45 protein-coding genes and 4 tRNA genes are annotated in these 44,382 nt (G+C 72.1%); 21 read left to right on the top strand and 28 right to left on the bottom strand.

Features of this window, described 5'->3' with window-relative positions; all coding sequences use genetic code 11:
* Nucleotides 1-307, bottom strand: a 307-nt coding sequence (locus tag A6Q81_RS15580) for a hypothetical protein (protein ID WP_502692828.1), incomplete at its 3' end; no start/stop codon positions are given.
* A gap of 125 nt (nucleotides 308-432) precedes the next feature.
* On the opposite strand from A6Q81_RS15580, the gene A6Q81_RS15575 reads away from it, so the two are divergent.
* The gene (locus tag A6Q81_RS15575; RefSeq protein WP_286691023.1) at nucleotides 433-1,914 is read left to right on the top strand and encodes a DNA recombination protein RmuC; all 1,482 of its coding nucleotides are present in this window, start codon (nucleotides 433-435) and stop codon (nucleotides 1,912-1,914) included.
* A gap of 51 nt (nucleotides 1,915-1,965) precedes the next feature.
* On the opposite strand, the gene A6Q81_RS15570 is transcribed toward A6Q81_RS15575, so the two are convergent.
* The 4 genes from A6Q81_RS15570 to A6Q81_RS15555 all read right to left on the bottom strand — a co-directional run bounded on the left by A6Q81_RS15570 (nucleotide 1,966) and on the right by A6Q81_RS15555 (nucleotide 7,270).
* Nucleotides 1,966-3,135 carry a cystathionine gamma-synthase gene (locus A6Q81_RS15570; protein WP_286691022.1) on the bottom strand — a complete coding sequence of 390 codons (1,170 nt, stop codon included), beginning with the start codon at nucleotides 3,133-3,135 and terminating at the stop codon, nucleotides 1,966-1,968.
* Nucleotides 3,132-4,508: a cystathionine beta-synthase gene (locus tag A6Q81_RS15565; RefSeq protein ID WP_253025340.1), complete on the bottom strand. Its 1,377-nt coding sequence runs from the start codon at nucleotides 4,506-4,508 to the stop codon at nucleotides 3,132-3,134. The genes A6Q81_RS15570 and A6Q81_RS15565 overlap by 4 nt, the downstream gene beginning before the upstream one ends.
* Nucleotides 4,509-4,607: 99 nt before the next feature.
* Nucleotides 4,608-6,899: a protein translocase subunit SecD gene (gene secD / locus A6Q81_RS15560; protein WP_286691021.1), complete on the bottom strand. Its 2,292-nt coding sequence runs from the start codon at nucleotides 6,897-6,899 to the stop codon at nucleotides 4,608-4,610.
* 44 nt (nucleotides 6,900-6,943) lie between these two features.
* Nucleotides 6,944-7,270, bottom strand: coding sequence for a hypothetical protein (locus A6Q81_RS15555; RefSeq protein WP_286691020.1), 327 nt, complete (start codon nucleotides 7,268-7,270; stop codon nucleotides 6,944-6,946).
* A gap of 54 nt (nucleotides 7,271-7,324) precedes the next feature.
* On the opposite strand from A6Q81_RS15555, the gene A6Q81_RS15550 reads away from it, so the two are divergent.
* Nucleotides 7,325-8,302 (top strand): aldo/keto reductase, encoded by a 978-nt coding sequence (locus A6Q81_RS15550; protein ID WP_286691019.1) that lies wholly within the window; start codon nucleotides 7,325-7,327, stop codon nucleotides 8,300-8,302.
* Nucleotides 8,303-8,523: 221 nt separating this feature from the next.
* Here A6Q81_RS15550 and A6Q81_RS15545 read toward each other — a convergent pair whose 3' ends face one another.
* From A6Q81_RS15545 to A6Q81_RS15530, 4 genes are all read right to left on the bottom strand, one after another.
* Nucleotides 8,524-9,114, bottom strand: coding sequence for a hypothetical protein (locus tag A6Q81_RS15545; protein ID WP_067858053.1), 591 nt, complete (start codon nucleotides 9,112-9,114; stop codon nucleotides 8,524-8,526).
* 70 nt (nucleotides 9,115-9,184) lie between these two features.
* On the bottom strand, nucleotides 9,185-10,018 hold the full coding sequence (gene efeU, locus A6Q81_RS15540; RefSeq protein WP_067858050.1) for an iron uptake transporter permease EfeU: 834 nt from the start codon (nucleotides 10,016-10,018) through the stop codon (nucleotides 9,185-9,187).
* 70 nt (nucleotides 10,019-10,088) lie between these two features.
* Nucleotides 10,089-11,315 carry a ribonuclease D gene (locus tag A6Q81_RS15535; RefSeq protein WP_317695659.1) on the bottom strand — a complete coding sequence of 409 codons (1,227 nt, stop codon included), beginning with the start codon at nucleotides 11,313-11,315 and terminating at the stop codon, nucleotides 10,089-10,091.
* Between the two features lie 5 nt (nucleotides 11,316-11,320).
* Nucleotides 11,321-11,899, bottom strand: a complete 579-nt coding sequence (locus A6Q81_RS15530) for a DUF3000 domain-containing protein (RefSeq protein WP_067858047.1) — start codon at nucleotides 11,897-11,899, stop codon at nucleotides 11,321-11,323.
* A gap of 78 nt (nucleotides 11,900-11,977) precedes the next feature.
* On the opposite strand from A6Q81_RS15530, the gene hemE reads away from it, so the two are divergent.
* Genes hemE through hemQ form a run of 3 tightly spaced genes read left to right on the top strand, consistent with a single transcriptional unit; the run spans nucleotide 11,978 to nucleotide 15,076 of the window.
* Nucleotides 11,978-13,027, top strand: a complete 1,050-nt coding sequence (gene hemE, locus A6Q81_RS15525) for a uroporphyrinogen decarboxylase (protein WP_067858044.1) — start codon at nucleotides 11,978-11,980, stop codon at nucleotides 13,025-13,027.
* Nucleotides 13,027-14,349 carry a protoporphyrinogen oxidase gene (hemG, locus tag A6Q81_RS15520; RefSeq protein WP_286691017.1) on the top strand — a complete coding sequence of 441 codons (1,323 nt, stop codon included), beginning with the start codon at nucleotides 13,027-13,029 and terminating at the stop codon, nucleotides 14,347-14,349. Before hemE ends, hemG begins: the two co-directional genes overlap by 1 nt.
* Nucleotides 14,350-14,371: 22 nt before the next feature.
* Complete coding sequence (gene hemQ / locus A6Q81_RS15515; RefSeq protein ID WP_067858038.1) at nucleotides 14,372-15,076, top strand: hydrogen peroxide-dependent heme synthase; 705 nt, start codon at nucleotides 14,372-14,374, stop codon at nucleotides 15,074-15,076.
* Between the two features lie 291 nt (nucleotides 15,077-15,367).
* Here hemQ and msrB read toward each other — a convergent pair whose 3' ends face one another.
* The gene (msrB, locus tag A6Q81_RS15510) at nucleotides 15,368-15,790 is read right to left on the bottom strand and encodes a peptide-methionine (R)-S-oxide reductase MsrB (RefSeq protein ID WP_067858035.1); all 423 of its coding nucleotides are present in this window, start codon (nucleotides 15,788-15,790) and stop codon (nucleotides 15,368-15,370) included.
* Nucleotides 15,791-15,854: 64 nt separating this feature from the next.
* Between msrB and A6Q81_RS15505 the strand changes: the two genes are divergently transcribed.
* A complete protein-coding gene (locus tag A6Q81_RS15505) occupies nucleotides 15,855-16,724 on the top strand; it encodes an SGNH/GDSL hydrolase family protein (RefSeq protein ID WP_286691016.1) in 870 nt (289 codons plus the stop codon).
* On the opposite strand, the gene A6Q81_RS15500 is transcribed toward A6Q81_RS15505, so the two are convergent.
* Nucleotides 16,696-17,355, bottom strand: coding sequence for a dihydrofolate reductase family protein (locus A6Q81_RS15500; protein WP_286691015.1), 660 nt, complete (start codon nucleotides 17,353-17,355; stop codon nucleotides 16,696-16,698). The two genes, A6Q81_RS15505 and A6Q81_RS15500, sit on opposite strands and share 29 nt — an antisense overlap.
* 27 nt (nucleotides 17,356-17,382) lie before the next feature.
* Here A6Q81_RS15500 and A6Q81_RS15495 point away from each other — a divergent pair, with 27 nt between their 5' ends.
* Nucleotides 17,383-18,216, top strand: a complete 834-nt coding sequence (locus A6Q81_RS15495; RefSeq protein WP_067858029.1) for a PPK2 family polyphosphate kinase — start codon at nucleotides 17,383-17,385, stop codon at nucleotides 18,214-18,216.
* A 2-nt stretch (nucleotides 18,217-18,218) separates the two neighbouring features.
* Here the strand turns inward: A6Q81_RS15495 and A6Q81_RS15490 are convergent, their stop codons facing one another.
* The 5 genes from A6Q81_RS15490 to A6Q81_RS15470 all read right to left on the bottom strand — a co-directional run bounded on the left by A6Q81_RS15490 (nucleotide 18,219) and on the right by A6Q81_RS15470 (nucleotide 22,871).
* Nucleotides 18,219-19,256, bottom strand: coding sequence for an AbrB family transcriptional regulator (locus A6Q81_RS15490; RefSeq protein WP_286691014.1), 1,038 nt, complete (start codon nucleotides 19,254-19,256; stop codon nucleotides 18,219-18,221).
* A gap of 90 nt (nucleotides 19,257-19,346) precedes the next feature.
* On the bottom strand, nucleotides 19,347-20,105 hold the full coding sequence (locus tag A6Q81_RS15485) for a sirohydrochlorin chelatase (RefSeq protein WP_067858023.1): 759 nt from the start codon (nucleotides 20,103-20,105) through the stop codon (nucleotides 19,347-19,349).
* Nucleotides 20,102-20,281, bottom strand: a complete 180-nt coding sequence (locus tag A6Q81_RS15480) for a hypothetical protein (RefSeq protein WP_253025321.1) — start codon at nucleotides 20,279-20,281, stop codon at nucleotides 20,102-20,104. The genes A6Q81_RS15485 and A6Q81_RS15480 overlap by 4 nt, the downstream gene beginning before the upstream one ends.
* Complete coding sequence (locus tag A6Q81_RS15475; protein WP_286691013.1) at nucleotides 20,278-21,960, bottom strand: nitrite/sulfite reductase; 1,683 nt, start codon at nucleotides 21,958-21,960, stop codon at nucleotides 20,278-20,280. Before A6Q81_RS15475 ends, A6Q81_RS15480 begins: the two co-directional genes overlap by 4 nt.
* Before the next feature lie 290 nt (nucleotides 21,961-22,250).
* A complete protein-coding gene (locus tag A6Q81_RS15470; protein WP_144433745.1) occupies nucleotides 22,251-22,871 on the bottom strand; it encodes a hypothetical protein in 621 nt (206 codons plus the stop codon).
* Nucleotides 22,872-23,004: 133 nt separating this feature from the next.
* Here A6Q81_RS15470 and A6Q81_RS15465 point away from each other — a divergent pair, with 133 nt between their 5' ends.
* Genes A6Q81_RS15465 through A6Q81_RS15455 form a run of 3 tightly spaced genes read left to right on the top strand, consistent with a single transcriptional unit; the run spans nucleotide 23,005 to nucleotide 24,837 of the window.
* Nucleotides 23,005-23,880 carry a YihY/virulence factor BrkB family protein gene (locus A6Q81_RS15465; protein ID WP_067858014.1) on the top strand — a complete coding sequence of 292 codons (876 nt, stop codon included), beginning with the start codon at nucleotides 23,005-23,007 and terminating at the stop codon, nucleotides 23,878-23,880.
* Nucleotides 23,881-23,891: 11 nt separating this feature from the next.
* Nucleotides 23,892-24,293: a DUF4333 domain-containing protein gene (locus A6Q81_RS15460; RefSeq protein ID WP_067858011.1), complete on the top strand. Its 402-nt coding sequence runs from the start codon at nucleotides 23,892-23,894 to the stop codon at nucleotides 24,291-24,293.
* 1 nt (nucleotide 24,294) lies between these two features.
* Nucleotides 24,295-24,837 carry a DUF4333 domain-containing protein gene (locus tag A6Q81_RS15455; protein WP_067858008.1) on the top strand — a complete coding sequence of 181 codons (543 nt, stop codon included), beginning with the start codon at nucleotides 24,295-24,297 and terminating at the stop codon, nucleotides 24,835-24,837.
* 101 nt (nucleotides 24,838-24,938) lie between these two features.
* Here the strand turns inward: A6Q81_RS15455 and A6Q81_RS15450 are convergent, their stop codons facing one another.
* The gene (locus A6Q81_RS15450; RefSeq protein ID WP_286691012.1) at nucleotides 24,939-25,208 is read right to left on the bottom strand and encodes a hypothetical protein; all 270 of its coding nucleotides are present in this window, start codon (nucleotides 25,206-25,208) and stop codon (nucleotides 24,939-24,941) included.
* Between the two features lie 261 nt (nucleotides 25,209-25,469).
* Between A6Q81_RS15450 and A6Q81_RS15445 the strand changes: the two genes are divergently transcribed.
* A complete protein-coding gene (locus tag A6Q81_RS15445) occupies nucleotides 25,470-25,895 on the top strand; it encodes a hypothetical protein (protein WP_286691011.1) in 426 nt (141 codons plus the stop codon).
* Nucleotides 25,896-26,503: 608 nt separating this feature from the next.
* Here A6Q81_RS15445 and A6Q81_RS15440 read toward each other — a convergent pair.
* The 5 genes from A6Q81_RS15440 to A6Q81_RS15420 all read right to left on the bottom strand — a co-directional run bounded on the left by A6Q81_RS15440 (nucleotide 26,504) and on the right by A6Q81_RS15420 (nucleotide 27,907).
* On the bottom strand, nucleotides 26,504-26,932 hold the full coding sequence (locus A6Q81_RS15440; protein WP_286691010.1) for a GNAT family N-acetyltransferase: 429 nt from the start codon (nucleotides 26,930-26,932) through the stop codon (nucleotides 26,504-26,506).
* A 305-nt stretch (nucleotides 26,933-27,237) separates the two neighbouring features.
* A complete protein-coding gene (locus A6Q81_RS15435; protein ID WP_286691009.1) occupies nucleotides 27,238-27,474 on the bottom strand; it encodes a hypothetical protein in 237 nt (78 codons plus the stop codon).
* Between the two features lie 160 nt (nucleotides 27,475-27,634).
* A tRNA-Val gene (locus tag A6Q81_RS15430) sits at nucleotides 27,635-27,709 on the bottom strand.
* 28 nt (nucleotides 27,710-27,737) lie between these two features.
* A tRNA-Cys gene (locus A6Q81_RS15425) sits at nucleotides 27,738-27,808 on the bottom strand.
* A gap of 27 nt (nucleotides 27,809-27,835) precedes the next feature.
* A tRNA-Gly gene (locus tag A6Q81_RS15420) sits at nucleotides 27,836-27,907 on the bottom strand.
* A 93-nt stretch (nucleotides 27,908-28,000) separates the two neighbouring features.
* Between A6Q81_RS15420 and A6Q81_RS15415 the strand changes: the two genes are divergently transcribed.
* The 3 genes from A6Q81_RS15415 (at nucleotide 28,001) to A6Q81_RS15405 (ending at nucleotide 29,506) form a co-directional block, all read left to right on the top strand.
* The gene (locus A6Q81_RS15415) at nucleotides 28,001-28,837 is read left to right on the top strand and encodes an aminotransferase class IV (RefSeq protein WP_286691008.1); all 837 of its coding nucleotides are present in this window, start codon (nucleotides 28,001-28,003) and stop codon (nucleotides 28,835-28,837) included.
* 41 nt (nucleotides 28,838-28,878) lie between these two features.
* A tRNA-Val gene (locus A6Q81_RS15410) sits at nucleotides 28,879-28,950 on the top strand.
* 70 nt (nucleotides 28,951-29,020) lie between these two features.
* Nucleotides 29,021-29,506 carry a YbaK/EbsC family protein gene (locus A6Q81_RS15405; RefSeq protein ID WP_286691007.1) on the top strand — a complete coding sequence of 162 codons (486 nt, stop codon included), beginning with the start codon at nucleotides 29,021-29,023 and terminating at the stop codon, nucleotides 29,504-29,506.
* A 25-nt stretch (nucleotides 29,507-29,531) separates the two neighbouring features.
* Here the strand turns inward: A6Q81_RS15405 and A6Q81_RS15400 are convergent, their stop codons facing one another.
* The 4 genes from A6Q81_RS15400 to A6Q81_RS15385 are packed head-to-tail and all read right to left on the bottom strand — an operon-like array spanning nucleotide 29,532 to nucleotide 32,358.
* Nucleotides 29,532-29,735, bottom strand: coding sequence for a hypothetical protein (locus A6Q81_RS15400; RefSeq protein WP_067857982.1), 204 nt, complete (start codon nucleotides 29,733-29,735; stop codon nucleotides 29,532-29,534).
* 42 nt (nucleotides 29,736-29,777) lie between these two features.
* Complete coding sequence (locus A6Q81_RS15395; RefSeq protein ID WP_286691006.1) at nucleotides 29,778-30,365, bottom strand: acetoacetate decarboxylase family protein; 588 nt, start codon at nucleotides 30,363-30,365, stop codon at nucleotides 29,778-29,780.
* Entirely contained in the window at nucleotides 30,362-31,783 is a 1,422-nt protein-coding gene (locus tag A6Q81_RS15390) for a flavin-containing monooxygenase (protein WP_286691005.1), read from the bottom strand. Before A6Q81_RS15390 ends, A6Q81_RS15395 begins: the two co-directional genes overlap by 4 nt.
* On the bottom strand, nucleotides 31,780-32,358 hold the full coding sequence (locus tag A6Q81_RS15385) for a TetR/AcrR family transcriptional regulator (RefSeq protein ID WP_286691004.1): 579 nt from the start codon (nucleotides 32,356-32,358) through the stop codon (nucleotides 31,780-31,782). Before A6Q81_RS15385 ends, A6Q81_RS15390 begins: the two co-directional genes overlap by 4 nt.
* Nucleotides 32,359-32,414: 56 nt before the next feature.
* On the opposite strand from A6Q81_RS15385, the gene A6Q81_RS15380 reads away from it, so the two are divergent.
* Entirely contained in the window at nucleotides 32,415-34,109 is a 1,695-nt protein-coding gene (locus A6Q81_RS15380) for an FAD-dependent oxidoreductase (protein WP_286691003.1), read from the top strand.
* Nucleotides 34,110-34,127: 18 nt separating this feature from the next.
* On the opposite strand, the gene A6Q81_RS15375 is transcribed toward A6Q81_RS15380, so the two are convergent.
* Both A6Q81_RS15375 and A6Q81_RS15370 read right to left on the bottom strand, forming a co-directional pair.
* Entirely contained in the window at nucleotides 34,128-34,586 is a 459-nt protein-coding gene (locus A6Q81_RS15375; protein ID WP_067857968.1) for an Lrp/AsnC family transcriptional regulator, read from the bottom strand.
* Between the two features lie 37 nt (nucleotides 34,587-34,623).
* Complete coding sequence (locus A6Q81_RS15370; protein WP_286691002.1) at nucleotides 34,624-36,039, bottom strand: aspartate aminotransferase family protein; 1,416 nt, start codon at nucleotides 36,037-36,039, stop codon at nucleotides 34,624-34,626.
* A 151-nt stretch (nucleotides 36,040-36,190) separates the two neighbouring features.
* Between A6Q81_RS15370 and A6Q81_RS15365 the strand changes: the two genes are divergently transcribed.
* The 6 genes from A6Q81_RS15365 (at nucleotide 36,191) to pgsA (ending at nucleotide 43,874) form a co-directional block, all read left to right on the top strand.
* Nucleotides 36,191-37,732, top strand: a complete 1,542-nt coding sequence (locus A6Q81_RS15365) for an APC family permease (protein WP_286691001.1) — start codon at nucleotides 36,191-36,193, stop codon at nucleotides 37,730-37,732.
* 85 nt (nucleotides 37,733-37,817) lie between these two features.
* A complete protein-coding gene (locus A6Q81_RS15360) occupies nucleotides 37,818-39,065 on the top strand; it encodes a saccharopine dehydrogenase family protein (RefSeq protein ID WP_286691000.1) in 1,248 nt (415 codons plus the stop codon).
* 78 nt (nucleotides 39,066-39,143) lie between these two features.
* A complete protein-coding gene (gene thrS / locus A6Q81_RS15355) occupies nucleotides 39,144-41,129 on the top strand; it encodes a threonine--tRNA ligase (protein ID WP_286690999.1) in 1,986 nt (661 codons plus the stop codon).
* A gap of 268 nt (nucleotides 41,130-41,397) precedes the next feature.
* Nucleotides 41,398-42,636, top strand: a complete 1,239-nt coding sequence (locus A6Q81_RS15350; protein ID WP_286690998.1) for a hypothetical protein — start codon at nucleotides 41,398-41,400, stop codon at nucleotides 42,634-42,636.
* A 60-nt stretch (nucleotides 42,637-42,696) separates the two neighbouring features.
* Nucleotides 42,697-43,236 carry an HIT family protein gene (locus A6Q81_RS15345; RefSeq protein WP_502692827.1) on the top strand — a complete coding sequence of 180 codons (540 nt, stop codon included), beginning with the start codon at nucleotides 42,697-42,699 and terminating at the stop codon, nucleotides 43,234-43,236.
* On the top strand, nucleotides 43,236-43,874 hold the full coding sequence (pgsA, locus tag A6Q81_RS15340) for a phosphatidylinositol phosphate synthase (protein ID WP_286690997.1): 639 nt from the start codon (nucleotides 43,236-43,238) through the stop codon (nucleotides 43,872-43,874). Before A6Q81_RS15345 ends, pgsA begins: the two co-directional genes overlap by 1 nt.
* The last annotated feature ends 508 nt before the right edge of the window (nucleotides 43,875-44,382 follow it).

The raw sequence follows: 44,382 nt of genomic DNA, 5'->3' as shown, positions 1-44,382 counted from the left end.
GCGTGGCACGGCGGACCGCGGCCAGGGCCTCGGCGGTATGACCGGGCTCGGCCTCGGTCTCGACGACCTGGCCGCCGTCGGTCTGCACGATGAGCGTGCGTCCCTTGTCGAGCGTGCTGGCGTAGAGCGAGGACGTGATGGTGACGACCAGGCTGCCCAGCGCGGCCCCGACGATGGTGCCGGCCACGCCGAGCGCGGAGGCGATCCACGCCGACGTCATCGCGGCGAGGGCACCGGCCAGCACCTGGAACCACGACAGGCCGCCCAGGACCGAGGAACGTTCGCGGGTGTCGGTGGAGTCAGGCATGGATTCCAGCGTAGGGGGGCCACGCCAGCCGTTCGAGCCGCGCGGAACGCGTTCCACGTCACGCATCGACAGGGGTCCGGCACGCCTGCACGGTTCTGTCGGTCACTCTTGCCAGACTCGGACCCATGGCTCCCACCCTCACCCTCCTGCTCGGTCTGCTCGTCGGTGTCGCGCTCGGCGTGGTGGTCGGCCTGCTGGTCGCCCGCCTGCGTCAGGTCGACGGGGCGGCGGGCGCCGAGGACCCCGCGGTGGTCCAGGCCCGACACGCCGCGGAGCTGGCCGAGGTGCGGCACACGGCCCGCGCGGAGCTCGCCGACGCGCGGCACGCGGCGGCGGCGGAGCGGGCGCAGGTCGAGCAGGCGCTGGCGGCGGAGCGCAGCCGCGTCGAGAGCGCTCTCGCCGCGGCCAAGGCCGACGTCGAGGCCCGGCTCGCGGCCACGCGGGCCGAGGCGGACGCCCTGCGCGAGCAGGTCGAGGTCGCCCGGCGTCAGACGCGCGAGCTCGTGGCGCAGCACGACCGCGAGGCCAAGGAGCGCCAGGCCAAGGAGCAGAGCGAGAGCCGCGTGCTGCAGAAGCTCGCGCCGGTGGCCACCCAGCTCCAGCAGATGCAGCGCAAGGTCGAGGAGATCGAGGAGAAGCGTGCCCGGCAGCACGGCCACCTCGCCGAGCAGATCCGCGCCACGCAGGAGTCGGCGGCGCGCTCCCAGCAGGCTGCAGAGACGCTCTCCGGCGCCCTGCGCAACAACACGGTCCGCGGGGCCTACGGCGAGACCCAGCTGACGTCGCTCGTGGAGTCGGCCGGGCTGCTCAACCGCATCGACTTCTCCACCCAGGAGTCGATCACCGCCGACTCCGGCGCCCGACGTCCCGACATGGTCATCAAGCTGCCGGGACGCAAGCAGATGGCGGTCGACGCGAAGGTGCCCTACGCGGTCTTCATCGACGCGAACCGCCCCGACCTCGACGACGCCGAGCGCAAGCGGATGTTCGTGCAGCACGCGAAGGCCGTGCGGGCGCACGTCGACGCGCTGGCCCAGAAGGAGTACTGGACCGGTCTGCCCACCAGCCCGGAGTTCACGGTGGCGTTCATCCCGAACGACGCGATCCTCAACGCTGCGCTCGACGCCGACCCGTCGCTCATGGAGCACGCGTTCGCGCGGGGCATCGTGCTGGCGACGCCGGTCAACCTGTGGGCGGTGCTCAAGACCGTGGCGTTCACCTGGCGCCAGGAGGACCTCGCCGAGAACGCGCAGGAGCTCGTCGACCTCGGACGTGAGCTGTACAAGCGGCTCGGCACCCTGTCCTCGCACGTGTCCAAGCTCGGCCGCTCGCTCGAACGGTCGGTCAAGGACTACAACACCTTCGTCGGCTCGCTCGAGCGCGGCGTGCTCGTCACGGCACGCAAGCTCGACCGCGTCGACGACACGGCCCTGCTGGGCGACGTGCAAGAGCTCGACGTCGACCCGCGGAGCCTCACCGCGAGCGAGCTGACGCAGCCGTCCCCGTCGCAGGAGTTCGCGCTGTTCGAGGACCTCGAGCGACCCGAGATCGACCCGCTCCTCGTCGACGGCGAGACCGTCGACGACGCGCAGGAGCAGGCGGGCTGAGCGGCCCACCTGTCCGTGGCGTCCCTGGCGGGGCGAGCCACGGGCGGCGGGTCAGCCGAGCGCCTGCTCCAGGTCGGCCAGCAGGTCGGCCGTGTCCTCGATGCCCACGCTGAGCCGCACCAGGTCGTCCGGCACCTCGAGCACCGAGCCCGCGGTCGACGCGTGCGTCATGGCCCCCGGGTGCTCGATGAGCGACTCGATGCCGCCGAGGCTCTCCGCGAGCGTGAAGATGCGGGTCCGCGCGCAGAGGTCGAGCGCCGCCTGGCGCCCTCCCGCCAGCCGCAGCGAGACCATGCCGCCGAAGCGACGCATCTGCCGGGCGGCGACCTCGTGCCCGGGGTGGTCGGGCAGGCCGGGGTAGAGCACCGACGCGACGGCCGGGTGGCCGACGAGGAGGTCGACGACCGCCTCCGCGTTCGTGCAGTGCTGCTCCATCCGGACCGCGAGCGTCTTCGCCCCGCGGAACGTCAGGTAGGCGTCGAACGGACCCGGCACGCCGCCGGCGCCGTTCTGCAGGAACGCGAACCCGGTGTCGAGCTCGGCGTCGTCGGTGACGAGCGCGCCGCCCACCACGTCGGAGTGGCCGCCGAGGTACTTCGTCGTGGAGTGCAGGACCACGTCGGCGCCGAGGGCGAGCGGCTGCTGCAGGTAGGGCGAGGCGAAGGTGTTGTCGACGACGAACCGCGCGCCCGCGGCGTGCGCGACCTCGGCCACCTGCTCGACGTCGGCGACGTTGAGCAGCGGGTTCGTCGGGGTCTCGACCCACACGACCTTCGTCTCGGGCCGGATCGCGGCGCGGACGGCGTCGACGTCGTTGACGGCGACCGGCGTGTAGGAGATGCCCCAGTGGGTGAACACCTTGTCGATCAGCCGGAAGGTGCCGCCGTAGGCGTCGTCGGGGATGACGAGGTGGTCACCGGGCCGCAGCAGGGTGCGCAGGGCGGCGTCGGTGGCCGCCATGCCCGAGGAGAACGCGCGACCGTGCTCCCCGTTCTCCAGCGCCGCCAGGTTCGCCTCGAGCGCCGCGCGGGTCGGGTTGCCGGTGCGGGCGTACTCGTAGCCGCCGCGCATGCCACCCACGCCGTCCTGGGCGAAGGTCGAGGACGCGTAGATCGGCACGTTCACCGCGCCGGTCTGCGGGTCGGGCTCGAAGCCGGCGTGGATCGCGCGGGTCGCGAAGCCCAGCGCCTCGTCCTTGCGGTCGTCGCTCTGATCGCTCATACGTGCACCCCCAGGAGGTCGTGCCGGGTCAGGACGCCCAGCGGCTTGCCGTCCTCGATCACCATGACGGCGTCGCTGTCCTTGAGCGTCGCCAGGGCGGTGTCGAGGTCCTCGTGCGCGCCCAGCAGCGGCAGCGGCGGCTCCATGTGCTTGGAGACCGGGTCGGTGAGGGACGCCCGGCCCTCGAAGACGGCGCTGATGAGCGTGCGCTCGCTGACGCTGCCGGCGACCTCGCCGATGACGACGGGCGGCTCGGCCCCGACGACCGGCATCTGGGAGACGTTGTACTCGCGGAGGATCTCGATCGCGTCGCGGATGGTCTCCGACGGGTGGGTGTGCACGAGCGCGGGCAGGTCGCCGGACTTGCGGCGCAGCACCGCGCCGACGCTCGGCCGGTCGGTGTGGCCGTCCAGCGGCTCGCGGAGGAAGCCGTAGGACGACATCCAGTCGTCGTTGAAGATCTTCGAGAGGTAGCCACGTCCGCCGTCGGGCAGCAGCACCACGACGACGGCGTCGGGGCCCTCGCGCTCGGCCACCTCGAGCGCCGCGACGACGGCCATGCCGCAGGAGCCTCCGACCAGCAGCCCCTCCTCGCGGGCGAGGCGGCGGGTCATCTCGAACGCGTCGGCGTCGGAGACGGCGATGATCTCGTCGGCGATCTCGGGGTCGTAGGCGCTCGGCCAGAAGTCCTCGCCGACACCCTCCACCAGGTACGGGCGGCCCGTGCCGCCGGAGTAGACCGAGCCCTCGGGGTCGGCGCCGATGATCTTGACCCGACCGCCGGAGACCTCCTTGAGGTAGCGGCCGGTGCCGGTGATGGTGCCACCGGTGCCGACGCCGGCCACGAAGTGCGTGACGGTGCCGTCGGTGTCGGCCCAGATCTCCGGACCCGTGGTCTCGTAGTGCGAGGCCGGCCCGGCGGGGTTGGAGTACTGGTCGGGCTTCCAGGCGTTCGGGGTCTCGCGGACGAGGCGGTCGGAGACGTTGTAGTAGCTGTCGGGGTGCTCCGGCGGCACGGCGGTCGGGCAGACCACGACCTCGGCGCCATAGGCACGCAGGGTGTTCCGCTTGTCCTCGCTGACCTTGTCGGGGCAGACGAAGATGCAGGAGTAGCCGCGCTGCTGGGCCACCAGCGCGAGCCCGACCCCGGTGTTGCCGGAGGTGGGCTCGACGATGACGCCGCCGGGCTTGAGCGCGCCGGACGCCTCGGCCTCGTCGACCATCTTGACGGCGATCCGGTCCTTGGAGCTGCCGCCGGGGTTGAGGTACTCGATCTTGGCCGCCACCAGGGCAGATCCTGCCGGGACGACGCTGGACAACTTCACGAGCGGGGTGCCGCCCACGAGGTCGACCACGTGGTTCGCGATACGCATGACGTTCATCCTGCCACCCGGGTCGAGCGTGGAACCGCCGAGGCGTCGCCGGCCCTCCCGTGCGGGGGAGGGGCCGACGACGCCCTCGGGGGCGAACCGTCAGACGACGGCGCCGTCGGTGTTCCGTCCGTCGTCGATCTGGGCGTACTTGTCGACGACCTTGGGCTTCTTGTCCGGGTCGTGCGGCCAGCGCTCCTCGAGCTTCACGGCGAGGGCGGACGCCGTGAAGATCGTCGACAGGATGCCGATCGAGAGCCCGAGCAGGAGGGCGATCGCGAAGTCGGTCAGCGAGTCGCCGCCGAGGAACGCGAGCGCCGCGAGGATGAACATGGCACCGAGGCCGGTGTTCACCGTGCGCGGGATCGTCTGCAGGATCGCCTCGTTCACCACGTCGCGCAGCCGTCGGCCGCGGTTCTCGCCCGTGTGCTCGCGGATGCGGTCGAACACGACGATCGTGTCGTTGACGGCGAGGCCGATGATCGACAGCACCGCGGCCAGGAACACGCCGTCGATCGGCTTGCCCCACCACGCGAAGATGCCGACCACGGTGAGCACGACCGACGACATCGACAGCTGGGCCGACACCGCGTAGGTCCAGCGGAACCTCCAGGCGAGGTAGACCATCTGCGCGGCGATGGCGATCGCGAACGCGATGAGCGCCTTGTCGCGCAGCTCCTTGCCGAGGCTCGGACCGATCAGCTCGTCGCGCTCCTTCGTGGCCTGGCCCGCGACCGACTCGACGGCCTCCTCGACCTCGACGGCCTCGTCGTTGGTGATGTCGTCGAGGCGGACGCTGACGTTCTCGCTCTGACCGTCGCCGGACGACTCCTGCACGACGGCGCGCGGGAAGCCGGCGTCGGACACCGCCTCGCGCACCTCCTGCACGTCGACGGCCTGGGCGGTGGAGAACTCGAGGATGCGCCCGCCCGTGAACTCGACGCCGAGGTTCAGGCCGCGCAGCAGGATGCCGCTGATCGACACGCCAGCGACGACCAGGGTGAGGCCGATCCAGAGCCCGCTGCGGCGCATTAGGTTCGGGCCGCGCTCGTTGAGCCACTTGCGGACCGGGCCCGTCGAGGCCACGCCGGTGAGACCGGGCCGCTTCTTCAGGAACGACCGCTTCACCGCGAACTCGGTGAGCACGCGTGCGACGACCAGCGCCGAGAACATCGACGCGATGGTGCCGATCGTCAGGGTGACGCCGAAGCCCTTGACCGGACCGGACGCCAGGAAGAACAGCAGCGCGGCGGCCAGCACCGTGGTGACGTTGGAGTCGAGGATGGCCGACCACGCCTTGTTGAAGCCGGTCGTGAGCGAGGTGTGCAGGTTGCCGTTCTTCTCGTACTCCTCGCGGGCTCGCTCGAACACCAGCACGTTGGCGTCGATGGCCAGGCCGATGGCGAGCACGAAGCCCGCCAGGCCGGGCAGCGTGAGGGTCGCGCCGAGCCAGACGAGCAGGCCGTAGGAGATCGCGGCGTAGGTGGCCAGCGCGAACGTCGCCATGAGCCCGACCACGCGGTACACGAGCACGATGAACAGGCCGGTCAGGATGATGCCGATGATGCCGGCCTCGATGGACGCGTCGATCGCCGCGTCGCCCAGCGTCGCGCCGACCGTGCGCTGCTCGATGACCTCGACGGGCACCGGGAGCGCGCCGCCCTTGATGAGGACGGCGAGGTCGTCGGCCTGGGCCTGGGTGAAGTTGCCGGTGATGCTGGTGCTGTTGCCGCCGCCGGAGCGGCACAAGTCGGGCTGGACGGCGGGGGAGGAGATGATGTCCTCGTCGAGCAGGATGGCGACCCGGTTGCCGCCCTCGGTGTTGGCGCAGGCGGCCGCGACGAGGTCGCGCCAGCCGGTGCGGCCCTCGCCGGCGAAGTTGACGTTCACGACCCACTGGCCCACGCCCTGCTGCGGCGTGGCGGCCTCGGCGTCGGAGACCCCCTCGCCGTCGACGAGCGTCGGGCCGAGGAGCAGCGGCTGGCCCTGCTCGTCGTTCGCGACGACCTGGCCGTCCTCGGGCTCCTGGCCCTCCTGCGCGGGGCGCAGGACCTCGTGGAAGGAGAGCTGGGCGGTCTGGCCGATGACCTCGGCCGCCTCCCGCGGGTCGGTCACGCCGGGGAGCTCGACGATGATCCGGCGGTCGCCGGACTGGGCGAGGGTCGGCTCGGCGACGCCCAGGGCGTCGACACGGCCGCGGATGACCTCCAGGGCCCGGGAGGTCGACTCGGCGTCGGCCTTGACGCGGTCGGTGTCCTGGGTCTCGAGGACGATCTGCGTGCCACCCTCGAGGTCGAGGCCGAGGTTGGCGGGCTTGAAGTAGGCGAAGGCGAGGGAAGCGGCGAGCACGGCGAACGCCGCGATCGCACGCCACAGAGGGGCGCGCTGGTGCATGGATGACTTTCGGGATGGACGACGGGACGGCTGACGAAGGTGCGTCAGGCCGTCGGCGGTCCGCGTCCCGCGGCGGCGGGTGCCTCGGACTCCACCACGGCGACCCCTGCGTCGACGACCGTGTCGCGGGCGAGGACCGGGGCGACGGGCGCGCTCTCGGGCGGCAGCGCCCAGAGGTCGAGGTGGTGCTGGTCGACGTGCTGGCCCGATGCCTTCACGTGCGCCGCCTGGTGGCTCGACGCAGCCGAGGTGTGCGTCGTCGTGGCCCGCTGGTGCGCCCCCGCGTGGGTGACGCCGATCCCGGCCACGAGGAACAGCCCGACGACGGCCGCGCTCAGGGCGGCAGCCAGCGTGCGGCGGGGTCCGGGCATGGGGTGCAGTCTAGGCGACGCGCGCGACGGGACCGTCGGCCTAGGCTCGGGGGCATGAGCCACGACCTCCTCCACCGTCCCCTCGGCCACTCCGGCATCCAGGTGCCCGTCGTCGGCATCGGCTGCAACGCCTTCGGCACGCGCATCGACGCCCCGCAGGTGCAGGCCGTGGTCGACGCCGCCCTCGAGCGGGGCGTCACCTTCTTCGACACCGCCGACGTCTACGGCTTCGGCGCGAGCGAGGAGCTGCTCGGCGCGGCGCTCGGGTCGCGGCGCGACGAGGTGGTCGTCGCCACGAAGTTCGGCATGGACATGCAGGGCCGCAACGGCGACGACGGTGGTCGACGCGGGAGCGCCGCCTACGTCCGGACCGCGGTCGAGGCCAGCCTGCGACGTCTGGGCACCGACCACGTCGACCTCTACCAGCTGCACACGCCCGACCCCGCCACCCCGCTCGACGAGACGCTCGAGGCGCTCGACACCCTCGTGCAGGCCGGCACGGTGCGCGCCGTCGGCTGCTCGAACTTCCAGTCCTGGCAGCTGGTCGACGCCGACTGGCGCGCTCGGACCGCCGGACTCACCCGGTTCGCCACGGCGCAGAACGAGTACTCGCTGTACAACCGGACCGCGGAGGTCGAGCTGACGCCGGCCTGCGAGCACCTCGACGTCGGGATCCTGCCGTACTTCCCGCTCGCCTACGGTCTGCTGACCGGCAAGTACCGGCGCGGGGAGGACGCGCCCGAGGGGACCCGGCTCGCGACGCAGTCCGAGCGGCTGGCGACGGCCGACTGGGAGCGCATCGACGCGCTCCAGTCCTTCGCCGACGCGCGGGGCATCTCGCTGCTGGAGCTGGCCATGGGTGGTCTGGCCGCGCAGCCGGCCGTCAGCAGCGTCATCGCGGGCGTCTCGCGCCCGGAGCAGGTGGCGGCGAACGCCGACGCCGCCTCCTGGCAGCCGACCGAGGACGACCTGGCGGAGCTCGCGTCGATCGGCCGGCCGACGCAGTCCTACACGACCTTCGCCCCGGCCTGAGCCCGCGGCGGCCGTGCGGGAGATGGGGCGCCGGGCCGGGAAGCGCCTCACGGCGCGTGGCCGCTCGTAGCGGCTATTTTTGGGACCCGGGGCTTACCGCGGCCCGGCGCGACCACCAGCCTAACGGGCCCCTGGGCGCGCACAAGCGCTGTGGGCGTGAGACCTGCGACGCCGGCTCGAGCGGGCCGCGAGCGACGACCGGACGAGGCGCCGCGGGCGCCTCAGTGCAGCGAGCCGGACCGCTCGAGCGCCGCCGCCCGACGCAGGTGCAGCGCCATGTCGAGCAGGCGCGCGCCGCTGTGCGCGTCGGCGTCGTCGAGCTGTCCGCGGCCGACGCCGACGATGTGCGCGAACGCCGCCGCGCGGTCGAGGACGACGTCGAGGTCGGTGACGACGATGCCGCGCACGACCGTGTCGACGAGGTCGACCACCTCGTCGGCGCCAGGCGGCTCGACGACGCCGGCGAGCATCTCGTGCACGGGCGCGAAGCCGCGCCCGGCGGCGAACTCGGCGGCGGCCTGGCGGGGCTGGCGGTGGACCCACTCGCGCAGCAGGTAGAGCCGCCACAGCGCGCCCGACAGCGTGTCGGGCGGGGCGTGCGACCACAGCTCGGCGATCACGCCGAGGCCCTCGGCGTCGGACAGGTGCAGCACGCGGTCGACGAGGTCGCGGTCGTCGCGGTCGATCGGTCCCCGCACGAGCAGGTGCGCGATCCGGTGGCCGGCGGCGGCCACCTCGGCCGGGTCGGTGTCGTGCGCGAGCGCCTCGAAGAGTCCCTGCCCGGGCAGGGACGGGCGATGGAAGTCGCTCATCCTGCGGACCGTCCGGGCATGGGCCCCACCGTATCCGGGGCCCGGTCGTCCGGCACCCAGATCGCGTGCGTCAGACGTGCGCGTCGGGTCGCGGGGCGGTGGGCGCCGCGCTCGCCTGGGGGCGCAGGTAGAGCCACAGCACCGGCACCACGTAGGCCACCCAGGCGATCGTCTGCAGCCAGGTCGGGTCGGGCTGGAAGTTCACGGTGCCCTTGAGGAGCGTGCCGTACCAGCTGTCGGGTGCGATGACACCGGAGACGTCGAACGCGAGGTTCGTGATGCCGGGCAGGATGCCGGCCTCCTGCAGGTCGTGGACGCCGTAGGCGAGCACGCCGGCGGCGACCACGATGAGCAGGGCACCCGTCACCTGGAAGAAGGTCGAGAGGTTGATGCGCAGGGCCCCGCGGTAGATGAGGTAGCCCAGGAGCACCGCGACGAGGATGCCTGTGGTCGCGCCGACGAACGGCGAGGCGGTGTAGCTGCCGGAGATCGTGGCCCAGATGATCGCGGCGGTCTCCAGGCCCTCGCGCCCGACGGTCAGGAACGCGACCGTGGCGATGGCGACGGGTCCGAGCTCGACCGCCGTCGCGAGCTCGCCTTCGAGCTCGCGCTTGAGCCCGCGGGCGGTACGGCGCATCCAGAAGATCATCCACGTGACCAGGGCGGCGGCGAGGATCGAGAGCGTCCCGCCGACGGCCTCCTGCCACACGAAGGGGAGCTGCTCGAAGGCGAGCGTCACGGCCGTGAACACGAGCACGACGAGGGCCAGCGCTCCGCCCACGCCGATCCAGATGTAGCGGACGTCGCGGCGGCGGTCCGTGCGCACGAGGTAGGCCAGCAGGATGCTGACGACGAGGCTGGCCTCCAGCCCCTCGCGCAGACCGATCAGGAAGTTGGCGAGCACACCGACATGCTACTCAGGTTCGCCTTGCCTCAGTGGGTGATCCCGCGCACGACTGAGGGTGCGTGACCGATCAGGGCGTCAGGGCGTCGACGAGGTCGGCGGCGACGAGCTCGACCTGCCACGGACGGGCCCCGCCCTCGGCGAGCGCGTCGCCGACGTGGACGACGTCGACGACGGTCGGCGGGTCCCAGGCCAGACCGCGGACGAGGCCGGGGGAGATGAGGTTCTCCGGCGGCAGGTCGTGCTGCTCGGCGATGCGCGTGACCGCCTCGCGGGCCGATGTCAGCCGCGCCGCGGCCTCGGGGTGCTTGTCGGCCCACGCGCGCGGCGGGGGCGGCCCCTCGCGGTGCTGCGTGGAGAGCGGCAGGGCGTCGTCGGGGAGGGCGAGGCCCTCCTCGACCGCGTCGAGCCACTGCTGCAGGAAGCGGCGCGGTCCGCGCGAGCGCATGACGGGCAGGTTGCGCAGCGTCGAGGCGTCGCGGGGAGCCTCGCGGGCGATCTCGAGGATGGAGGCGTCGGGCAGGATCCGCCCGGGCGTCGTGTCGCGTTGCTCGGCGATCCGGTCGCGCGCCTCCCAGAGGGCGCGCACCAGCCCGAGGGTACGTCGGCCACGGGCCCGGTGGATCCCCGACGTGCGCCGCCAGCGCTCCTCCTTCGGCGGCGCCCCCGTGAACGACAGCAGGGCCTCGAAGTCCTGCGCGGCCCACTCGCGCTTGCCGGCGCGCTCGAGGTCGGCCTCGATGAGGTTGCGCAGCTCGATGAGCACCTCGACGTCGAGCGCGGCGTACTCGAGCCAGGGCTCCGGCAGCGGTCGCGTCGACCAGTCGGCGGCCGAGTGCTCCTTGGCCAGGCTCAGCCCGAGGTAGTGCTCCACGAGGGAGGCCAGGCCCACGCGCGGGAGGTTGAGCAGCCGGCCGGCGAGCTCGGTGTCGAACAGGGCGGTCGGGTGCAGCCCGACCTCGGCGAGGCACGGCAGGTCCTGCGTGGCCGCGTGCAGGATCCACTCCGCGTCGCCGATCGCCTCGTCGAGGTCGACGAGGTCGTCGAAGGCGATGGGGTCGACCAGGCCGGTGCCGCTGCCGTCGCGGCGCACCTGCACGAGGTAGGCCCGCTGGGAGTAGCGGTAGCCCGACGCCCGCTCGGCGTCGAGGGCCACCGGACCGTGGCCGAGCGCGAGACGCGCGCAGTAGGCCACGTAGTCGTCGACCGTGTCGATGACGGGGGGCAGGGGGTCACGCAGCTGCAGACGTGGAAGAGGAGGAGCCTGCTCCTCCGGGCTCCCCGTCTCCTCGGGCACGGAGGTCAACGGCGACCTCGGCGACGCTGCAGCGGGACGACGCCCGGTGCGAGCGGAGGCAGACCGGCGAGCGTGCAGAGCAGCTCGGTCCAGGCGGCGACGTGCGCTCCGGCCTCGGAGGTGGGTGTCCAGGACGCGCGGATCTCGACCTGGGCCGAGCCGGTGTCGCCGGCCATCTCGCCGAAGGTCTCGGTGCTCACGACCGTGACGCTGCCGCTGGCGGCGGTGTGCGTGCCGCCCTGCGCCTCGAGCGCGTCGACCAGCCAGCTCCACCCGACGGTCGCCAGGGCGGGGTCCTCGGCCATCTCGCGCTCGACCTCGGCCCGCGCGAACGTGACGCAGCGGAACGTGCCGTCCCACGCGTCGTTGCCGGCGGGGTCGTGCAGCAGGATGAAGCGACCGGTGGCCACGTCGTCGCCGCCGACCTCGAGGTCGCCGCTCAGGGCGTGCGCGAACGGCGCGATCCGCTGGGGCGCGGGGATCTCGTCGACGACCACCTCGGGACGCACCGGTGCGGCCAGCAGCTGCTCCAGGGCAGCGGCGAACGCTGGAGGGGTGTGATCGAACTCGCTGCGGGCGCCCACAGGCCGATGGTAGGCACTCCGGGCGCCGACCGGGTCCCGACACGCAGACGGTGATCCCACCCCTGAGAGAATCCCTCGGTGACCACCTCCCCCTCCGCCCGGCTCGCCGAGAGCGACTTCCTGCGCGCGTGCCGTGGCGAGCCCACGAGCCGCACCCCTGTCTGGTTCATGCGTCAGGCGGGTCGCCACCTGCCGGAGTACCTGAAGGTGCGCGAGGGCGTCGCGATGCTCGACTCGTGCTTCACGACCGACCTCGTCGTCGAGATCACGATGCAGCCGGTGCGTCGCTACGGCGTCGACGCCGCCATCTTCTTCTCCGACATCGTCGTCCCGCTCAAGGCGATCGGGGTGGACCTCGACATCGTGCCCGGCACGGGACCGGTGATCGCCGACCCGATCCGTCGGCGCGGACAGCTCGACCAGCTGCGCCGGCTCGAGCCCGACGACGTGGAGAGCATCGCCGCGGCGGCGCGGGCGCTCGTGGGAGAGCTGGGCGGCACGCCGCTCATCGGCTTCGCCGGCGCGCCGTTCACGCTCGCGTCGTACCTCGTGGAGGGCGGGCCCTCGCGCGACCACCGGATCACGAAGCAGCTGATGTACTCCCAGACCGGCCTGTGGAACGACCTGCTCGAGCGGCTCTCGCACCTGGCGGCCGACTTCCTGCGCGTGCAGGTCGAGGCCGGCGCCTCCGCGGTGCAGCTGTTCGACTCGTGGGCCGGCGCGCTGTCGCCGTCGGACTACGAGACCTACGTGGCGCCCCACTCCCGACGCGTGCTCGAGTCGGTCGCCGACCTCGGCGTGCCGCGCATCCACTTCGGCGTCGGCACCGGCGAGCTGCTCGACCAGATGGGCGACGTCGGCGCCGACGTGGTCGGCGTCGACTGGCGCGTGCCGCTGGATCGCGCCATCGAGAAGGTCGGACCGCACCGCTCCGTGCAGGGCAACCTCGACCCGACGCTGCTGTTCGCGCCGGCCGACGTGCTGCACACGAAGGCGGCCGCCGCGATCGAGCGCGGTCGCGGTGCCCGGGGGCACGTCTTCAACCTCGGCCACGGCGTGCTGCCGCAGACCGACCCCGACGCGGTGAAGGGTCTCGTCGACTTCGTGCACGGCTACGAGCGCGTCTGATGCGCGTCGCCGTCGTCGGGGCCGGCATCGGCGGGCTGGTCGCCGCCCTCGACCTGCGTGAGGCCGGGTGCGACGTCGTCGTGCTCGAGGGTGCCGACCAGGTGGGCGGCAAGCTGCGCGTCGACGACGTCGGCGACCTGCGCGTCGACGTCGGCGCGGAGTCGATGCTGGCGCGTCGACCCGAGGCCGTCGACCTCGCCGCCCGGGTCGGGGCCGAGCTGACCCACCCGGCGACGACGTCGGCCGCGATCTGGACGCGGGGTGCGCTGCGTCCGCTGCCGCCGACGGTCATGGGCGTGCCTGCCGACCTCGACGCCCTCGAGGCGTCGGGGATCCTCGCCGAGCGTCCGGTGCCGCACGCCGAGCCGGTGCCCGACGACGACGTGTCGGTGGCGGCGTTCCTCGCGCCGCGGGTCGGTCGCGAGGTGGTCGACCGGCTCGTCGAGCCGCTGCTCGGCGGCGTGTACGCCGGTCACGCGGACCGCCTGTCGCTGCGCGCCGCCGCGCCGCAGGTGCTGGCGCTCGGCGCCGATCCTCTCGCGGGGGCCGCTGCCACCCGGGCCACGACGCGCACCCTCGCCACGCCGGTGTTCGCGGGCGTCGTCGGCGGGGTGGGCACGCTCCCGCAGCGTGTCGTCGAGCACGGTGACCTCGACGTGCGGCTCCGGTCGACCGTGCGGGCCGTGCGGGTCGACGGCGGTGTCTGGACGGTCTCCGCGGGCCCGGTGTCGGCGATCGAGACGTACGAGGTCGACGCGGTCGTCGTCGCGACACCGGCGCCGGCCACCGCGCGCCTGCTCGCCGAGGTCGCGCCGCCGGCGGCCTTCGCGCTGGCCGCCGTCGACTACGCCTCGATGGCGCTGGTGACGTTCGTGCTCGACGGGCCGATCGACGTGGAGGGCTCGGGATTCCTCGTGCCGCCGGTCGACGGCACGGTGGTGAAGGGCTCGACGATCTCCTCGCAGAAGTGGGCCTGGCTGGGGGAGCGGGCGGGTGACCGCACGGTCGTGCGCGCCTCGATCGGCAGGGCCGGCGACACCGCCGTGCTCCACCGCGACGACGCCGACGTGGCCGCGCTGGCGCTCGCCGACCTGACGTCCGCGTACGGCGGGCTGCCGCCGGTGCTGGCGTCGCACGTGCAGCGCTGGGGCGGCGGCCTGCCCCAGTACGACGTAGGCCACCTCGGCCGCGTGGCGACCGTCGAGGCGGCGGTCGCACTCGTCGACGGTCTCGAGGTGTGCGGTGCCGCCTACCACGGGGTGGGCATCCCGGCGGTCGTCGCGTCGGCCCGCGCCGCCGCGGCCCGCCTCCTCGCACGCTGAGCCGCGGGGGGAGAATGGACCCATGAGCGTGCCGAACCAGGGAAAGCTGGCCAAGGAGATCAACGAGACCATCCGCTACACGATGTGGTCGGTCTTCAAGCTCGAGCGGGTGCTCGGTGACGCCGACCGTGCCGCGGAGGCCGCCGAGGTCGACGACCTGGTGAAGCGTCTGGCCGACGAGGACGTCGTGGTCCGCGGCTTCTACGACGTCAGCGGCATGCGCGCCGACGCCGACCTCATGGTCTGGTGGCACGCGTCGTCGGCCGACGCGCTGCAGGCCGCCTACAACGCGTTCCGGCGGACCGCGCTGGGCTCGCGGATGGCGCCCGTGTGGTCGCAGACCGCCCTGCACCGTCCTGCGGAGTTCAACAAGTCGCACGTGCCCGCGTTCATGGCCGACGAGACCGTGCGCGACTGGGTCTGCGTGTACCCGTTCGTCCGCTCCTACGAGTGGTACCTGCTGCCCGACGAGGAGCGTCGCGCGATGCTCAAGGAGCACGGCATGCAGGCCCGCCCCTACCCCGACGTCCGCGCCAACACGGTCGCGTCGTTCGCGCTCGGCGACTACGAGTGGATCCTGGCGTTCGAGGCCGACGAGCTGCACCGCATCGTCGACCTCATGCGCGACCTGCGCGCCAGCACCGCCCGCCGCCACGTGCGCGAGGAGATCCCGTTCTACACCGGCCGCCGCCACGACCCGGCCGACCTCACCGCGCTCTGGCCCTGATCGGGGATTCCCAGGTCGACCTGGGAATCTTCAGCGAGGCACGGAAATCTCAGCCACGCACGGAGAGCAAGCCGTGCGTGGCTGAGATTTCCGGGTCGACCTGGGATGTCTCCCCGCAGGGCACGGGAAGCTCAGCAAGGCACGGGAAGTGCACCGCGCGTAGCAGCGATTCCGAGGTCGACCTCGGAAGCTCCAGCGAGGCACGGAAATCTCAGCCACGCACGGGAAGCAAGCCGTGCGCGCTGCAGATTCCCAGGTCCACCTGGGAATCTTCCGTCGACTGCCGAGGGATCAGACCGGGACCTGGGTCAGGCTGATGCCGTTGATGCAGAACCGCTGGTCGGTGGGGGTGGGGAAGCCCTCGCCCTCGAACACGTGGCCGAGGTGGGAGCCGCAGGTGGCGCAGCGGACCTCGACGCGACGCATGCCCATCGAGCGGTCCTCGATGTACTCGACGCGGTCCTCCGCGAGCGGGGCGTAGAAGGCAGGCCAGCCGCAGTGCGCGTCGAACTTGGTGTCGCTGCGGAACAGCTCGGAGCCGCACGCGCGGCAGGCGTACACGGCCTCCGTCGGGTCCGTCTCGAAGGGGGAGCTGAACGGCCGCTCGGTGCCGGCCTCGCGGAGCACGTGGTACTCGGCGGCGCTCAGCTCGGCGCGCCACTCCTCGTTGGACTTCTCGACGTCGTAGCTGGTCTTGCCCGCCTGGTCGCTCATGTCTCCAGCCTACGTTCAGGTGCAAGAGACCACCTGTTCACACGGGTGTGGGAGGAACGTCCTCGTGGGAGTGACGAGGACGGTGGCGACGGGTCTGCTGGTGACCGCGACGGCGGGGGCGGCCGCGGCGTGGGGGGCGCGGGCGGTGCTGCAGCACCAGGCCGCGCTCGCGCGCGCGGCGATCGGCAAGCCGCTCGGCGAGGACGCACCCCTTGCCGACCGCGTCTACAAGGAGCGGCACGGCGGCACCATCGACCTGCTCATGCTGGGCGACTCGATCGCCGCGGGGCTGGGTGCCGACGGACCGCGGGGCACGCTCGGTGCGCGGCTCGCCCGGCAGGTGTCCAAGCGCACCGAGCGCGCCGTGCGCCTGCGCACCGCCGCCGTGGTGGGGTCCGAGAGCAGCCGGCTGGCCGAGCAGCTCGCGTCGCTCCCGCCCGACTACACGCCCGACGTCGCGGTCGTCGTCGTGGGCGGCAACGACGTGACGCACCGGGTGCCGGTGGTCGAGTCGGTGCGCCACCTCGAGGCCTGCGTCTCGGCGCTGCGAGGTCGTGGCACCGCGGTGGTCGTCGGCACGTGCCCCGACCTCGGAGCGCTCACCCCCGTGCCGCAGCCCCTGCGCGCCCTCGGGTCGCGGGCCTCGCGCCAGCTCGCGGCCGCCCAGCAGGAGGCGGCCCTGCGCCACGGTGCCTACGTCGTCTCGCTCGCCGACGTCGTCGGGCCGTTCTTCATCACGAACCCCGACGAGATGTTCAGCCTCGACCGCTTCCACCCCAGCTCGCTCGGCTACAAGCGGACGGCGCAGGCGATGCTGCCGTCGGTGCTCGCGGCGCTGGGGGAGCACGACGAAGTGCCGTTCGGCCACCTCGCCCCCGACCTCACGGTCGTGCCAGGCGAGCGGGTCAGCGTCCCTGCCGCACCCAGCGCGTGAGCAGCGTGCCGTCGACGTCGACGGCGTGCGCCAGCCGCAGCGGCACCTCCGCCGGCTCCCCGCCGGTCGAGATGCGCTGACCGTCGCCGGCCACGAGGACGGGGGAGACGGTCAGGCACAGCTCGTCGACCAGGTCGAGCGCCGTGAGTCCGGCGAACAACGACGGGCCGCCCTCGCACAGCACCCGCTGCAGGCCGCGACGGCCGAGCTCGGCAAGGGCCTGCGGCCAGTCGACCTCGTCCTCACCGGTGAGCAGCACCTCCACGCCCGCGCCCTCGAGCGCCACCACCTGCTCCCCGTCGGCGGCTCCTGGCGCGATGACGAGCACGCCCGGGACCTTCAACCGGTCGGGCACGTCGAGGCTGCGGCTGACGAGCGCGAGCACGCCGTCGTCGATCGGTCCGTAGTCCTCCGACCGGGCGGTGCCGGCCGACACGAGCACGACGTCGCACAGCTCGCGCAGGAGCCCGAACACGGCCTGGTCGGCGTCGGTGCCGAGCGACCCCGACCGCCCGTCGGCCCCCTCCGCCGAGCCGTCGACGCTGCTGACGAAGTTGACCCGCACCCAGGCGCGGCCCTCCTCGAGGTCGGGGTACTCGTACAGTGCACGGTCGATCGTCGGCGTGGCCATGACGCCCACCCTAGGTACGGTGGCGCCATGTCGCAGAGCCTGAGCAGCACGCTGTCCGCCGTCAGCAGCCTCGCCGAGGTCGACTCCCGCTCGACCCCCGGCTTCGACGGCGACAAGGCGGCCGGCAAGGCCGCGCTCGCCGAGCTCGGCACCGAGCTGGCCGACCTGCAGGAGCGTCTGCACGCGCACGGCACGACGGGCGACCCGCGCTCCGTCCTGGTCGTGCTGCAGGGCATGGACACCTCGGGCAAGGGCGGCACGATCGAGAAGGTCGTCGGTCTGGTCAGCCCGCTCGGGGTCCGCATCGCCTCCTTCAAGAAGCCGACGCCCGAGGAGCTCGCCCACGACTTCCTGTGGCGGGTCGAGCGACGGTTGCCGTCGGCCGGCGAGCTCGGCGTATTCGACCGCTCCCACTACGAGGACGTGCTCATCGGGCGCGTGCGCCGGCTGGCCGACGTCGACGAGGTCGAGCGACGCTACGACGCGATCAACGCCTTCGAGCGCCGGTACGTCGAGTCCGGCGGCACGGTCCTCAAGTGCCTGCTGCACATCAGTCCCGACGACCAGGCCGCTCGACTCCTCGCCCGGCTCGACGACCCGACGAAGCACTGGAAGTTCAACCCGGGCGACATCGACGAGCGCGAGCTGTGGGACGACTACCAGGACGCGTACGACCTGGTGCTCCAGCGGACGTCGACCGACGTCGCCCCGTGGCACGTCGTGCCCAGCGGACGCAAGTGGTACCGCAACTGGGCGGTCGGCCGGCTGCTCCTGGAGCACCTGCGCGCGCTGGACCTGACCTGGCCCGAGGCCGACTACGACGTCGACGAGCAGCGCGCCCGGCTCGCTGCGTCGAGCTGACGTCAGCCCCGGCGCAGCAGCCGGGCGAGGGCCGGAGCCAGCAGCAGCACCAGCAGCAGCCGGAGCAGCTGGACGGCCGTCACGAAGGTGACGTTGCCGCCGGTGGAGGTCGACGTCGCGAGCACGGCGTAGAGGCCGCCGGGCGTCGTCGCCAGGTACGCGTCGAGCCGGCTCGTCCCGGTCGCCGCCGCGAGGGCGAGGCCCAGTCCCGCGCAGGTGACCATGGTGAGCGCGATGGAGACGGCAGCGGTCGGGAGCATCCGCGCGATCGACCGCAGGCTCTCCAGCGTGAACCGCAGCCCGACCTGGACGCCGATCGCGAGGTACCCGAGGCCCTCCACCCACGTCGGCACGACCGCGTCGGTGAACCCCGGCACGGCGTGCAGCGCCGCCGCGGTGACCACCGGGCCGAGGATGGCCGGCGACGGGAGGTGCGCGACGCGCCCCAGCAGCAGCCCCGAGCCGACGGCGAGGGCGCAGTAGAGCAGGTCGCGGCCGCTGCCGAGGACGAACCCGCCGGAGGCTGCACCACCGCGCTCGTGGAAGACGAGCCCGACCACGAGCGGCAGGCTGAACAGCACCACGAGGACGCGCAGGTACTGCAGCACGGTGACGACCCGGTCGTCGGCGCCGAGGTCGCGGGAGAGGGCCGTCATGCCCGACGCGCCGCCTGCGATCGAGGCGAAGGCAGCCGTCACGGGGGTCACACCGCGGTGCAGACGCAGCAGCTGCCCCGCCAGGACGCTCACGACGATCGTCGAGGCCGAGACCGCCACGACCACGGGCCACGACCAGCCGAGCGACGTGAACGTCCCCCAGTCGACCGAGGCACCGACGATCGTGCCGACGACGCCCTGGCCCGTGAGAGAGACCCAGCGGGGTGCGTCCAGCGGTCGGGGCGCGAGCCGGCCCGGGGCGAGCAGTGCGTACACGAGGGCGCCGAGCAGTCCGCCGAAGAGGAGTGCCGACGGCACCTGGGCGAGCTCGAGCGCCGTCGACGCGACGACGACGAGGATCCCGAGACGCAACCAGGCCCGCACCCGGGGAACGCTAGTCCCCGGGGTGCGGGCCCGGTGCGCCGGAGGGTCCGGCGGTGGGTCGTGCGGTGTCGTACCAGTGCCGGGGGGTGCTCAGGCGAAGAGCGCGTCCAGCGAGACCAGCTCGACGGCCCCGACCGCGTAGCGGGCCAGGATGACCTCGGCCACCTCGTCCGAGACGCCCAGTGGCTCGGCGACGGCGACGGCGCCGGCCTCGTACGCCAGCTCCTTCACCCGGTCGGGCAGGAAGCCCGGTGCGAGCATCAGCTGACCGACCGCGATGTTGCGGCGACCGTCGGCGCGGTGCGCCCGCACGGCCTCGCCCGCGGCGGGCGGCGCGCTCGACGCGAACGCAGCGATCGTCGGCAGCTTGTGGTGCGCGCCCCAGGCGCGGGCGGCCCGGGCGATGGTGGCGTTCGCGACCGCGTCGGACGAGCCGGCACCCGCGAGCACCAGGGCGTCGAGCTCGCGCACCCGGTTCTCGCGCAGCACCTCGCGCAGCCGACGGTCGAGCACGTGGAAGAACGCGTTCTCGATGCCGAGGACGTCGGTCACCTCGATCTGCAGCCCCTCGTGACGGGAGCGGGCCGCCTTCGCGGCCTCCGGCACGTCGACCTTGGCGTGGTAGGCCTCGGTGAGCAGCAGGGGGACGAGGACGATCTCGCTGTGACCCTCGGCGACCAGACGGTCGACGACGGCGTCGAGGTCGGGCTCAGAGTGGTCGAGGAACGCGGTGGCCACCCGGAGGTCGGGACGCATGCACGCCACGCGCTCCGTCAGGGCAGTGATGGTCTCGGCGGACCGCGGGTCGCGGCTGCCGTGCGCCAGGGCGATCAACGCTGGTGCAGTCATGCTGTCCTCCTTCCAGAGGGGTCGGTGGTGCTGGTGTGGGTGGGGGAGAGGAGTCCGATGAAGCCGAGCCGGAAGGCGCGCAGACAGCTGCGGCACTCCCACTCGCCGTGGGTCTCGCCGTGCGGACGCAGGTCCTCGTCGGCGCAGTACGGACAGTGGAACGGCGTCGCCCTCATCGCAGGACCTCCTCGTCGGCGCGGGCGACCCAGTGCGCGAACGACTCGTCGGCGTCGCGCTGCTCCAGGAACGTGCGCGACAGCTTCTCGACGTAGTCGGGCAGCTGCTCGCCGGTCACCTTGTGGGCGCGGAGCTTGCGGCCGAAGCCGGCCTCCAGCCCGAGGGCACCGCCGAGGTGCACCTGGAAGCCCTCCACCTGGTCGCCGTTCTCGTCGAGCACGAGCTGGCCCTTGAGGCCGATGTCGGCCGTCTGGATGCGGGCGCAGGAGTTCGGGCAGCCGTTCACGTTGACCGTGATCGGGGCGTCGAGCTCGGGAACGCGCTTCTCCAGCTCACCGATGAGGTCGGCCGCGCGGGCCTTCGTCTCGACGATGGCGAGCTTGCAGTACTCGATGCCGGTGCAGGCCATCGTGTTGCGACGCCACTGCGACGGCCGCGCGTGCAGGCCCAGCTCGGCCAGCGCCTCGACGAGCGACTCGACGCGGTCCTCCTCGACGTCGAGCACGACGAGCTTCTGCATGGGCGTGGTGGCGACGCGGTCGGAGCCGTGCGCCTCGACGACGTCGGCCACCCGGTTCAGCAGCGTGCCGGAGATGCGACCGACCGTCGCGGCGACGCCCACGTAGTAGCGGCCGTCCTTCTGGCGGTGCACGCCCACGTGGTCGACGGGCGTGGCCGGCACCTCGGGGGCGTCGAGTTCGACGAGGGTGCGCTCGAGGTACTCGGTCTCCAGCACCTCGCGGAACTTCTCGATGCCCCAGTCGGCCACGAGGAACTTGAGGCGGGCGCGGGAGCGGAGCCGGCGGTAGCCGTAGTCGCGGAAGATGCTGACGACGCCCTCCCACACCTCCGGCACCTCGTCGATCGGCACCCAGACGCCGACCCGCTGGGCGAGCATCGGGTTGGTGGACAGCCCGCCGCCGACCCACAGGTCGAAGCCGGGTCCGTGCTCGGGGTGCTCGGCGCCGATGAAGGCGATGTCGTTGATCTGCGGGACGACGTCGTGCCCAGGGTGTCCGCTGATCGCCGACTTGAACTTGCGCGGCAGGTTCGAGAAGGCGCGGTCGCCGATGTAGCGGCTCTCGACGGCCTCGATGGCCGGGCGGGCGTCGATGATCTCGTCGGCGCTGATGCCCGCGACGGGCGAGCCGAGGATGACGCGCGGGCAGTCGCCGCAGGCCTCCTGCGTCGACAGGCCGACACCCTCGAGCCGCTCCCAGATCGTGGGCATGTCGCGCACGTCGATCCAGTGGTACTGGACGTTCTGGCGGTCGGTGAGGTCGGCGCTGTCGCGCGCGAACTCCACGGAGATGTCGGCGATGGTGCGCAGCTGCGCGAGGTTCAGCTGTCCGCCGTCGATCCGCACGCGGAGCATGAAGTAGCGGTCGTCGAGCTCCTCCGGCTCGAGCGTCGCGGTCTTGCCGCCGTCGATCCCGGCCTTGCGCTGCGTGTACAGCCCCCACCAGCGGAAGCGTCCACGCAGGTCGCCGGGGTCGATGCTGTCGAAGCCGCGGTGCGCGTAGATGTTCTCGATGCGGGCGCGGACGTTCAGCGGGTTGTCGTCCTTCTTGGACTGCTCGTTCGCGTTGAGCGGCTCGCGGTAGCCCAACGCCCACTGGCCCTCGCCGCGACGGCGGCGGGCCGGACGGGAGGGGGGCGTGGTGGTGCTCGACGTCATGGGAGTCCTCGGGGAGGACGCGCGACGGCCGGTCGGGGACGGACGGGCGTCGCGCGTCGCGGCAGGTGGGTGCGGGCGCGGTGGGTCAGCGACACGCCATGGTGCGCGCACGACCGAGGTCGACGTGGAGACGTCCCACGAGCCAGAGCGGGTGCGCGATCAGCATGCGGACAGTGTTGCCAGCCCGTGGACGCCCCACAACTGCGGATCTCACTATGTGGTCCATGCGTCCACATCGTGGGATAGACGCGTCGAAACCGGTGCGACCGCAGACGGTGGCGTGACCGGGGTCACTCGGCGTGCGGCGACACCCACGAGACGACGAAGGTGCCCAGCAGGCCGCCCAGTAGGGCTCCGACGGCCACGACCAGCGCCAGCGGCCACGCCACGACGCCGGCGGTCGCCAGTCCCAGGACGGCGGCGGGCTGGGCCGCGGCGGCCAGGCCGACGCCGAGCAGGCCCCCGGCGGAGACGGGACCGACCACCTGCCAGGCGGGGCTTGCGGGGTCGCCGGCGAGCGTCGCCCACCCCGTGAGCAGGCCGACGACGGCCGCGAGGACGCCCCCGGCCAGCAGCGTCGGATCGTCCCAGACCAACCTCCCGCCGGGCAGGTCGAGGGCGGTGACGGCCGCCCCGGCCGCGACCGCACCCACGACCTGGGCGGCGACCACGGGCAGGGCGCCCGCAGCGGACGCGCGTCCGACCAGGGCGAGTGCCGTCAGCTGCACGGGACCGGCGAGGGCGACTCCCGAGCCGGTCGGCCCGTCGTGGAAGCGCGCGAGCCATGCCGTCGCCACCGCGACGGCAGCCACGGCGGCCACGGCCGTCGTCGCGTCGGTGGCCCGCAACGCCCATGCCGCGACCGCCGTCGTCAGGGCCGAGGCCACCGCGGCCAGCGCGAGCGGCTTCACCGGGCCGTCCCCGTCACGCGACGCACCGAGGTCGCGAGGCACCTCGTGCCTGCCCCCGCGTCGAGGGCGACGAGCGGGATCGCCCGGGTCGAGGGTGCGCGGCGGAAGGGATGCATGTCGATACCGTAGGGGCATGGCGGCTGAACGGGTAGGACGCCCGGCGGCCGTGGACCGGCTGGCGCGAGTCACGGCACGCACCGTCTCCCGCTGCATCCAGCACCGGGTCACCGGCCTCGCGGCCGAGGCGGCGTTCTTCGCGATCCTGTCGCTGCCGCCCCTGGTGTTCGGTCTCGCCGGCACGATCGGCTTCGTCGCCGAGCGCTACGACGTCGCCCAGGTCGACGTACTGAAGGACCGGGTGCTCGAGCTCTCGTCCCAGGCGCTCACGCAGGGCACCGTCGACCAGGTCATCGCGCCCACGCTCGACGAGGTGCTGAGGTCCGGGCGCATCGACGTCGTCTCCATCGGGTTCGTGCTCGCGCTGTGGTCGGGCTCGCGGGCGCTCAACGTCTTCCTCGACACCATCTCCATCCTCTACGGCCTCGGCGGCGTGCGCGGCATCGTCAAGACGAGGGCGCTGTCGTTCTCGCTGTACGTCGTCGCCCTCGCGATCGCGATCGTCGTCGTGCCGCTGGTGCTCGCCGGCCCGGAGGTGGCGGCGTCGGTCGTGCCCTCGCAGCTGGCCGTCCTGCAGCCGCTGTACTGGCCGGCGGTGCTGCTCGTCTCAGTCGGCTTCCTCGCGTCGCTCTACCACCTGGCCGTCCCGGTCAAGGTGTCGTGGAGGTCCGGGCTGCCGGGTGCGTTCTTCACGATGGGGCTGTGGATCGGCGGCAGCCTGCTCGTGCGGTGGGCGCTCGGCTTTTCCACCGGTGGCACCTCCATCTACGGTCCGCTCGCCGCGCCCATCGCCGTCCTGCTGTGGCTGTACGTCATCTCCATCGCCGTGCTCATCGGCGCTGCGATCAACGCCTCCTTCGACGAGGACCGCCACCCCCGTCCCGACCGCTAGAATCGTCGCCCGTGAAGAAGATGCGGAAGGTCGCGGCCCTCGTCGTGGTGCTGCTCGGGGTCGCAGCGCTGCTCTTCGCGCTGCGTTCGTGCAGCCCCGACGACGACGGCGGATCCGGCTCCAGCGCCGACCCGACACCGTCGGCGTCGGCCAGCCCGTCGCTCGCGCCGACCAAGATGACCACCACGCGGATCGAGCAGTCGATCAAGACCCGTCTGGACCAGAACGCCGGTCAGCCGACCCGCGTCGAGTGCCCCGACCGGGTGCTGCAGAAGATCGGCACGGCCTTCGACTGCCAGGTGTTCTTCGCCAACCAGCCGAACACGGCGGCCGTCGCGGTCGCGGCGGTCAAGATCGACGGCCCCGACGGCCACTTCACCTGGAACTCCAAGCCCGTGTCGCAGGGGGAGTGACGTGGGCGCGTCGAAGAAGGTCCTGGCCGCGCTCGTGCTGACCGTCCTCGTGCTCGCCGGCGGCGTGTTCGGGCTGCGGTCGTGGCTCGGGACCGACGGCACCGAGGGGGACGACCAGCGAGCCGCGGGGGAGCGGGTCGTGCCGACGCGTTCGCCGGCGGCCGAGCCGGCCGCCTCCGCGTCGCCGTCGCCCTCGGCGACCCCCTCCCCGTCGGCGAGCCCGTCGCCGTCGGCCTCGCCGACCCCCTCCGCGTCGCCCACCCCGACCCGGTCGACGGCTCCGCGCCCCGCCCGACCCGCGCCCGCTGCTTCGCGGACGGTCCGGTCGACGGCTGCGGTGTCGGCGCAGGTGAAGGCATCGCTCGACGCCCAGGGTCGTCCCACAGTCGTCTCGTGCCCCCGATCGGTCCCGGCAGCGGTCGGCACGCGGTTCAGCTGCGCCGTCGCCTACGCGGCGCAGCCGTCGGTGGTCGTGGCCGACGCGATCGTGCGGATCACGTCGGCCGACGGCACCTTCACCTGGCGCTCCGTCTCGCGCACCTGACGTCGCTCCGGGTTGCGGTACTGGCAGACGCACCTAGATTGGAGCTACGCCGGGTCCGGCCGTCGGCTTGCGCAGCTCGACGGCCGCCCGGCGGTATCGCGTCAGGACGGGCCCGGGCCTCGAGCGGGACGCAGCAACGACGCAGACACCCAGTTCGCCACCAGCGCGCCCGTCGGCAGCAGCATGACCACGTACGCCCACCAGCCGTCGTCGCGGCGCTGCCAGGTGACGAGCAGGCCGGGGTAGGGCCGCAGGTCGACCTGGCGCGCGGACGGCGCCACCCACACGTGACGCGCGCGCTCGACCGACGACGTCTCCGGCGACGGCCTGGCTGCCGTGGAGCGCGGCGTGTCATGGGGGTGGGCGCTCACCCGGACGATGGTAGTCGAACACGTGGTCGAATGCGCAGCGGAACGGCTCGTCCTCGAGATGCGGATGCAGCAGACCTGCGTACCGTCGAGCGCACCGGTTCGGTGAGTTTCCCGGACCGGGCCAGCCTCACACCAGCCCCGCATCTCGCATGTCGGTGTGACGACGAGCGGCCCCGCCAGTGGCGGGGCCGCTGTCGTGCGCAGCGCGATGCCAGCGTCTCGGGCGTTCTGTCGCGACCGGGCTCGACGTACGCTCCCCGCATGAGGCGTCGTCTGGTCGCGGTCGCGGTGGTCCCCCTGCTGCTCCTGACGGCCTGCGGCGGGTCCGGCGGTGGGTCCGCGCCGATCGCCACGGAGCCGGGGCCGGCGGAGTCGGCGTCGGGTGCGCAGGGTGAGGTGCTCGAGCAGGCCGTCGTCCGCTACGTCGACGCCTTCCACGGCGGTCGCGCCGACGACGCGTACGCGTTTCTGTCCGCGCGGTGCCGTGAGGAGCTGCCGTTCGCCGAGTTCCGGCGGATGACGAGCCAGGCCACCGAGCTCGACGGTGACGACCCCCTGCGCGACGTCGACGTCACAGCCGACGGCGCACGCGGCACGGTGTCGTACGAGCTCGACGTCGAGTCGCTGTCGGAACGAGACCAGCCCTGGGTCCGGGAGGACGGCGGCTGGCGCAACGACGACTGCTGAGGCCGGTCGCACACGGACGACCGGGACGGCTCGGGGCGCGACGGCTCCCCGCGTCACGCCCCGAGTCGGTCAGCGTCGCCCCTGGCCGACGCGCTCCCGTGTCGACGGGTGGTGCGCCACGGGCGCACCGACCGACGTCGACGGCCTCCACTCAAGCAGAGGTCCCGGAGGGCCGCACTCCCATTCCTGGGACCCTGCCGGTCGGCATCGGTCCCCTCGTCGTCGCGACACGCCGGATGAACATTGTGCGGTTTCGTCCCGCAACGACCCGGGGACCTCTAGATTGAGCGCCGGCCCGGTCCGCAGCGCATGGCGGCCGGACCTGGCGGTGGGTCCGATTCCCGAGGTCGAGCCCGTCGTCTGATGAGGCCCGCGAGGCGTCCGGTGGTCCTCGTCGCCGCGCGGGCCCATCTCCTCTCGCTCTGACCGCTTGTCGACACGTGGTGGAGATCACATCGCAGACGGACTCGCACGCCGCGTGGGACCAGGTCATGGGGGAAGGCAGTACACAGCACCGTCGGGTTCAACCCAGGAGCCCCGAGTGCGAGCGGCTGGGGCGGCTTCGGCCGAAGCGCCCTGGCTGCGCTCGGGGGCCGCGTGCGCGACGATCAGCCCGGCCGCAGGTCGTGCACGAGGACCATGCCAAGGGACCTCGGCGCCGTCTCGACGAACCCCATCGAGGCGTACAGCCGGCGCCCGGGGGCGTCGGCCATGAGCGTCACGTACGGGTCGGGCGGAGCGACTTCGGCGATCTGCTCGAGCAGGTCGGTCAGGACCAGACGCCCCAGCCCGCGACCCTGGTGCTCCGGCAGGGTCGCCATGTCGGCGACGTGGAAGTACCAGCCGCCGTCGCCGATGACGCGACCCATGGCCACGGCCCGTCCCTCGTGCTCGACGACGCTCCACGCCCAGCTGCCCGCCAGCGCGCCCTCACCCTGGGTCGCGGACCTCGGGGTCAGGCCCGACGTGCTCCGCAGGCGGAGATAGTCCTCGAGCGTCGGGGGCGTCCTGAGGACCCGGTCACCGGTCGTCGTCATCGCACCGACGGTAGACGAGCGCGCGACGCCGTCCCGCGGGAGCCCGGGGACCGGCCACCAACGACGAGACGCCGCCCACGCTCTCGGGGAGATGAGAGTCGTCGACAGCGTCTCGCGGGCCCAGCTCCTCGTGAAGCAGGCGCAATGTCGTGGATCGTTCCTTGGGAGAGTGGATCAGCGACGGCACGAGGCTAGCGGCCTGGCGGGCGGCTCGACCACGTCTTCGGCCATGCCGAATCTCACCCCTGGTCCGACCCATCCACGCTGTGGCGGGCGACGAACATCTTGGCCGAGGAGAGTCGACGCTACGAGCGGGGGTCGATGTCGGCGCGGTATCGACGCACTCCCCAGGCGATGAGAGCGAAGCCCACGGCGATGCCGGTCCATGTGGGCCATCCCGGTTGCCGGCCCACCGTGGAGCCCGCCCAGATCTGCATGATCCAGTAGAGGATCGAGCAGACGCCCAGGGCGATCTCCGACCGGGCCCGTGATCTCAACCCCCTGCGTCGGCAGCGGGGCGACTCGTCGGGGCTGCGTCTCATGCTGGAACGGTCTCAGATCGGGCGGTCGGCTGCACGGCGCAGCCGAGTGGCGAGTGCCTCCGACCCGCGTGCGCAGACTCCCGCCGCACGGACACCGCGCGAGCACGGGTGGCTACTACGAGAAGAGCCCCGGAATCCTTGGGATTCCGGGGCTTTCTGCTGGTGGGCGATACTGGGTTTGAACCAGTGACCTCTTCCGTGTCAGGGAAGCGCGCTACCGCTGCGCCAATCGCCCGTGGGTGGTGCTGTTCTGTTGGGGATCGAGGTGGGTACGGGATTTGAACCCGTGTACACGGATTTGCAGTCCGTTGCCTCGCCTCTCGGCCAACCCACCGCTGGATGGGTATGGGGACCCTCTCCGAGCGGACAACGAGATTCGAACTCGCGACCCTCACCTTGGCAAGGTGATGCTCTACCACTGAGCTATGTCCGCATTCGCACCGTTCCCGGCGCGAGATGAAACATTAGTACATGCCCGTGCGGCGGCCAAACAGGGGGGTCCGGACGGGCGCGTTAGGGTGGGGCCATGCGTGCCTGGCTGAACGGAAAACTGCTGGAATCACCGGACGAACCGGCCCTCAGCGTGCTCGACCACGGGCTCGTCGTGGGCGACGGCGTGTTCGAGACCGTCGCCGTCGACGACGGGCAGCCGTTCGCCCTCACGCGTCACCTCGACCGGCTCGCACGCTCCGCCGAGGGGCTCGGCATCGGTCGGCCCGACCTCGGCCTCCTGCGCGAGGGGATCGACGCGACCCTGGACGGCCAGGACCTCCCGTTCGGGCGGGTGCGGATCACCGTCACGTCGGGTCGGGGTCCGCTCGGCTCGCCCCGCGGCGACCACGGGCTCACCCACGTCGTCGTCACCGAGCCGGCCCAGAAGCCGCCGTCGGTCGCCACGATCATCACGGTGCCGTGGCCGCGCAACGAACGAGGCGCGCTGTCCGGTCTCAAGACCACGTCGTACGCCGAGAACGCCAGGATGATCGAGGCGGCACGCGCCGCGGGCGCGTCGGAGGCGGTCATGCCGAACACCCAGGGCCACCTGTGCGAGGGCACGGGCTCGAACATCATGTACGTCCTCGACGGCACCCTCGTCACCCCCACGCTCGCGTCGGGCTGCCTGGCCGGCATCACCAGGGCGCTGGCGCTCGAGTGGCTCGCCGACGAGCTCGACGTCGTCGAGCGCGACGCGCCGATCGAGGTGCTCGCCGACGCCGAGGAGGTCGTCCTCGTCGGCACGACGCGCGACATCCAGGCCATCTCGCACGTCGACGGACGACCCGTCGCCGCGGCTCCCGGGCCCGTCACGCAGCGTGCGCAGGCCATCTGGACGCGGGAGGCCGCGAAGACGTCGGACCCGTAGCTCGACCTCGAGACGGGGTGGAGTAAGGTTCTGACGTCCCCGGGCGATTGGCGCAGTGGTAGCGCGCTTCGTTCACACCGAAGAGGTCACTGGTTCGAACCCAGTATCGCCCACCGACACGCAGGCCCCCGGCTCTCGAGCCGGGGGCCTCGTCGTTCGCCCCGCGCTCCTACGATGGCCGGCATGTCGATCGAGAGCGCCCGCGCCCACCTCGCCCGCTTCGGACGCGACGGCGACGTCGTCGAGACGTCCGGGTCGAGCGCGACGGTCGAGCTGGCGGCCGCGGAGCTCGGCGTCGAGCCGACGCGCATCGCGAAGACGCTCGGCTTCTACGGACGGGAGCCGGGCACCAGCATCCTCGTCGTCGCCGCGGGCGACGCGCGGGTCGACAACGCGGCCTTCAAGGCGACGTTCGGCCTGAAGGCGCGCATGCTCAAGCCCGACGACGTCGAGGCGCTCACGGGCCACCCTGCGGGCGGTGTGTGCCCGTTCGCCAACCCCGAGGGGGCCGCCGTGCACCTCGACGAGTCGCTGCGACGGTTCCCGACGGTCTACCCGGCCGTCGGCAACGCGGCGTCGGCCATCGAGCTCGCGCCCGACGAGCTCGAGGTCGTCGCGGAGCCCGTCGGCTGGGTGAGCGTGACCAAGCAGCCCCCTCCCGCGGGATGAGGCCGCGAGCCGGGGGAGGGGGGCGTCAGGTGGTCTCGGCCGTGCCGAGCGGGTCGAGGCGCACCCACCCGCGGTCGGTGTGACGCTCGAGGCGCAGCCCGCGGCCCTCGCCGGGGGTGGGGGCCTCGAACGGTCGGCTCGAGCGCCAGGCGACGGCCGCCTGGTCGTGCTCGAGCGTCTCCTCGGCGACGACGTCGCCGTCCTCCGTGGTCAGTCGGTACTCAGCCATGGGACCACCGTGCCGTGGAACGCGACGACGTGCGAGCCGAGGTCAGCCGCGACCGAAGAGCAGCCGGAACCTCGACGCCCGTACCGACACGACCGGACGCCGTCCCGCGAGCAGCGACAACGGGCCCGAGAACGTCCACGACGTGCGCAGCAGCTGTGCGCGGAGGCGTCCGCGCACGGACGTGACGACGGAGCGCCCGCCCCGTCGCTGCACCACGCGGAACGAGAGCGGCCAACGACCCGGAAGGCCCACCGTGCGCGCGACCTCGACGCTCGCGAGGCCGTCGCCGCGGTGCCGACGACCCGGCTCGACATCGAAGCGGGCGAGGTCCTTCGGGATGGCCCACAGCGCGCGCCCACCGTCGCGCGACGCCTCGCTGTCGACCCAGATCCATGGGATCCACACGCGCGGTCGCACGCCGCGGCGCACGAGCACGGTCGCCATGACCTCGTCGTAGACGAGTGGGCTCGGCTCCTCGTACCGGAAGAAGGCGGCGGTCACGACCGCCCGCCCCGCCACGGAGACGACACGGGTGCCGGGCGGCGGCGCCGGCAGCGACCGGACGGGCACGAGGAACACCGACGCGACCGCCTGGCCGTGCAGGTCCCACGGCTCGGGGGGATAGCTCACGCCCACGCGAAGTCCTCGACGTCGAGCGAGCGCACCCGGCGGTGGTACGGGTACGTCGACCCGGGCCAGTTCGACGTGATGCGACCCGACGGGTGGCGGTACCAGCTGTCGCAGCTGCCCCAGACCGACTTCTCCAGCCGCTCCTGCACCTGCCGGTCGTAGGCGGCCTCGACCTCGGGGCGCACGTCGACCGTGGCGTGGGCGCCCTCGCGCATCCGGTCGAGCACCTGACGCATGTGCCGGGCCTGCGCCTCGAGCATGTAGATGATCGACCCGCCGCCGAGGTTCGTGTTCGGGCCGTAGGAGACGAACAGGTTCGGGAAGCCGGGCACGTACATGCCGAGGTGGGCGTGCGCGCCGTCGACCCAGCGCTTGGCGAGGGCCTCGCCGTCCACGCCGCGCACGTCGATCGTGTCCAGGAAGTCCTGGGCGGCGAAGCCGGTCCCGTAGACGATGACGTCGGCCGGGTGCACGGTGCCGTCGGCGGTCTCGAGCCCCTCGGGGACGACCCGCACGATGCGCTCGGCGACGACGTCGACGTGGTCGCGCTCCAGCGTCGGGTAGAACGTGTTGGAGAACAGGATCCGCTTGCAGCCGATGGGGTAGTCGGGCGTGAGGACCTCGCGCAGGCGCGGGTCGCGCACCTGACGGTGCAGGTGCGCGAGGGCCACGCGCTTCTCGATGGCGCCGACGACCGTGCCCTCGTCGAGACCGCGCGAGAACTGCTCGCCGAACGTCCACCACAGCGGACGCTCGAGCCGGATCCCCGGTCGCCACCAGCGGGGGAGCGGCCCGTCGGGCTTGGGCAGGATGTAGTTCGGCGAGCGCTGGAACAGCGTCAGCTCGCCGGCCACGTCGGCCAGGTGCGGCACGTACTGGATGGCGCTCGCGCCGACGCCGACCGCGGCGACCCGCTTCCCGCGCAGGTCGAGGTCGTGGTCCCAGCGCGCCGAGTGGAACGCGTCGCCCTCGAAGTCGTCGATGCCGGGGATGGAGGGCAGCCGTGGCTCCGACAGCTGCCCCACGGCGCTCACGAGCACCTGCACCCGCTCGAGCGAGCCGTCGGCGAACCCGACCTCCCACTGCTGGTCGGTCTCGTGCCAGTGCGCCGAGACGACCTCGCGGCGCAGCTGCACGAGCGGCGTGATGCCGAGGTCGTCGGCCGTGCGCCGCAGGTAGGCGTGGATCTCGGGCTGCAGCGCGTACCGGCGCGACCACTCGGTGTTCACGGCGAAGGAGAACGAGTACAGCGGGGAGGGGACGTCGCAGCCGGCACCGGGGTAGGTGTTGTCGCGCCACACCCCGCCGACGTCGTGGCCGCGCTCCCACAGCCGTACGTCGGCGTGGCCGTGCTGCAGGAGCTCGGCCGCCACGGCGATGCCGCCGAAGCCCGAGCCGATGATGCCGACGGACGTCATGAGCCCTCCAGGACGTGGACGAGGTGGGTGGTGAGCAGGTCGAGGACGTCGTCGCGCGTCAGCGTGCCCCGCTGGAGCCACTCGCGGCACAGCGCCTTCACGTACGCGGCCGAGGCCCGCAGCCGGGCCCGCAGCACGGGGGAGTCGGGGAGCCCGACGGCGTCGAGCACGAGACGGGCGGCGCGGTCGTCGGCCTCGTCGACCACGACCTGCAGGTCGGACTCCCCGTGCAGCTCGGCGGCGCCGGACGCCGCGACCCAGGCCTGCCCGTACGTCTGCGCGGCGTCGAGGATCCAGTCCATCGTCACGCGCACGCGCTCGGAGAGCGGCAGGTGCAGCAGGTCCGGCAGCTCCGTCTCGGGCATGAGCGTGGAGTCGCGCATGACGGCGAGGAAGATCTCGCGCTTCGACCCGAAGTAGTGGTGCAGGAGCCCGCGGGTGACGCCGGCGGCACGCGCCAGCTCGGCGAGGGAGACGTCGTCGTAGGCGCGCTCGGCGTAGAGCGTGCGCGCGGCCTCGACGATCTGGCGGCGCCGGGCGTCGGGCTCGAGACGGGTGCGGGAGACGGCGGTCACAGGACGAGTGAACAACGCTATTGGCAAAGTGTCAACAAGCGGGTACGGTGCCAGGCATGAAGCACTACGACGTCCTGGTGGTCGGCTCCGGGTTCGGCGGCAGCGTGACCGCGCTCAGGCTCACCGAGAAGGGGTACTCCGTCGGGGTCATGGAGGCCGGTCGACGCTTCGCCGACGACGAGCTGCCCGAGACGTCGTGGCGTCTGCGTCGCTACCTGTGGGCCCCGTGGGCGCGCTGCTTCGGCATCATGCGCATCACGCCGCTCAAGGACGTCCTCATCGCGAGCGGCACCGGCGTCGGCGGCGGCTCCCTGGTGTACGCGAACACGCTCTACCAGCCGCTCGACGGCTTCTACGACGACCCGCAGTGGGCGCACGTCACCGACTGGCGCGACGAGCTCGCCGCGCACTACGACCAGGCTCGCCGCATGCTCGGCGTCGCGACCTACCCGCGCACGACCCTGCCCGACCGGCTGATGGCGGAGGTCGCCGAGGGGCTCGGCGTCGGTGACACGGTCCACGCCGCCGACGTCGGCGTGCTGTTCGGCGACCGTCCCGGCGAGGAGGTCGACGACCCGTACTTCGGCGGCGCCGGGCCCACGCGCCGCACGTGCACCGACTGCGGCGCGTGCATGACCGGCTGCCGGCACAACGCCAAGAACACGCTCGTGAAGAACTACCTGCACCTGGCCGAGCGGGGCGGCGCCCAGGTCCACCCGCTCACCACGGTGACCGACGTGCGTCCGCGGCGCGGCGGTGGCTACGTCGTGCACACGCGACGCACCGGCAACCGGCTGCGGCGTCGTCGCTTCAGTGCCGACCAGGTGGTCTTCGCGGGCAACGCGCTCAACACGCAGGACCTGCTGCACCGGCTCCGCCGTCGCTCGCTGCCGGAGATCTCCGAGCGGCTGGGGGAGCTGAGCCGCACGAACTCCGAGGCGGTGCTCTCGGCCCGCGCGAGTGCGAAGGACGCCGACGTCACGCCCGGCGTCGCGATCACGTCGTCGTTCCACCCAGACCCGCAGACGCACGTCGAGCCCGTCCGCTACGGCCGGGGGTCGGGCGCGCTGAGCCTGATGAACATGGCGCTGGCCGACCACCGTGGTGGCGGCTCGCAGCTGCGCAAGGTGCTGCGCGGCTACCGCGGCCTCGGGCTGCGCGGAACCCTGCGCCTGCACGACCCGCGCCGCTGGGCCGAGCAGTCGGTCGTGGTGCTCGTCATGCAGTCGCTCGACAACTCCGTCACGACGTTCCTCAAGCGTGGTCCGTTCGGCCTGAGGATGAGCAGCAGGCAGGGCACGGGCGCGCCGAACCCGTCGCACATCCCCGTGGCCGACCACGTCGCCCGCGAGATCGCCGACAAGCTCGACGGCGTGCCAGGCGGCTCCGTCGGCGAGCTCGTCGGCATCCCGCTCACGGCCCACTTCATCGGGGGCTGCCCGATCGGCACCACCCCGCAGGAGGGCGTCATCGACCCCTACCAGCGGCTGTTCGGGCACGACGGCCTGCACGTCGCGGACGGCTCGGCGATCAGCGCGAACCTCGGGGTCAACCCGTCGCTCACGATCACGGCCCAGGCGGAGCGGGCGATGTCGTTCTGGCCCAACCATGGCGAGCCCGACCCGCGTCCGCCGCTGGGCTCGGCGTACCGCCGGGTCGACGCCGTCGCCCCCCACCGGCCGGTGGTGCCCGAGGGAGCGCCGGGCGCGCTGCTCCTGCCCACGCCGCGCCTGCGCGTCGGGGCCTCGTGACGCCTCGCCGACGTCAGGTCAGTCGGGGACGCCCCACGTGTACGTCTGCTTGACCAGCTTCAGGTAGGTGAACGTCTCGGTGCTGACGACGTCGTCCCGGGCGCGGATGTTCTCCGAGAGCACCTGCAGCAGGTGCTCGTCGGTCTCGCACACGAGCTCGAGGATGATGTCGAACGAGCCCGCCGTGATGACCACGTAGTCGACCTCGGGGATCTCGGCGAGGCTCTCGGCGAGCGGCTCCAGCGGACCTTTGCCGCGGATGCCGATGAGGGCCTCCCGCGCGAAGCCGAGCTGCATCGGGTCGGTGACCGCGACGATGTTGATGACACCGGAGTCCGTCAGCTTCTGCACGCGCTGGCGCACCGCGGCCTCGGACAGCCCCACCTCCTTGCCGATGGCCGCGTACGACATGCGGCCGTCGACCTGCAGCAGCGCGATGATGCGCTTGGCGACCTCGTCGAGCACCGGGGCGCTCACGGTGTCGCCTCGGGGACGGCGGGGGACTGGCGAACGTTCATGCGGAGATCTTGACCCACGCCTCCGTCAGCACGCCACGCAGCACCTGCTCGATCTCGTCGAACTGGGCCTGCTCGGCCACCAGGGGCGGCGCCAGCTGGACGACCGGGTCGCCCCGGTCGTCGGCGCGGCAGTAGAGGCCGGCGTCGAGCAGCGCGTGCGACATGAACCCGCGCAGGAGCCGGTCGCACTCCTCGGACGTGAAGGTCTCCTTCGTGTCCTTGTCCTTCACCAGCTCGATGCCGTAGAAGAAGCCGTCGCCGCGCACGTCGCCGACGATCGGCAGGTCGCCCAGCCGCTCCAGGGTGCTGCGGAACGCGCCCTCCGTCGACCGCACGTGCTGGAGCAGGCCCTCGCGCTCGAAGAGGTCGAGGTTGGCCAGGGCCACGGCGCAGGAGACCGGGTGCCCGCCGAACGTGTACCCGTGCGCGAACATCTCGCCGGTGCGCTGGAAGGGCTCGGCGACGCGGTCGCTGACGATCGTCGCGCCGAGGGGGGAGTAGCCCGACGTCAGGCCCTTCGCGCAGGTGATCATGTCGGGCACGTAGCCGTAGCGCTCGGCCCCGAACGTGGTGCCGAGACGTCCGAAGGCGCAGATCACCTCGTCGGAGACCAGCAGCACGTCGTGGCGGTCGCAGATCTCGCGGACGCGCTGGAAGTAGCCGGCCGGCGGCGGGAAGCACCCGCCGGCGTTCTGCACCGGCTCCAGGAACACGGCGGCGACCGTCTCGGGACCCTCGGCCTCGATGGCCACCTCGATCTGGTCGGCCGCCCAGCGCCCGAACGCCTCGAGGTCGTCGGCGTGCTGCGGGGCGCGGTAGTGGTTGGTGTTGGGCACCCGGAACGTCGACGGCACGAGCGGCTCGAACTGCTGCTTCAGCGTCGGGAGGCCGGTGATCGAGAGCGCTCCGTGCGTGGTGCCGTGGTAGGCCACCGAGCGGCTGATCACCTTGTGCTTCATCGGCTTGCCGACGAGCTTGAAGTAGTTCTTCGCCAGCTTCCACGCCGTCTCCACGGCCTCGCCGCCGCCGCTGGAGAAGAACACGCGGTTCAGGTTGCCGGGCGCCAGCGACGCGATCCGCTCCGCGAGGTCGATCGCCGTGGGGTGCGCGTACGACCAGAGCGGGAAGAACGCGAGGTCCTGCGCCTGGCGGGCCGCCGCCTCGGCGAGCTCACGCCGACCATGGCCGGCCTGCACGACGAAGAGACCGGCGAGTCCGTCGAGGTAGCGCCGCCCCCGGTCGTCCCAGACGTAGCAGCCCTCGCCCCGCACGATCACGGGCACGTCCGCGGCGTCGGCGTCCTTCAGGGGCGCGAAGTGCATCCAGAGGTGGTCGCGCGCGGCTTTCTGACGTCGCGCGAGCTGCTCGTCGATGCTGGGGGCGCGATGGGGGTCGAGCGTGGGGTGGGTCATGGTTCCTCCGATCACTGCGAGTATTCGCGACGGAATGCGTCGAATGCAAGGGTCGAGGCGACTGAAGACGTAACGATCGTGTGACGACTCTTGTGGATTCCGTCGAGCGGGTGCAGAGTTCCTGCAACGAGTCGACGGGAGAGGAGCACCCATGGCGCAGGACGTGGGACCGGGAGCCGCCGACGTGGCCCCCACGGGCAGCAAGGGTCTGAAGGCCAACGCGATCGGCTTCTGGGAAGGTCTGTCGATCGGGCTCGACGCGACCGCACCGGCCTACTCGATCGCCGCGGTGCTCGGCTCGATGGTGGTGGTGGCGGGCATCCACGCCCCGGCGGTGCTGTGGTTGTCGTTCGTGCCGATGTTCCTCATCGCCGGTGCGTTCCTCTACATGAACCGGGCCGACACCGACTGCGGCACGACGTTCTCGTGGGTCACCCGGGCGATGGGCCCGTGGATCGGCTGGATGGGCGGCTGGGCCGTCTTCACCACCGGCGTGCTCGTCATCGGCTCCCTCGCCGACGTCGCCGCGCGCTACCTCTTCGTCATGGTCGGCGCCGACTCGCTCGCCGCCAACCGCCCGGTCGTCGTGACGATCGCCGTGGCCATCGTCGTCGTCATGACGTGGCTGTGCGTCCGTGGCACCGAGGCGTCGGCGAGGTTCCAGGTCTGGCTGGTCTTCGCGCAGGTCGGCGCGCTGCTCCTCTTCGTCGGCGTCGCCGCCGTGCGGCTCGCGACCGGGTCGCTCCCTGCCGGCGCGACGACCCCGAGCTGGAGCTGGCTCAGCCCCGCAGGCCTCGACTCCCACGAGCTCGTCAGCGGCCTGCTCATCGGCGTCTTCATCTACTGGGGCTGGGAGAGCGCGGTGAACCTGTCCGAGGAGTCGACCGACGGTGACACCACGCCCGGCCGCGCCGGCATCTGGAGCACCGTCATCCTCGTCGCGACCTACCTGGGCGTCGGGATCGTGACCATCGCCGCCGGAGGCGTCGACTTCGTCACCGGCTACGAGGACGACGACGCGCTGTTCGGTGCCGTCGGCGACCTCGTCATGGGTCCGTTCGCCTTCGTGCTGCTGCTCTCGATCATCACCTCGGGCATCGCCTCGACGCAGACGACCATCCTCCCCGCGTCGCGCGTGTCGCTCTCGATGGCGAGCGCCGGGGCGTTCCCGAAGGTGTTCGCCCGCATCCACGAGCGGTACGGGACGCCGTCGTTCAGCACATGGTTCATCGGCGCCGTGGCCATCGCCTGGTACGTCGGCGCGAGCGCGATCAGCGACAACTTCCTGTTCGACTCGATCTCGGCGCTGTCGCTGATGATCGCCTTCTACTACGGCCTCACCGGCCTGGCGTGCGCCATCTACTGGCGTCGACGGCTCTTCACGTCGGTCAAGGCGTTCCTGTTCATCGGCGTGGGTCCGCTCGTCGGCGCAGGCACCCTCTTCTACCTCCTGTACGAGTCCGTGCTCGACCTTTCCGACCCCGGCGCCTCCTACAGCGGCTCGTCGGTGCTCGGCGTCGGGCTGCCGCTCGCGATCGCCGTCGTCTTCCTCGTGCTCGGGCTGGTGCTCATGCTCGTCTGGCGGTTCACCGTCGGCACCACGTTCTTCACGCGCAAGGGCTTCGAGACCGTCTCCGACGAGGTGGCGCTGGCGGCGCTCGGCCCGACGCGTCCCGGAGCGGCCCTCGACTGAGCCGTCGTCGCGCCCCGTCACCTGCTCACCACCCCGCCCCACCACTGCACTCCGTCCCGACCCCGGGACATCTCCGAGGAGAGACATGAAGATCCTGCTGGTCGGCTCCGGCGGCGTCGGCGCCGCCTTCACGGCCATCGCCGCACGTCGCGACTTCTTCGAGCTCGTGGTCGTCGCCGACTACGACGAGGCGCGCGCCCGTGCCGCCGTCGACGCCCTCGACGACGACCGCTTCGTGGCAGCACGCGTCGACGCATCGTCGGCCGACGACGTCGCGGCCCTGTGCCGCGAGCACGACGTCACCCACGTCATGAACGCCGTCGACCCGCGGTTCGTCATGTCGATCTTCGACGGTGCGTTCGCCGCCGGCGCCGACTACCTCGACATGGCGATGTCGCTGTCGGTGCGCCACCCCGAGGAGCCCTACGCGAAGGTCGGCAAGAAGCTCGGCGACGACCAGTTCGCCGTCGCCGACCAGTGGGAGTCGGCCGGCCGTCTCGCCCTCGTCGGCATGGGCGTGGAGCCCGGCCTCTCCGACGTCTTCGCCCGGTACGCGGCCGACCACCTGTTCAGCGAGATCCGGGACCTGGGCACCCGCGACGGTGCCAACCTGGCGGTGCACGACGAGCACGGCAACGAGGTGTTCGCGCCGTCGTTCTCGATCTGGACGACGATCGAGGAGTGCCTCAACCCGCCCGTCGTCTGGGAGAGGGCGCGCGCCGACGAGCCCGACGGTGGCTGGTTCGTGACGCCCCCGTTCTCCGAGCCCGAGGTGTTTGACTTCCCCGAGGGCATCGGGCCCGTCGAGTGCGTCAACGTCGAGCACGAGGAGGTGCTCCTCATGCCGCGCTGGGTCGACGCCGAGCGGGTCACGTTCAAGTACGGGCTGGGGGAGGACTTCATCAACGTGCTCAAGGCCCTGCACGACGTCGGCCTCGACAGCACGACCGCCGTCCGCGTGCCGTCGGCGGACGGACCCGTCGAGGTCTCGCCCCGTGACGTCGTCGCCGCCTGCCTGCCCGACCCCGCGACCATCGGCCCGCGCATGACCGGCAAGACCTGCGCCGGGCTCTGGATCACCGGCACCGGCAAGGACGGGCAGCAGCGCGAGACGTACCTGTACCACGTCGTCGACAACGAGTGGGCCATGCAGGAGTACGGGCACCAGTGCGTCGTGTGGCAGACCGCCGTGAACCCGGTGGTCGCGCTCGAGCTGCTCGCGGACGGCACCTGGAGCGGCGCGGGGGTGCTCGGCCCCGAGGCCTTCGACGCCGTGCCGTTCCTGGAGCTGCTCACCGCCTACGGCTCCCCGTGGGGCCAGCGGGACTCCTGATCCTGCGCAGGCCCTAGGGTGAGGGCAAGCAGAACGGCCCAGCCGTAGGGGTCGTCGGGACCAGAATGGAGCACCGCCATGTCCGTCACCGTGCACGTCGCCGCCCAGGCGGGGGCCGAGGCAGCACCCCAGACCGTCGACGAGGGGACGAAGGCGTGGCAGCTCTTCGCCGAGCAGCCCGACGTCGTCGCCGCGCGCATCGACGGCGACCTGCGTGACCTGTCGACGCTGCTCGCCGAGGGCCAGACCGTGGTCCCGGTGACGCTCGACAGCCCCGACGGCCTCGACATCCTGCGCCACTCCACCGCGCACGTCATGGCCCAGGCCGTGCAGGAGCTGTTCCCGGAGGCCAAGCTCGGCATCGGTCCGCCGATCACCGACGGCTTCTACTACGACTTCGACGTCGCCGAGCCGTTCAAGCCCGAGGACCTGCAGGCCATCGAGTCGCGCATGAAGAAGATCGTCAAGGAGGGCCAGCGCTTCGACCGTCGCGAGATCAGCGACGACGCCGCGCGCGAGGAGCTCGCCGACGAGCCGTACAAGCTCGAGCTCATCGGCCTGAAGTCGAGCGCCGGCTCCACCGAGGGCGCGAGCGTCGAGGTCGGCGAGGGCGGCCTCAGCATCTACGACAACGTCAAGCGCGACGGATCGCTGGCCTGGAAGGACCTCTGCCGCGGCCCGCACCTGCCCACGACCAAGCGCATCCCCGCCTTCCGGCTCATGCGCTCGGCCGCCGCGTACTGGCGCGGCGACGAGAAGAACATGCAGCTGCAGCGCATCTACGGCACCGCCTGGCCCACCAAGGAGGCGCAGGAGGAGTACCTGCACCGCCTCGAGGAGGCGCAGCGTCGCGACCACCGACGCCTCGGCACCGAGCTCGACCTGTTCTCCTTCCCCGACGAGATCGGCTCCGGCCTGCCCGTCTTCCACCCGCGCGGTGGCGTGATCAAGCGCGAGATGGAGGACTACGTCCGTCGTCGGCACATCGAGGAGGGCTTCGAGTACGTCGGCACCCCGCACATCGCCAAGGAGGGCCTGTTCCACACGTCGGGCCACCTGCCGTACTACGGCGAGGGGATGTTCCCGGCGCTCGACGTCGACGGCCAGGACTACCGCCTCAAGGCGATGAACTGCCCGATGCACAACATCATCTACCGCTCCCGGCAGCGCTCCTACCGCGAGCTGCCGCTGCGGTTCTTCGAGTTCGGCCACGTGTACCGCAACGAGAAGTCCGGCGTCATCCACGGCCTCACGCGCGTGCGCGGGTTCGCCCAGGACGACTCGCACTCCTACGTCACCCCCGAGCAGGCGCCCGACGAGGTGCGTCACCTGCTGAACTTCATGCTCAGCCTGCTGCGCGACTTCGGCCTCGACGACTTCTACCTCGAGCTGTCGACCCGCGACGCGTCGAAGGACAAGTTCATCGGGTCCGACGAGGACTGGGAGCTCGCCACCCAGGTGCTCGCCGACGTGGCCGCGGAGACCGGGATCGAGCTCGTGCCCGACCCGGGTGGAGCGGCCTACTACGGCCCGAAGATCTCGGTGCAGGCGCGCGACGCGATCGGTCGCACCTGGCAGATGGGCACCGTGCAGTACGACTTCAACCAGCCGTCGCCGGAGCGGTTCAACCTGGAGTACGTGGCCGCCGACGGGACGCGCAAGCAGCCGGTGATGATCCACTCCGCGAAGTTCGGCTCGATCGAGCGGTTCCTCGGCGTGCTCGTGGAGCACTACGCCGGCGCCTTCCCTCCGTGGCTCGCGCCCGTCCAGGCGGTCGGCATCCCCGTCGCCGAACGGCACTCGGACTACCTGCACACGCTCGGCCAGCGGCTCCGTGGTGCGGGCATCCGCTTCGAGGTCGACGACTCCGACGAGCGCATGCAGAAGAAGATCCGCACCGCCCAGACGCAGAAGGTGCCCTTCATGCTGCTCGTCGGCGACCGCGACATCGAGGCCGACGCCGTCTCGTTCCGCTACCGCAACGGCGAGCAGGAGAACGGGGTGCCCGTCGACGACGCGGTGCGCCGCATCCTCGAGGCGGTGGCGTCGCGCGAGCAGGTCTGAGCGACACCAGCGCGTCCGTACGGCGCTCGCCCCCGTTCCCGGTGATCCGGGGACGGGAGCGACGTCGTGGCCCTAGGGTCGCGCCGTGAGCAGACGCATCCCCGCAGGAGTCAACGGTCGCCCGCTCGTTCTGTGCCTCGCCCTCCTGCTTGCCGTCGGCCTTCTCGGGCCTGCGGCTGCACCTGCCGCCGCTGGGGATGCCTACATCGGCCCAATCGGGCCACGGACCCGATGCGTGGAGTGGGCCGACCCGTTGCAGCTTCCCGTCGTGCGCTCCGTCGGGGCTGACGGGCCGCGCATCGGCCAGCTGATTCGGTGGGAGTACCGCACCAGCTCGAACGGTCCGTACGTCTCCACGGACGCCGTGGCCGTGCGGGAGGACGGCCTGGCCGTCCCGCCACCCGTGGAGGCATCGCTGGGTGAGACGGGGCATGGCCACGTCCGGTTCCTCGTCCTGGTCGGCGACACGTGGCACTACCTGAACGCGTCCGTCTTCTACCACCCGTCCCGCTCCGCCCTTCTGCGTGAAGCCTCGGTGCAGATCAGCGCACCAACGACCAAGAAGTGGTCTCAGGGCGTCGACGTGCTGGGGCTCTCGCCGCTCTACGAGGTGGCCGACGAGTCCGGAGCCTGCACCGAGGCGCCAGCGCGCGACGTGCAGCTGGAGGTCTGGGCAACTCACGGGATCACAGGTCAGCGCACGCTACTCGGCCGGGTCGACGTGGAACGTCGTGTCTGGAGCTTGATGACCTATCCGCCGACCACCGGCCCCTACTCCCTCACCGTCGAGCAGGTCCGAGCGGGGCAACGGCGCCAGGTCGCCGACACCGCGACCGTCACCCTCGTTCCCGACGACACGAAGCTCGGCGTCTCGGTGCCGGAAGCACGGGCTTACTCGCAGGGTCGTCGCCGTCAGGACGTGTGGTGGATGCCTCGCGGGACGCGCTTCAAGCTCGTGGTGACGCAGCAGCAGGAGTACTGGCGCCCGGTCGAGCTCGACGGTCCCTCGAGGATCGTCACCGCGCGCTTCACGGGGTGGGGTGCGCGCGCGGCCACGACCCTGTCCGACGTCGTGCTCACTCGTGGCACCCACATCCGCATCGGGCGACAGGAGCACGTCATGCGTGCCGGCGGCCGCTTCGAGCTCGCTTCCGCCGCTACCGCGACCGAGCCAGCGGGTCGGGTCAGGGCGGAAGTCCGACCGCTGCCGCGCCCTTCGTTCCCCTCGCGCACCACGCGAGCGCGGGCCTATCACCCCGTCGCCCGCACCGTGACGGTGAAGGACGGAGCGGGACTGAAGGCGTGGCTCGAGCTGAGGACCCGGGACGGCTGGTCGTCCGCCGGGCCGGAGCGCACGATCGGCAAGGACGGTCGGGTCCGCCTCCGCCTGGATAACGACACTCGACACACGCGTCAGTACCGACTCACCATCTGGGCTCCGTCCTACGAAGGCTCGATGCATCAGATCGTGGTGGCGCGCGGCCGCTGGACGATCCAGAACCGCTGACTTCGCACCACCGCGTCGGTCCCGGCAGCCGCGGTGAACCCCTCGTCTAGGGTGGGTCGGGTGAGCCTCGACGACCGCCTGGAGCGTCTCTGGGTGCCGTACCGCATGTCCTACGTGCGCGGCGAGGAGCCCGAGCCCGACGACACCTGCCCCTTCTGCCGCATCGCGGCCGGGGGAGCGCAGTCCGAGCTCGTCGTGCACCGCGGTGCCACCTGCTTCGTCGTGCTCAACCTCTACCCGTACAACCCCGGGCACCTCATGGTCGTGCCGAACCGGCACGTCGCCGACTACACCGAGCTCACGGCCGACGAGACCGCCGAGGTCGCGGCCCTGACGCAGACGGCGCTGCGCTCCATCCGCGCCGTGTCGGCACCGCAGGGGTTCAACGTCGGCCTGAACCTGGGCGGCGTGGCCGGCGGGTCGCTGTCGCAGCACCTGCACCAGCACGTCGTGCCGCGCTGGTCCGGCGACGCCAACTTCATGACCGTGCTCGGCCGCACCAAGACGCTGCCGCAGCTGCTCGAGGACACCCGCGACCTGCTGGCCGAGGCCTGGCCCGCAGCCCCCACCACCACTTCGACCACCCTTGGGGACGTCTGATGCTCGAACGCTTCCGCCAGTTCTGGACCAACGTGTGGTCCCCACTGGCCGACCTCCTGCTGCGCCTCGGCGTGAAGCCCGACCACGTGACCATCGTCGGCACGCTCGGCGTCAGCGCCGGCGCCCTGTGGTTCTTCCCGCGCGGGCAGTTCTTCATCGGCGTCATGGTGGTCACGGCGTTCGTGTTCAGCGACCTCATGGACGGCTACATGGCCCGCAAGTCGGGGCAGTCGTCGAAGTGGGGCGCGTTCCTGGACTCCACGCTTGACCGGGTCGGCGACGCGGCCGTCTTCGGCGGCCTGCTGCTCTACTACACGCGCCCCGACGCGGAGTCGACGCTCGGCCCGGCCGAGCTGTACCTCGGCCTCAGCCTCGCCTGCCTCGTGCTCGGCAGCCTCACGTCGTACGCACGCGCCCGCGCCGAGAGCCTCGGCATGCAGGCCAAGGGCGGCATCGCCGAGCGCGCCGACCGCCTCGTCGCCATCCTCGTCATGACCGGCTTCTCCGGCCTCCTCGACCTCCCCGTGCTGCGCGAGGTGACCCTGTGGGCCCTCGCCCTCGCCAGCCTCGTCACCGTCTTCCAGCGCATGGCGATCGTCCACCGCCAGGCCGTGCAGCAGCCGGGCCTGGACGTCTGACGTCGTCGGCGCGGCTTGCTTGACCTGCGGCTGCATCGTTGCGGGTCGGACTCGACCTGCGGCTGTGTTGGCGCGACTTCGACTCGGGGTGGGGCTGCGTCTGCGCGGCTTCGACTCGGGGTGGGGCTGCGTCTGCGCGGCTTCGACTCGTCCTGCGCTCCGAAAGGGCCTCGACCGGGCGGCTGGGTGGCGCGGCGGCTCCGGTTCTCGGGCTATGGCTTGCGGTGGGCGCAAGGATTCTGCGTTTGCGCGTCCCATCGGTGGATCTGCCACCTTCTGAGCGCTCTAGAGGTGGCAGATCCACCGCTAGCGGGTCAGACGTGGGCAGCGCTTCTCCCTTCCCGTGGCACGGTCCACGAGAAGGGAGAAGTGCTGCCCACCCCACCCCCAAGGGCACCCACGATTCTTCCTTCGTGCGCCCGCGGTCGAACGCTTCTGCGTTGGTGACGGGATCCCGTAGCAAACGGAGAAGCCTTGGAGTCCCAGCGCACGAACGCAGATCCTTGCG

Origin of the sequence: Aeromicrobium sp. REDSEA-S38_B2, from assembly GCF_001628525.1 — a bacterium.
GTDB lineage: Bacteria > Actinomycetota > Actinomycetes > Propionibacteriales > Nocardioidaceae > Aeromicrobium > Aeromicrobium erythreum.
The sequence above is the reverse complement of the archived record's forward strand: the minus strand, read 5'-3'. Positions and strand labels throughout refer to the sequence as shown.

What these genes read in the sequence shown, in the direction of transcription:
- A6Q81_RS15575 (WP_286691023.1), top strand. Translation starts at nt 433, where the DNA reads ATGGCTCCCACCCTCACCCTCCTGCTCGGTCTGCTCGTCGGTGTCGCG.
- A6Q81_RS15570 (WP_286691022.1), bottom strand. Translation starts at nt 3,135, where the DNA reads ATGAGCGATCAGAGCGACGACCGCAAGGACGAGGCGCTGGGCTTCGCG.
- A6Q81_RS15565 (WP_253025340.1), bottom strand. Translation starts at nt 4,508, where the DNA reads ATGCGTATCGCGAACCACGTGGTCGACCTCGTGGGCGGCACCCCGCTC.
- secD (WP_286691021.1), bottom strand. Translation starts at nt 6,899, where the DNA reads ATGCACCAGCGCGCCCCTCTGTGGCGTGCGATCGCGGCGTTCGCCGTG.
- A6Q81_RS15555 (WP_286691020.1), bottom strand. Translation starts at nt 7,270, where the DNA reads ATGCCCGGACCCCGCCGCACGCTGGCTGCCGCCCTGAGCGCGGCCGTC.
- A6Q81_RS15550 (WP_286691019.1), top strand. Translation starts at nt 7,325, where the DNA reads ATGAGCCACGACCTCCTCCACCGTCCCCTCGGCCACTCCGGCATCCAG.
- A6Q81_RS15545 (WP_067858053.1), bottom strand. Translation starts at nt 9,114, where the DNA reads ATGAGCGACTTCCATCGCCCGTCCCTGCCCGGGCAGGGACTCTTCGAG.
- hemG (WP_286691017.1), top strand. Translation starts at nt 13,027, where the DNA reads ATGCGCGTCGCCGTCGTCGGGGCCGGCATCGGCGGGCTGGTCGCCGCC.
- hemQ (WP_067858038.1), top strand. Translation starts at nt 14,372, where the DNA reads ATGAGCGTGCCGAACCAGGGAAAGCTGGCCAAGGAGATCAACGAGACC.
- msrB (WP_067858035.1), bottom strand. Translation starts at nt 15,790, where the DNA reads ATGAGCGACCAGGCGGGCAAGACCAGCTACGACGTCGAGAAGTCCAAC.
- A6Q81_RS15500 (WP_286691015.1), bottom strand. Translation starts at nt 17,355, where the DNA reads ATGGCCACGCCGACGATCGACCGTGCACTGTACGAGTACCCCGACCTC.
- A6Q81_RS15495 (WP_067858029.1), top strand. Translation starts at nt 17,383, where the DNA reads ATGTCGCAGAGCCTGAGCAGCACGCTGTCCGCCGTCAGCAGCCTCGCC.
- A6Q81_RS15485 (WP_067858023.1), bottom strand. Translation starts at nt 20,105, where the DNA reads ATGACTGCACCAGCGTTGATCGCCCTGGCGCACGGCAGCCGCGACCCG.
- A6Q81_RS15480 (WP_253025321.1), bottom strand. Translation starts at nt 20,281, where the DNA reads ATGAGGGCGACGCCGTTCCACTGTCCGTACTGCGCCGACGAGGACCTG.
- A6Q81_RS15475 (WP_286691013.1), bottom strand. Translation starts at nt 21,960, where the DNA reads ATGACGTCGAGCACCACCACGCCCCCCTCCCGTCCGGCCCGCCGCCGT.
- A6Q81_RS15465 (WP_067858014.1), top strand. Translation starts at nt 23,005, where the DNA reads ATGGCGGCTGAACGGGTAGGACGCCCGGCGGCCGTGGACCGGCTGGCG.
- A6Q81_RS15445 (WP_286691011.1), top strand. Translation starts at nt 25,470, where the DNA reads ATGAGGCGTCGTCTGGTCGCGGTCGCGGTGGTCCCCCTGCTGCTCCTG.
- A6Q81_RS15440 (WP_286691010.1), bottom strand. Translation starts at nt 26,932, where the DNA reads ATGACGACGACCGGTGACCGGGTCCTCAGGACGCCCCCGACGCTCGAG.
- A6Q81_RS15435 (WP_286691009.1), bottom strand. Translation starts at nt 27,474, where the DNA reads ATGAGACGCAGCCCCGACGAGTCGCCCCGCTGCCGACGCAGGGGGTTG.
- A6Q81_RS15415 (WP_286691008.1), top strand. Translation starts at nt 28,001, where the DNA reads ATGCGTGCCTGGCTGAACGGAAAACTGCTGGAATCACCGGACGAACCG.
- A6Q81_RS15405 (WP_286691007.1), top strand. Translation starts at nt 29,021, where the DNA reads ATGTCGATCGAGAGCGCCCGCGCCCACCTCGCCCGCTTCGGACGCGAC.
- A6Q81_RS15400 (WP_067857982.1), bottom strand. Translation starts at nt 29,735, where the DNA reads ATGGCTGAGTACCGACTGACCACGGAGGACGGCGACGTCGTCGCCGAG.
- A6Q81_RS15390 (WP_286691005.1), bottom strand. Translation starts at nt 31,783, where the DNA reads ATGACGTCCGTCGGCATCATCGGCTCGGGCTTCGGCGGCATCGCCGTG.
- A6Q81_RS15380 (WP_286691003.1), top strand. Translation starts at nt 32,415, where the DNA reads ATGAAGCACTACGACGTCCTGGTGGTCGGCTCCGGGTTCGGCGGCAGC.
- A6Q81_RS15370 (WP_286691002.1), bottom strand. Translation starts at nt 36,039, where the DNA reads ATGACCCACCCCACGCTCGACCCCCATCGCGCCCCCAGCATCGACGAG.
- A6Q81_RS15365 (WP_286691001.1), top strand. Translation starts at nt 36,191, where the DNA reads ATGGCGCAGGACGTGGGACCGGGAGCCGCCGACGTGGCCCCCACGGGC.
- A6Q81_RS15360 (WP_286691000.1), top strand. Translation starts at nt 37,818, where the DNA reads ATGAAGATCCTGCTGGTCGGCTCCGGCGGCGTCGGCGCCGCCTTCACG.
- thrS (WP_286690999.1), top strand. Translation starts at nt 39,144, where the DNA reads ATGTCCGTCACCGTGCACGTCGCCGCCCAGGCGGGGGCCGAGGCAGCA.
- pgsA (WP_286690997.1), top strand. Translation starts at nt 43,236, where the DNA reads ATGCTCGAACGCTTCCGCCAGTTCTGGACCAACGTGTGGTCCCCACTG.